Source organism: Oceanobacillus damuensis, from assembly GCF_001618145.1.
GTDB lineage: Bacteria > Bacillota > Bacilli > Bacillales > Amphibacillaceae > Oceanobacillus > Oceanobacillus damuensis.
In genome coordinates this window covers 1-45,288 of record NZ_LQNF01000033.1, presented here as the reverse complement: position 1 = coordinate 45,288, position 45,288 = coordinate 1, and the positions used below count along the sequence as shown (strand labels likewise).

Annotated in this window: 39 protein-coding genes; 25 read left to right on the top strand and 14 right to left on the bottom strand. The window is 39.9% G+C overall.

From position 1 onward, the window contains the following. Positions 1-244 precede the first annotated feature (244 nt). The 5 genes from A4245_RS16225 to A4245_RS16205 all read left to right on the top strand — a co-directional run bounded on the left by A4245_RS16225 (position 245) and on the right by A4245_RS16205 (position 6,891). The gene (locus A4245_RS16225; protein ID WP_067729822.1) at positions 245-1,246 is read left to right on the top strand and encodes an LLM class flavin-dependent oxidoreductase; all 1,002 of its coding nucleotides are present in this window, start codon (positions 245-247) and stop codon (positions 1,244-1,246) included. Positions 1,247-1,453: 207 nt separating this feature from the next. Further along, positions 1,454-2,674 carry a metallophosphoesterase family protein gene (locus A4245_RS16220; RefSeq protein ID WP_067729820.1) on the top strand — a complete coding sequence of 407 codons (1,221 nt, stop codon included), beginning with the start codon at positions 1,454-1,456 and terminating at the stop codon, positions 2,672-2,674. A gap of 6 nt (positions 2,675-2,680) precedes the next feature. Continuing rightward, positions 2,681-5,644 carry an ATP-binding protein gene (locus tag A4245_RS16215; protein ID WP_067729818.1) on the top strand — a complete coding sequence of 988 codons (2,964 nt, stop codon included), beginning with the start codon at positions 2,681-2,683 and terminating at the stop codon, positions 5,642-5,644. Positions 5,645-5,681: 37 nt separating this feature from the next. Then, complete coding sequence (gene yhaM / locus A4245_RS16210) at positions 5,682-6,629, top strand: 3'-5' exoribonuclease YhaM (protein WP_067729816.1); 948 nt, start codon at positions 5,682-5,684, stop codon at positions 6,627-6,629. Positions 6,630-6,696: 67 nt separating this feature from the next. Next, a complete protein-coding gene (locus tag A4245_RS16205; protein WP_084268839.1) occupies positions 6,697-6,891 on the top strand; it encodes a sporulation YhaL family protein in 195 nt (64 codons plus the stop codon). A 64-nt stretch (positions 6,892-6,955) separates the two neighbouring features. On the opposite strand, the gene A4245_RS16200 is transcribed toward A4245_RS16205, so the two are convergent. From A4245_RS16200 to A4245_RS16190, 3 genes are all read right to left on the bottom strand, one after another. Beyond that, positions 6,956-7,834, bottom strand: coding sequence for a peptidylprolyl isomerase (locus A4245_RS16200; protein WP_067729812.1), 879 nt, complete (start codon positions 7,832-7,834; stop codon positions 6,956-6,958). A 109-nt stretch (positions 7,835-7,943) separates the two neighbouring features. Continuing rightward, entirely contained in the window at positions 7,944-8,129 is a 186-nt protein-coding gene (locus A4245_RS16195; protein WP_067729810.1) for a hypothetical protein, read from the bottom strand. A 456-nt stretch (positions 8,130-8,585) separates the two neighbouring features. Further along, positions 8,586-9,128 (bottom strand): DUF3267 domain-containing protein, encoded by a 543-nt coding sequence (locus A4245_RS16190; protein WP_067729808.1) that lies wholly within the window; start codon positions 9,126-9,128, stop codon positions 8,586-8,588. Positions 9,129-9,327: 199 nt separating this feature from the next. On the opposite strand from A4245_RS16190, the gene A4245_RS16185 reads away from it, so the two are divergent. Beyond that, positions 9,328-9,687 carry a DUF1878 family protein gene (locus A4245_RS16185; protein WP_084268838.1) on the top strand — a complete coding sequence of 120 codons (360 nt, stop codon included), beginning with the start codon at positions 9,328-9,330 and terminating at the stop codon, positions 9,685-9,687. A 64-nt stretch (positions 9,688-9,751) separates the two neighbouring features. Here the strand turns inward: A4245_RS16185 and A4245_RS16180 are convergent, their stop codons facing one another. The 4 genes from A4245_RS16180 to A4245_RS20810 form a co-directional block, all read right to left on the bottom strand. Further along, positions 9,752-10,111, bottom strand: a complete 360-nt coding sequence (locus tag A4245_RS16180; protein WP_067729806.1) for a YtxH domain-containing protein — start codon at positions 10,109-10,111, stop codon at positions 9,752-9,754. Between the two features lie 218 nt (positions 10,112-10,329). Next, on the bottom strand, positions 10,330-10,851 hold the full coding sequence (locus tag A4245_RS16175) for a tryptophan transporter (protein ID WP_067729804.1): 522 nt from the start codon (positions 10,849-10,851) through the stop codon (positions 10,330-10,332). Positions 10,852-10,986: 135 nt separating this feature from the next. Beyond that, positions 10,987-11,418 (bottom strand): HIT family protein, encoded by a 432-nt coding sequence (locus A4245_RS16170; protein ID WP_067729803.1) that lies wholly within the window; start codon positions 11,416-11,418, stop codon positions 10,987-10,989. Positions 11,419-11,603: 185 nt separating this feature from the next. Then, positions 11,604-11,738, bottom strand: coding sequence for a hypothetical protein (locus A4245_RS20810; protein WP_267886919.1), 135 nt, complete (start codon positions 11,736-11,738; stop codon positions 11,604-11,606). 1,000 nt (positions 11,739-12,738) lie between these two features. Between A4245_RS20810 and A4245_RS16160 the strand changes: the two genes are divergently transcribed. Beyond that, the gene (locus tag A4245_RS16160; RefSeq protein WP_067729799.1) at positions 12,739-13,485 is read left to right on the top strand and encodes an ABC transporter ATP-binding protein; all 747 of its coding nucleotides are present in this window, start codon (positions 12,739-12,741) and stop codon (positions 13,483-13,485) included. Then, the gene (locus A4245_RS16155) at positions 13,478-14,692 is read left to right on the top strand and encodes an ABC transporter permease (protein WP_067729797.1); all 1,215 of its coding nucleotides are present in this window, start codon (positions 13,478-13,480) and stop codon (positions 14,690-14,692) included. Before A4245_RS16160 ends, A4245_RS16155 begins: the two co-directional genes overlap by 8 nt. Before the next feature lie 156 nt (positions 14,693-14,848). Here A4245_RS16155 and A4245_RS16150 read toward each other — a convergent pair whose 3' ends face one another. Continuing rightward, positions 14,849-16,024: a M20 family metallopeptidase gene (locus A4245_RS16150; RefSeq protein ID WP_067729795.1), complete on the bottom strand. Its 1,176-nt coding sequence runs from the start codon at positions 16,022-16,024 to the stop codon at positions 14,849-14,851. Positions 16,025-16,533: 509 nt separating this feature from the next. Next, positions 16,534-16,968 carry a ferritin-like domain-containing protein gene (locus A4245_RS16145; RefSeq protein ID WP_067729793.1) on the bottom strand — a complete coding sequence of 145 codons (435 nt, stop codon included), beginning with the start codon at positions 16,966-16,968 and terminating at the stop codon, positions 16,534-16,536. Between the two features lie 106 nt (positions 16,969-17,074). Between A4245_RS16145 and A4245_RS16140 the strand changes: the two genes are divergently transcribed. The 3 genes from A4245_RS16140 (at position 17,075) to A4245_RS16130 (ending at position 18,972) form a co-directional block, all read left to right on the top strand. After that, the gene (locus tag A4245_RS16140) at positions 17,075-17,716 is read left to right on the top strand and encodes a phosphatase PAP2 family protein (RefSeq protein WP_067729791.1); all 642 of its coding nucleotides are present in this window, start codon (positions 17,075-17,077) and stop codon (positions 17,714-17,716) included. A 347-nt stretch (positions 17,717-18,063) separates the two neighbouring features. Further along, positions 18,064-18,489 carry a disulfide oxidoreductase gene (locus A4245_RS16135; RefSeq protein WP_199860700.1) on the top strand — a complete coding sequence of 142 codons (426 nt, stop codon included), beginning with the start codon at positions 18,064-18,066 and terminating at the stop codon, positions 18,487-18,489. A gap of 3 nt (positions 18,490-18,492) precedes the next feature. Next, entirely contained in the window at positions 18,493-18,972 is a 480-nt protein-coding gene (locus A4245_RS16130; RefSeq protein WP_067729787.1) for a thioredoxin family protein, read from the top strand. Between the two features lie 238 nt (positions 18,973-19,210). Here A4245_RS16130 and A4245_RS16125 read toward each other — a convergent pair whose 3' ends face one another. After that, positions 19,211-19,714: an antibiotic biosynthesis monooxygenase family protein gene (locus tag A4245_RS16125; protein WP_067729785.1), complete on the bottom strand. Its 504-nt coding sequence runs from the start codon at positions 19,712-19,714 to the stop codon at positions 19,211-19,213. Positions 19,715-19,876: 162 nt separating this feature from the next. Between A4245_RS16125 and A4245_RS16120 the strand changes: the two genes are divergently transcribed. The 4 genes from A4245_RS16120 (at position 19,877) to hemY (ending at position 25,622) form a co-directional block, all read left to right on the top strand. Further along, positions 19,877-22,048 carry a transglycosylase domain-containing protein gene (locus A4245_RS16120; RefSeq protein WP_067729783.1) on the top strand — a complete coding sequence of 724 codons (2,172 nt, stop codon included), beginning with the start codon at positions 19,877-19,879 and terminating at the stop codon, positions 22,046-22,048. Positions 22,049-22,216: 168 nt separating this feature from the next. Then, positions 22,217-23,251, top strand: coding sequence for a uroporphyrinogen decarboxylase (gene hemE, locus A4245_RS16115; protein WP_067729781.1), 1,035 nt, complete (start codon positions 22,217-22,219; stop codon positions 23,249-23,251). 29 nt (positions 23,252-23,280) lie between these two features. Continuing rightward, positions 23,281-24,216 carry a ferrochelatase gene (gene hemH, locus A4245_RS16110; protein WP_067729779.1) on the top strand — a complete coding sequence of 312 codons (936 nt, stop codon included), beginning with the start codon at positions 23,281-23,283 and terminating at the stop codon, positions 24,214-24,216. Continuing rightward, positions 24,216-25,622, top strand: a complete 1,407-nt coding sequence (hemY, locus tag A4245_RS16105) for a protoporphyrinogen oxidase (protein ID WP_067729777.1) — start codon at positions 24,216-24,218, stop codon at positions 25,620-25,622. Before hemH ends, hemY begins: the two co-directional genes overlap by 1 nt. A 265-nt stretch (positions 25,623-25,887) precedes the next feature. Here the strand turns inward: hemY and pepF are convergent, their stop codons facing one another. Both pepF and yhfH read right to left on the bottom strand, forming a co-directional pair. After that, positions 25,888-27,702, bottom strand: a complete 1,815-nt coding sequence (gene pepF, locus A4245_RS16100) for an oligoendopeptidase F (RefSeq protein ID WP_067729775.1) — start codon at positions 27,700-27,702, stop codon at positions 25,888-25,890. A 293-nt stretch (positions 27,703-27,995) separates the two neighbouring features. Further along, on the bottom strand, positions 27,996-28,127 hold the full coding sequence (yhfH, locus tag A4245_RS19805; protein ID WP_084268837.1) for a protein YhfH: 132 nt from the start codon (positions 28,125-28,127) through the stop codon (positions 27,996-27,998). A 113-nt stretch (positions 28,128-28,240) separates the two neighbouring features. Here yhfH and A4245_RS16095 point away from each other — a divergent pair, with 113 nt between their 5' ends. From A4245_RS16095 to A4245_RS19800, 3 genes are all read left to right on the top strand, one after another. Beyond that, the gene (locus A4245_RS16095) at positions 28,241-28,972 is read left to right on the top strand and encodes an MBL fold metallo-hydrolase (RefSeq protein ID WP_067729773.1); all 732 of its coding nucleotides are present in this window, start codon (positions 28,241-28,243) and stop codon (positions 28,970-28,972) included. Between the two features lie 85 nt (positions 28,973-29,057). Beyond that, the gene (locus A4245_RS16090; protein WP_067729771.1) at positions 29,058-30,053 is read left to right on the top strand and encodes a lipoate--protein ligase; all 996 of its coding nucleotides are present in this window, start codon (positions 29,058-29,060) and stop codon (positions 30,051-30,053) included. A 282-nt stretch (positions 30,054-30,335) separates the two neighbouring features. Further along, on the top strand, positions 30,336-30,860 hold the full coding sequence (locus tag A4245_RS19800; RefSeq protein ID WP_084268836.1) for a competence protein ComK: 525 nt from the start codon (positions 30,336-30,338) through the stop codon (positions 30,858-30,860). On the opposite strand, the gene A4245_RS16080 is transcribed toward A4245_RS19800, so the two are convergent. Next, positions 30,805-31,197 carry a YhjD family protein gene (locus A4245_RS16080; protein WP_067729767.1) on the bottom strand — a complete coding sequence of 131 codons (393 nt, stop codon included), beginning with the start codon at positions 31,195-31,197 and terminating at the stop codon, positions 30,805-30,807. The two genes, A4245_RS19800 and A4245_RS16080, sit on opposite strands and share 56 nt — an antisense overlap. Positions 31,198-31,399: 202 nt before the next feature. Between A4245_RS16080 and A4245_RS16075 the strand changes: the two genes are divergently transcribed. The 7 genes from A4245_RS16075 to A4245_RS16045 all read left to right on the top strand — a co-directional run bounded on the left by A4245_RS16075 (position 31,400) and on the right by A4245_RS16045 (position 43,764). Next, positions 31,400-32,056 (top strand): TVP38/TMEM64 family protein, encoded by a 657-nt coding sequence (locus tag A4245_RS16075; protein WP_067729765.1) that lies wholly within the window; start codon positions 31,400-31,402, stop codon positions 32,054-32,056. 55 nt (positions 32,057-32,111) lie between these two features. Continuing rightward, positions 32,112-32,663 carry a signal peptidase I gene (gene lepB, locus A4245_RS16070; protein ID WP_067729763.1) on the top strand — a complete coding sequence of 184 codons (552 nt, stop codon included), beginning with the start codon at positions 32,112-32,114 and terminating at the stop codon, positions 32,661-32,663. Between the two features lie 112 nt (positions 32,664-32,775). Beyond that, positions 32,776-36,270 carry a helicase-exonuclease AddAB subunit AddB gene (gene addB, locus A4245_RS16065; RefSeq protein ID WP_067729761.1) on the top strand — a complete coding sequence of 1,165 codons (3,495 nt, stop codon included), beginning with the start codon at positions 32,776-32,778 and terminating at the stop codon, positions 36,268-36,270. Beyond that, entirely contained in the window at positions 36,263-40,000 is a 3,738-nt protein-coding gene (gene addA / locus A4245_RS16060) for a helicase-exonuclease AddAB subunit AddA (protein WP_067729759.1), read from the top strand. Before addB ends, addA begins: the two co-directional genes overlap by 8 nt. A 142-nt stretch (positions 40,001-40,142) precedes the next feature. Next, a complete protein-coding gene (locus A4245_RS16055) occupies positions 40,143-41,339 on the top strand; it encodes a DUF418 domain-containing protein (protein WP_199860699.1) in 1,197 nt (398 codons plus the stop codon). Positions 41,340-41,568: 229 nt separating this feature from the next. Then, on the top strand, positions 41,569-41,931 hold the full coding sequence (locus A4245_RS16050; RefSeq protein WP_324609864.1) for a YisL family protein: 363 nt from the start codon (positions 41,569-41,571) through the stop codon (positions 41,929-41,931). A 336-nt stretch (positions 41,932-42,267) separates the two neighbouring features. Then, positions 42,268-43,764 carry an alpha-amylase family glycosyl hydrolase gene (locus A4245_RS16045; RefSeq protein WP_067729755.1) on the top strand — a complete coding sequence of 499 codons (1,497 nt, stop codon included), beginning with the start codon at positions 42,268-42,270 and terminating at the stop codon, positions 43,762-43,764. A 52-nt stretch (positions 43,765-43,816) separates the two neighbouring features. On the opposite strand, the gene A4245_RS16040 is transcribed toward A4245_RS16045, so the two are convergent. After that, positions 43,817-44,689 carry an SDR family oxidoreductase gene (locus tag A4245_RS16040; protein WP_067729753.1) on the bottom strand — a complete coding sequence of 291 codons (873 nt, stop codon included), beginning with the start codon at positions 44,687-44,689 and terminating at the stop codon, positions 43,817-43,819. Positions 44,690-45,288 lie beyond the last annotated feature (599 nt).

Here is a 45,288-nt window from a genome sequence, read left to right as displayed (position 1 = left end):
CTGAGGCCGTGCCCTAAGGATGCGCATCCGCCCAGAGCGATCCCGGACGACAGCAAAAGCACATATATTAATTATAAGTTATGTCGTAGTTTACAGAAAATGCGAACTTTGTGAGATGATGAAAATTACGAAAATGAGCCCTGATTTTGTCAAAGTTAGCAAGACTGTTATTAGTGGCTCTTTACGTTTAACCCGGTTAAACGTGTGAAATTATGATAGTAAAGACATAAAAGGAGAAGTTCATATGACAAACATACAGATTCCTGTATCGGTTTTGAATCTGGCACCTATTCGTGAAGGACAGGAGCCTGGAGAGGCTATTGAGTCAATGGTTGAACTGGCGCAGCAGGTCGATAAGATGGGCTATACCCGCTATTGGATTGCAGAGCATCATAATAGTCCAACACTCGTAAGCTCTGCTACTTCCATTCTGATTAAACATACATTGGAGCATACAGAGAAGATTCGCGTCGGTTCTGGAGGGATTATGCTTCCTAATCATACCCCCTTGGTCGTTGCTGAACAATTCGGAACGATGGCAACCATCTACCCTGAGCGATTGGATTTAGGATTAGGCCGGGCACCGGGTACAGACATGTTGACAGCCAGTGCATTAAGGAGATCAAAAAGTGATACCGTCTCTACATTTCCGGAAGATGTACAAGCTTTGCTGACGTATTTAGGGCCGGAAAAAGGTCAAGGTCATGTTAAAGCGTACCCGGGTGTTGGTACGAATATACCGATTTATATCCTTGGCTCTTCGACTGACTCCGCTGTTTTGGCGGCTAGACTCGGGTTGCCGTATGTGTTTGCTTCACACTTTGCGCCAACGTATATGGAGGAAGCCATCTCCATTTATCGTGACCATTTCCAGCCATCTGAATATCTTGATTCTCCATACATGATGGTTTGTCTGAATGTGATTGCGGCTGAAAGTGATGAAGAGGCCAAATTCGAATCGACAACCATGCAGCAATTTTTCCTGAATGTTGTAAGAGGATCTCAATCCTTATTAAAGCCTCCTGTAGAGAGCATGGATCAGATTTGGAGTCCACGTGAGAAACAAGTGACCACATCCATGTCGAGCATGACCTTACTTGGTAGTAAGGCCTCGGTACGGGAACAGTTGGCACGTTTTCAAGAGAAGTATAACGTGGATGAAATTATGGCGGTTACCTATATTTATGACCGTTCCAAACAAACACGTTCTTATGAAATTTTAAAAGAGGTTGTTGATGGAAAATAAAATGAAGGAAAAGCACGAATGAACAAGTGGGCTGCTTGTTCTTTCGTGCTTTTTCAAATGGAATGAGGAAGCATTTTGCGGAAATAAAATATATCTCTTCTTCATTTATTAGTGACATGCACGCAAAATCGACTGTAATAGAACGTGCATTCTGTTATTGGGTTTGGTAGAATGGAAGTAAGCAAAAAATCTAAAGGGGTGAACCATATGGCAGAAGATATTTCATTTATACATGCTGCTGATTTGCATTTGGACAGTCCGTTTAAAGGGTTGATCAATACTCCAGATTCAATTTTTAAGGAAATCAGGGAAAGTACCTTCAAGGCGCTTGAAAGGTTAGTGGAGACAGCCATTGAAAAAGAAGTTGATTTCATACTGTTAGCTGGAGATTTATTCGATAATGAAAAGCAAAGCCTGAAAGCCCAGATACGCCTGCGACGGGCATTTGAAAAATTGCAGCAATATAAGATAAATGTTTATTTATCCTATGGAAACCACGATTACATAAAAGGCAATATATATCCGGTAACATATCCGGAAAATGTATTTGTTTTTCCGGAAGAGAAAATCAGTCATTTCATATTTGAAAAAAATAATCAACCAATGGCACAAATATATGGATTCAGTTATGAGAATCGCTCCGTACTCGAGCGTAAAGCGGAGGAATACAAAATCTCCAATTCAACGATTCCATTTCATATTGCCATGCTGCATGGAAGTGTTTTAAACAATACAGAACACGATGTATATGCACCATTTCAATTAACTGATCTGCTTAAAGAAAACTTCGACTATTGGGCACTTGGACATATTCATCAACGGGAAATCCTAAAAAACTCTCCCCCAATTGTCTATCCTGGTAACATACAAGGACGCAATAGAAAGGAAACAGGGGAAAAGGGCTGTTATCATGTGGTGTTAAACAAACATCATGCAGAGCTCTCTTTTGTTCCCCTGCAGTCAATCCAGTTTAATTCGATAACGCTTGATGTATCAGAATGTGAGCAAATTCATGATTTGGAAAAGTTAATCCTGGATGGGTTAACGGAAAAAGAATTTCCGCAGCTATTGGATATGACTTTGGTAAGCAACGACAAAAGAATAAAAGATTGGGAAAATGAAAAGCTCCTGGAAGAAATAATTGATCTTGTTAACGAAACAATTAAAAACGGTCGACACTGGCAATTTATTTTCAGGGTTACGGTTAATGTGAAGCAACAGTTTGATGAGAATGAGCTATTTAAAGGCAAGCATTTCTTTGGAGAACTGTCACGACATTTTAAAGAAGATCCCATTAAACCTTATCTGTCTGATTTATATCAGCATAGACAGGCCAGAAAATATTTGGATACACTATCAGAAGAGGAAGAGAAAGAAATTAAAGAAGAAGCAAAACAGCTCCTGTTCAATGAGCTGCTGAGAGGGTGAATTTGCATGAAAATAGTGAGTGCAACAATTTATGGTTTTGGTAAGTGGGTTGATTATAAGCTCGATTTCTCACAGGATTCTGCCACATGCCTATATGGAGAAAACGAGTCAGGGAAATCTACTATCCAAAAGTTCATCTTATTTATGCTGTTTGGCCTTACACCAAAACAGCGGGAATTTTACCGTCCAAAAACAAGTGGGAAAATGGGTGGGAGAATGATCATCCACCATCCGGAGACAGGTGAGTTTGTCATTGAACGATTTGATGAAGTGAAAAATGGTGCGGCAGTTTGTGTAACACCGGATGGTACAGAACATGATGAGGTATGGCTGCAAAAAACACTCAATGGAATGACTGCAAGAACCTATCAATCTATTTTCTCATTTTCTGCTATGGATTTATACCAAATCCGAAATATGAAGGATGAAGAGCTAGGAGAGGTTCTGCTTGGAATAGGGCTCACAGGTTCAAACAACATATACACCGTTGAAAGAAGGCTGGAAGCGAAAATTGGTGAGCTATTCAAACCAACCGGAAAGAAACCTATAATTAATCAGCAATTAGAATCTTTAAATAGTATCTCGAATTCAATGCAGCGGTTTAAAGAAACCGAACAATCCTATCGGGACAAAAAAGAAGCTATAGAGCATTCGGATCGTGCATTAACCAATCTGCAGCAGAGTCTGAAGGAGAAGAAAGCCCTGGCATTTTCCATAGAAAAGCATCTTCATGCTTTCCCCCTTATCCAAGAATATCTTCAATTAAAAAACAGAATGACCGACTACCCAAAATCCATCTCATTTCCTGAAAATGGAGTAGAGCGCTTGGAGAAATGGAAAGAATCACTGCTTCCTTTGCAAAGTGAATGGAATGTCCTTGAAGAAAATGAGCGAGCATACATAGAGAAAATAAAGTCACTTGAACACAATCTGCATTCAGATTCTATTCAAAAAGAAGCGGAAACCCTTCTGGATGAACAGAAAACTGTTAATACTCAAATTCAGGAATTAAAAAAAATTAAAAATGACTTGTACGATGCCGAACAACGAATGAACGAAGAAATTGACCGGCTGAATATAGGAATCCGAAAAGAAGAACTGGAAAGTCTTGAACTTCCTTTCTATCTTGAAAAAACGTGGAACCAGATCAGAAGTGAAAATGAGCAGCTGAAATTGGAAAGAGATCAACTTACCGGTGAACAGAATCAGCTGAAGCAGGAAAGAGATTATTTGCTTGATCAAATGAAACAGCTGGAAAACCGTCTATTACCAGATAATCAGGTAGATGAGCTAAAGGAAAGGATTCATGCATTTAATCAGTACCATCTGATGGAAAAGATAAAACAGCAGTCGGAAAAGGAGAAGGAAGCTTGGAATAAAAATAAAGCAGGAAGGAAAAAAAAGACCTCCTCCATACTGACCGGAAGTATCCTAGCCGCCATTCTTTCGGGACTGGCCGGAACAGTTGCTGAAATACCGTGGTTGTATACAGTAATGATCGCTTTGATAGCAATCGGTACAGTGCAATGGTTTATGACAAATCGTTCCATAAGCAATATGGATAAGATGTTCCAAACAGAAACCAAGCAGACGAGCGAAAAAGTTACTGATGAGGAAAAAATGGAAGCAGAGCATTTATTAGAAATTCACAATGAAAATAAAAATGAGCTAAATGCCTTTAAACAACAGGAAAAATTGGGAGAAACCCAATTTGTCAAATGGAATGAAAAGAAAAAACAATTGGATGAGAGGGAAAATCGGCTGCACGAGCAAATCAATCAGCAATATAAAACTCATCTATATCTTATGAAAGTGGAAATAGCTTTTTGGCCGGAGTTTTTTCATAGTTTAAACCAATTATTCCAGATGAACAGGAAAATTAAAAACGGTGCCGGACAAATTGCCGAGCTTGAAAAAAAGATATCTGCATTCCATGAAAACCTGGATCGTTTTTTAACAAACTATAGTGTGGAGCATGCTGACAGGAACTATGAAGATAAACTTGAAGCAGTTAAGGAAGTCGTAAAATCTCAGGAAGAAAAACTTCAGGAACGTGAACATTTTGTAACTTTACTCGGGGAAATAAAAGAAAAGCAACAAGACTTAAAACAAAAAATGCAGACATATGAAATCGAAATCGATCATTTGCTTGAAATTGCCGAAGTTGAGACAGAAGAATCATTTTATTATCAGGCAAGGCAATTTAAAGAAAAAAGCGGCTTAAAACAGGAATTGCGAAAAACGGTAACCCAACTGTCAAAAATACTCCCACAAGAAACCATACAGGAATATACGGAGCAAACAGCTACTGAAGAAGAATTGGAAGCAAAAATGCAAGAGATTTCAACATCGATTGGGCTATTGGAAGAACAACTAGAATCAGAAAGGGAGAAGCAGGCTGCCTTAAAAGCGGAACTTGCTGCAATGGAAACTTCTGAATCCTATTCCAATAGTATGCATCAATATGAAATGCAATCAGAGGAATTGAGAAAATTGGCGAGAGAATGGTCGGTTCTAAAAACTGCCAGAGAAATGCTCACAGAGACAAAAAGTGATTACCGTAATAAATATTTAACAAAGGTCATTGAAGTGACCACCAAATATTTTAAAGAGATAACCGGGAACATGTATAATAATGTTTACGCACCGACGGGCAATACCCCTTTTCAGGTAGAATCGCCGGAAAAGATAAGATATACTATTGACGAATTATCACAGGGAACCATTGATCAGCTTTATGTTTCTTTGCGTCTGGCCATCAGTGAAATCATGAGTGAAGACAATGGTCTGCCGTTTATAATTGACGATGCATTTGTCCATTTTGATTCGTTAAGAACAAATAGAATGATTAAGATTTTGGAGCAGGCAGCTGAAAAACAGCAAGTGATCCTCTTAACATGCAAAGAGGAAGTTGCAAAGGCAGGTTCAGGTATGAAGCGAATCGACCTAACCGGCAGACTGTATGTTTGACATCAGTCAGTTATGTAAAATTCAAGGAGGGAACTAGATGAGAAAGGGAGTTGGATACATTTCAGTAGGAGATACATTTGATGATTTTCTATTGATCAAGGAATCTACTAAAGGAGTAGCGAGCAACGGGAAGCCGTTTTTAACGCTGATCCTTCGTGATGCAACTGGCGAAATTGAGGCAAAGCTATGGGACGTTACGAAAGAAGATGAGTCACTTTTTATTGCGGAACAGATTATTCGAGTAACGGGGGAAGTAAATCAGTTCAGAGGGAAGCCACAGTTAAAAATTATGTCCCTCAGACCGGCTCAACCAACGGACGGTGTTCAAGTAGCTGACTTCGTTGAAAAAGCCCCTTTTGAAAAGGCATATTTATCGGAAAAAATTACTGAAGCTATTTTTGAGATGGAAAACCCTGCGATACAAAGACTCGTTCGTGCATTTATCAAAAAATATCAGGAGGGACTGCTTACATATCCTGCAGCATCCAAAAATCATCATGAATATGCTTCCGGACTGGCCCACCACATCGTCAGTATGCTGCAAGTAGGTAGGGAACTGCACAAACTGTATCCGGAACTGAACAAGGATTTACTGTACGCCGGAATTATATTGCATGATCTCGGCAAATTAAAGGAGCTTTCCGGTGTCGTGACAACATCTTATACTCTGGAGGGTAAGCTGCTTGGACATATCCCTATCATGGTGGAAGAAATCGGTTTGATGGCCAGAGATCTACAAATTGATGGGGAAGAAGTTTTAATTCTACAACACTTAGTCTTGAGCCATCATGGGAAAGCAGAATGGGGAAGCCCGACACCTCCGTTAGTGCGTGAGGCAGAACTTCTTCATTTAATAGATTTAATTGATGCCAAAATGAATATGCTCAATCGGGCACTTGATAAAGTTAAACCTGGAGAATTTACCGAGCGGTTATTTGCAATGGATAATCGCACCTTTTATAAGCCTTTATTCGAAGAAAATTAACCTATAGTTATTTTCTCATTTTTTATTCATATATATGATAGAAAGGATGGGACAAGGAGGGAAAATGATGGAAACAATTCCTTTATGGGTTTTTGCGGTGATTATCCTGATTTTCCTTAGTGGGTATATGGCTTACCGTGCAATGCTTGCGGAAAGAAAATTGGATCAGCAATTTATTGAACGGGAAGGTAAGATCTATCTGGAGCGCATCCAGGAGGACAGACAGAAGCGTGAAGCAAGAAAGCAGCAGCGGTCTAACTAAAACAGGCTGTCAGGAGTATAAACTCTCTGACAGCCTGTTTTGCAGGTAATTTTATGATTGTAAATTATCCTTGTGCTTCTTCTGCTCCATCTTCAAAAATAGATTTCAAATCATCATCTTTGATATCTACTTGAGCATCTTCAATTAAAGAATCCAGTTTTTCCTGAACCTGGGTAACATCCATTCTTTTGTTGATCAATTCTCTGCGAAGATCTTCTTTAACATCTTCAAATTCACCAATGCTTTCTTCTTTTTCACGAACATCATTTACTTTAATGATATGGAAACCAAATTCAGATTGTACAGGCTCACTGATTTCTCCAGCTTCCATGTTGTACGCAGCATCTTCAAATTCTGGCACCATTTGACCGGAAGAGAAATATCCAAGATTACCGCCGTCCTCAGCAGTACCATCAGTGGAATATTCTGCTGCCAATTCAGCGAAATCGCCACCTTCATCAAGTTCCTTTTTAACCTCATTAGCAGTTTCTTCATCAGCAACTAATATATGCTGTGCATCAATTTCTGTATTCTGGCGGTCATATTCTTCCTGAAGATCTTCTTCCGTAATTTCAATATCTTCAGCTATTGCAGCTTCCTGAAGCAGGCTCACACGAATAATTTCACGCAAAGTTTCTTCATCGCCAAAATTCTGTTCAACAATCGTATCAAATTGCTCTCCATATGCATCTCTCATTGCATCCATTTCAGAATCAATGTCTTCTTCATTTACTTCATAATTATCTTCAAGAACTTTAATCGTAATCATTTCTTCCAGTATTGCCTCACCATTACGATCCTTTAATTCTTGGTAAAATTCTTCTTTAGTGATATTTCCAGCAGCTGTTTCAGCTACAACGTCAGATCCAGCTTCATCTGAAGTACATGCAGCCAATGTAAGTACGCCTGCTGTTAATGTGGCAGCCAATGCAAGTTTTTTCATATACAATATACACTCCTAATCTTTTCTTACTTCTAGTTTTCACAGTGATAAATATATCATACTTTATCTATAAAAGAATAGTCTCTCGTAAAATACCTATAAAATACCTTTAAACTATCACGTTGATGACACGGAGGTACGAACTTACAAGCAAGGCAACCATAATCATGTTGATAACCCTGAAGTTTTTAGCTTGCTTTGTTTTATCCATTTGCATTTTTATACAAAAGTTATTGGTCAGAAAATTAAAAATAAGCAGAACAATAAATGCAAAAATCATATAAAAAGTAACCATTTTTTAACCCCTTTCATACCCCATATCTTATACTCTACCAAAAAGAGGGACGGATGAACAGGTCATTTAATAAATTATAGAGGCATGACCCTGTCAAATATCGGTGAAACAGTACATGAAGAACAGAACAAAAGCGCAAGCGCCCGTGTAGGGACGTACGGACTGCGCCCCGCACTGTGGGGTGGTTCGACTTGTCGAACATTCCTACGTAGGAGATAAAGGAAACACGACGAACGGAGAGAGTCGATGTTGACTTTCACCACAAGGGTATAAGTGCGACTAAGCCTCTGGCAAAGCCAGTCGGCAAGTCTTCTGTATCGTACGGAGGCGAAGGAAGTCTCGGTAGTCCCTGGGCGCTGGAGCTGGACGTGGCCGTTTATGTGTAAGAATTAATTGCTGCCAACATTTTATACTTTCCTATCCTCTTAAAAAAGGAGCAGGCGAACTGCCTGACTCCTAGTTTTCTTTTAATAGAATATCGAATCCATCATGTACATTTTGAATAAAAGCCCTTCTTGGAGCCCTTATAACATGACGAAGAAATAGAAAATCGATAAAGGTTATACCTATGTGAGTACATGTAAATATTAAAATATATCCGTAAAAATCTGTAAATACAAAGCTTGCGAGCAATCCAGGCATACTGATAAAAACAGTCGGCGCCAGACCAACCAACAGTGATTCCAGTTTTGATAAATGTGTCTCTGTATTGAAGTACAAAGTCGGATACCATTTGAATTTAGATTTAATACAAATTTTAATTCGCTTACGGATAACGAGTAATGGTAATATATTCATAAATGAATGTAATACAGGTAATAATAAAATCCCCAAAATTAATGGAAAAATACCTGACTCATTAAATGAGGTTGTACCATGTAACAGTGAAATAGGAACATATAATAACAAAAATGATAACACGCCAATGATTAAAGATATTAAGAATAAACGGATATGGCCGATTTCTTTTGTTATATTAATAGATTTCCAGCAATTCATCTTTGAATCACCTCAAAACTTTCTAATGAATTATTTCGCTTTTTGAAATGAGCACTTCATGAATAATAGTATGTTTGTGGTTAAAAATCAATAGATATTCAATTATTTATTTGTAAATTTTTTTACATGGGTTTTTTGTTTGCGGTAGAATAGAGATACGGAAGCATAAATCGGCAAATTTGGAAGGGGGAGTATAAGTGTGGAAGGATTAAATAATACAAATGATGGATCGTCTTTTCATATTCAGTTACTTTCAAAAATCATCGATATGAACAAATACCCCTTGACTAAACTGATTATCGAAAATAATATCACCCGTGAAGAATATATGGAGCTCATGAAAATGATTCAGAGACTTAATGATACCTATGAATTGCAGAAAGAGGAAGGTTTTTTGGATTTTTCTTCTCTTTTAGTGCATTTTGCTGGGATGCTTAATGAGAAACTAGATCCAAATGAAACAATTGAGGCTTTAGCAAAAGAAAAATATTTTCCATTGTTAATGGCGGAATTCAGGAAAATATTAGATGAAAATGAAAAAAGGTATCGAAGAAAATAAATGGGGCTAATAAATATCCGCTGGCCTCCCACGTCAGGAAAGTCAGCGGATATTAATGTACTGTTTATTGATTTTTTAATTTATTTTCTAATTCTCTGATACTGGTTTCTATTTGCTCCAATGATTGGTAAATATTTTCCTGATGAGGTTCCACGGTACCTTTCCAATCCTCAACGGAATTTTTAATTTCCTCTGTTAGTTCTTTAATTAAAACAGCACCTTCTTTGGAAGTTTTCTTTAGCTGATCTTTTAAACGTAACCCGTCTTCCTTTAGGGTTAACAATAAATTTCCCAGTTCCATTCCCTGATCCCTCATGCGGACCCGCATCTGATTTCCTGATTCAGGGGTGCTTAATAATGTTACTGCTGCACCAACAGTACTTCCAACAAGAAGCCCCAATACCAATGATTTTCCTCTGGACATAATAACGCGCTCCTTTCCTGCTTCTATTATAGCATTTCCTCTTTTGATACTGCTATCAAACATCATTTTATTAAAGGGTTTTATTATATTATAAAAAATTCAAGCAGTTAATTCCATTTTATGATACGAAAAAATCCTCCGACACTATTTTGTCAGAGGATTCCATCGCGAAAGCGGCGTTGCTGAAACTTGGCTATAAAGCAAGTTTTCAAAAGTTATTAAGCAACCGTAATAGGTTTTGATCTTTTCATGATTCCTTGTACTACCGGATATACCACAATCATAATAATCGTGTTAACAACAGTGGCTGGTAAAACAATACCGATGAATAGAGCCAAAAATCCGCCTTCCATTACGCCTAAAATAAACAATGTTATTGAAAGGAAGATGGAACCGCTGATGATGGTACCGACTGCAGTAAGTACAGGTGCACTGATCGTTGTATTGACCCGGTCTTTTAATAATAAGACCATCGCAAAAAATAGCAGTGCTGTAATTGGTTTATCAATGATATTGGCAATCTGTCCACCTGGTGCCGATGTTGTAAGTGCTGAAATAATTCCTGTTGCAATGGATAAAATAAGTACATATTTCAATTTAGGGAACAGCAATATTCCCAAAAACATCATCGATAACAGCATGTCGGGTTTCACCCCGAACAACATAGGTGGCACAACAGTATGCAGCACAGCACCGATTCCAACTAAAAGTGATAAAATAACTAAAATTCTCGTATTCATTTGTAAACTCTCCTCTGCTATTCTAAGCTATTTTATTCCCAACTGTACACTCATTGTCAGCTGCGGAATATTAAAGATATTATAACAGAACTGTCAAGAAATAAAAACCATTCATTTTACTGTAAAAAGGATTCCTTATTTTTCAATTGCCGTATTTATTTCCCTGGCAATATGCTGTAAATCTTCTGATGTATAGTCATCCGTATGAACTGCCCAGTTTGGGGAGTAGCCATCGCCCTCTCCATAGCGTGGAAGGATATGGATGTGAAGATGGAAAACGGATTGTTCCGCTGCAGCTTCATTATTATTTAACAAATTCAATCCCAGTGGTTTATATGTTTTTTTAATGGCGTTGGCAATCACTGGCACTCTTGCAAATAATTCTCTTGCTATTTCCGGTGGTGTTTCAAAAATGTTTTTTGTATGTGTCTTTGGTATAACAAGCGTATGACCTTTTGTTACCTGGCTAATATCAAGAAATGCATATACCTGATCATCTTCATAAACTTTTGCTGAAGGGATATCCCTATTAATGATCTTACAAAAAATACAATCTGCATGCTCCATGAAATCAACTCTCCTTCAATATTCTTCTTATTGTCATTGTATAAAGGTTCGTCAATAAAAGTAAAGCACTTCCTTTTTTTTCTGATAAATTATTTTAAAACAAGGATGTTTTATGGAGGTCGGAACTGTGATTATTCATTTAGGACAGCTTTTTTTGAGACAATATGTGTTAACTATGAAGTAACTTAATTAATTACAATTGGAATTAATATAAGCGGTGACACGGGATAAGTAGCTTCGGCTACCGCTCTGAGGAATACACTGCGCTTTTCGCGGGCGGCTGGTGAGCCAACTTGCGCTAAAGCGCTGCGCTGTCTCACCGATGCCTTTCCTCCCGCAGAAGTCTCCGTGTATTCCCCAGAGCTGATTAGCGCATGCTGCCAATTATAACCTGTGCGATAGCTAAACTAGCAATACACAGCTACACCAATCCGGGGGAGCGGCGGGCGGTGACTCCAGCGGGAACAGCACGTGTCCGAAGACCTGAAGAGTGGTTTTCTCTTCGGGGGTGAGGCCGTGCTCTAAGGATGCGCATCCGCCCAGAGCGATCCCGGATGGCAGCAAAAGCACTTATCTCCAAGAATAAACTTAATTTACTTCGCATTTTATATCAACTGCAGAATTATCAAGCAATAGACTTAAAAAGAAAGCATAAAATAAGGAAACAGGCGAGATCCGCTTTTTACACGGATCTGCCTGCCTTAAGAAGAAAGAGGATGTCTTCACCTAATGCATGGGAATAGTTAAATCAGCTTGTAAATCATGTGTGGTTCACACCTTGCACAATTTACAAAACCATTATACCAATTATCCATTTCACCCGAAGTGGACTTTGGTAAAAAGGTTTTCTTTCATTAGTATCCCAACACTAACACCCCATCCTGTATACTGCGAAATTCAGAGCAATTATCGAACACTAACACCTCATTTGTGTGATTTACACGAAACTAAAGTAGATACTCGATCACTGACACCTCATTTACGTCTGACAAGATTTGTTGCGGTGAGACACCCACGTTTCTTCATAACTATTTTGTGCTGAAATGTGCATCGTATACATCAATTATCAGAAAAAAATTTTAAAATGCCATAGTTCAATTGGAAATTGCCGATGTTCACCAAGAATAAGCCATCGTTCACAAATTTTCACCTGAAGTTCAAATTTTTTTCGCCATTGTTCAAAAACCAAAAGCGATCACAGAGACAAAAATTGCCGAGTTTACAAACTGTAAGCCAGTTTCTTTATATCTAAGTAGGTTTCACTTTGGCAATACATTTAACTAATGATAAAATCAAAGGTAGTAAAGAGGAGGGGCTCGTGTGGAATCATTATTGCATATTGACAACCTGCATGGCGGGTATACACATAAAAATGTACTGCATGGAATTTCCTTTGATGTTAACCCGAAGGAAATTGTAGGCCTGATTGGTCTTAATGGTGCAGGGAAAAGTACTACGATAAAACATATCATTGGGTTAATGCACCCTAAAAAAGGCAATGTGCTGGTGAATGGCAAGTCGTTTAAAGATAACTCGGAAACATATCGTAATCAAATGGCATATATTCCAGAAATGCCAATTCTTTATGATGAATTGACACTTTACGAACATCTTCGTTTAACCGCAATGGCATACGGCCTGTCTGAGGAGACTTTTGAAAAACGGCTGCCACCGTTGTTAAAAGAGTTTCGCCTTGAAAAAAAGCTGAACTGGTTTCCGGTTCATTTTTCAAAAGGAATGCGCCAGAAGGTAATGATTATGTGCGCATTTTTAATTGAACCGCCATTGTATATTGTTGACGAGCCGTTTGTGGGCTTGGACCCATTAGGGATTCAGTCCTATCTTCAATGGATGGAAGAAATGAAGAGAAATGGGTCGGGTATACTGATGTCCACCCATATTCTTGCAACTGCTGAGCGTTATTGCGATCGTTTTGTCATTTTGCATGATGGGAAGGTCAGAGCGATAGGCACGCTCGAGGAATTGCGTGAGAGCTTTCAAATGCCCGGGTCGACATTGGACGATCTTTATGTTCAGTTAACAAAGGAAGAAGATAGTCATGTTTGATTCGCATGAATTTTATAAAAAGCGGTTTTCGTCTCATATTAAGGAGACAAGCCGCTATTTAAAATATATTTTCAATGGTCATATGGCATTTGCAATCTTGTTCTTCATATCTGCTTCAGCATATTATTATCAGCAATGGCTGACAGAGCTTCCTGAGAATTTTCCGACCGCACTGATCATTGGCGTGACATTTGGATTGCTTGTGAGCTACAGTCCTGTTCGAACATTATTGAGGGAACCTGATCTTGTTTTTATTATTGTTGCTGAAAGTAAAATGCGAGCTTATTTTCGCAATGCAATCATATACAGTTTTGTAATTCAGCTGTATTTAATCTTGCTTTTTGCAGCGGCTTTCGGCCCTCTGTATTTTGCATCCTATCCGGACAGAGGTGGCAATGTGTATATGCTCACACTGCTGGTGGTGCTTATTTTTAAGCTCGCGAATCTATTGGCAAACTGGTGGATGCTCAAAGTGAGGGAACCAGGAATACGAAATATGGATCTCCTTATCAGGACAGTATTAAATATCGTTATATTTTATTTTATTATAGAAGGTGAAATGCTCTTTGCGGGAATAACATCGGTCATTTTCTTCGCTGTTTTCCTGTATGACTACTACTTTTCCAATAGGCAGTCAGGTCTCGTGTGGGACTTGCTCGTCGAGAAGGATCAGAATCGGATGCAGGCATTTTACCGTCTGGCCAATATGTTTGCGGACGTGCCGCATTTGAAAAACCGTGTTAAAAAACGTCAATGGTTAGTTGAACTGGCAAGCAAAGGCATTATTTTGGATAAGAAAAACACGTATGATTACTTATTGCGGATTTCCTTTATCAGGAGTGGCGACTATCTCGGAATGTATCTTCGCCTGATTGTACTTGGAGGCTTGTTCATTTATTTCATTCCGAATTTGTGGATGAGGCTATTATTCGCAATGCTGTTCCTGTACTTGAGCACATTCCAGATGATGGCACTTTATCAGCATCATCGGACAAATGTCTGGCTGGATCTGTATCCTGTTGATATAAAACACAGAAAAAAGGCTGTAATAAAAATTATCCATCAGCTCAGTTTTCTCCAGACTATCCTATTTTCACTTATTTTCTTGCTGGCAGGGGAGTATTTAGGGTTTATTATTGCAATAGCTGGAGGAGCAGTGTTTACGATCGTATTTGTGAATGGATATATAAAGCCAAGATTAAAATGAGTAATGTGGCAGGGCTTCAGTAAAAGGTACCATTTTTAAAAATAAATGATTTCAAGATAAGCAAGCTTTAAGAAAGAAAAAATCCGAACTGATTCGAATTCTGAATCATCGTTCGGATTTTTCTATAACTAAACCACTTTTTTGTTCCAGCTCATTTTATTTGCCTGAACGCTGATAATGAAAGTAGGCTCCAATCAATGCTTTTGCAGCAATAGGCAGTGCCTTTTCATCGATATCGAATTTCGGGTGGTGATGAGGATACGGATTCCCATCTTTATTTGCGCCTGTAAAGAAATAAGCACCCGGCTTCTCCATTGTATAGTATGCAAAATCCTCACCGCCCATTTGAGGTGCAGTTTCTTCTGCAGTATGGATTTCGGTAATATCTTTACTGGCATCAAGTACAATTTGAGCTTCCTCAGAATGATTGATTAACGGAGGGTACCCTTTTATATAATCAAATTTGTAGTCGGCATCATTGGAAATACATATTCCTTTAATGATCTTTTCCATTTCATCAATGATTATTTTCTGGATATCCAGGTTAAAGTACCTAACTGTTCCGATTAATTTTGCCTGGTCTGCAATCACATTAAAAGCATTGCCTGCTTGGAATACACCCGTTGTTATGACAGCAGTTTCTATTGGATCCAGTCTCCTGCTGACAATTTGCTGCAGTTGTGAGACTAATTCAGCACCAAGAACGATGGCATCCTTTGTTTCATGTGGATATGCGCCATGTCCACCTTGTCCTTTGATGGTAATCTCAAAACGGTCTGCACCTGCCATAAAAGCAGATTTGGCTGTTTGCAATACACCGACTGGCAAGGTAGCCCATAAATGTGTACCAAATACTGCATCTACGTTTGCGAGTGCGCCTGATTCCACAATTGGTTTTGCGCCGCCTGGGGCATATTCTTCGGCATGCTGGTGAAGGAAAACAATCGTTCCTTCCAATTCATTCTCATACTGCTTCATTACTTTTGCCAACGTTAATAATGTAGCTGTGTGGCCATCATGACCGCAAGCATGCATAACGCCAGGAACTGTTGATTTGTACGGTACATCCTTTTCATCTTGAATTGGAAGTGCGTCAAAGTCTGCTCTCAGTGCAATTGTCTTACCGGGCTTTCCACCTTTCAGAGTTGCAATCACGCCATTTCCGCCCACATTCGTTTCGTATGGAATTTGCAGCTTTTCGTAATAATCTGCGATGTACTTAGCTGTCTTTGTTTCCTGAAAAGATAACTCCGGATATTGATGCAGATATCTGCGGATTTCCACCATTTCCGGATATAGTTGATCGATTGATTTATGTATGTTCTCCAACAAAATAGTTCCCACCTTTTTAAATTTTTAACTCCTGTAAAAGCATTGCTTTCTGTTGACAAGCAACCTTTTCCCATATTAATGCAATGCAATGCATTGCAATGAACCTGTTAAGTCAGCATTGTATATATAGTATATCATTATTTTGTCATTTTTAAATTATTCACCTCTTAGAATGGATTTTATTCCGGTTATACTTATAAATATGACTGTAAACAAAAAGCCGTTTTAGTAATGCGGTTTTTATAGATAATCAAAAAATGGGATTTTTCTTAATGCATACGAACAAAAGCGGAGGTGACTGTTCAGAAACTCAACGCTAGCAAGGGACTGGAAAGCGCATGGTTTTCGCGCTTGGAATGTCCATTGCTTATGACGGGAGTTTCTAGGAACCAGAGCTGGACGCGGCTGTTTATGTGTAAGGGTTAATTACTGCCAAAAATTTCTTTCATATTTTACCAAAAAAAGATGGCTGAAATATCAGCCATCCATTTAATGGGAGGTACAATATATTAAGAAAGTCGCGGATCAGCAAGTAAACGATCGATTTCTTCTTTATGATGTGTCTCATCAGAGATTAAATCCTCGAGTTTTACAACCAGTTCGGTAAGCCCAAGCTTTTCAGCCTGCTCCTTACGCTCCTCATACCGCTCAATTGTAGCAGTCTCAGCTTGGAGCGTTGCTTCCAATAGTTCCTTTACATCTGTAGGTTGTGGAACTGCTGCTGCTTCTGTTGTTGGTGTACCACCAAGAGATTTTATCTTCTCAGATAAATATAATGCATGGCCAAGTTCATCTGTAATTTCTGCTTCAAAAAAAGGCTTCAAAGCTGAACGATATAGCCCGGAAACAACAGATGCGCTGTAGGTATATTGAATTGCAGCGCCATATTCATTTGATAAGTCTTCATTTAAACCATCGATTAGATGTTGTAGTTCTTTGTCCATTGCGATTACCCCTGCCTTTAAAAAGTTTTGTATAGTATGAGAATACCCTGTTGAGTTTTTTTAAAACATCTTTTAAGGTATGATATGGGCCAGGAGGATTAAGGCTATGAAAAATAAAAGACAATCTATTATTATATTATTATTTCCTGTAGTTTTCATAGTAGTAGCGGTGTGGACCATACAGGTTATGAACGGATATGTTCCGTATGTCGATCAATGGACAAGAGAACTGGTTGAGAAGTTGGATGATTCCGCTGCCTATCAAGTTTTCCGTCTAATAACCGAGCTTGGGTCCAGACAATTTCTTTTTCCATTCGTAATCATGATGGCATTCGTATTATGGTTACTTCTCAAAAACTGGCTGTCTGCACTGTTCTTTGCGGGTGGGACATTGTCTGCCCATTTATTAAATATACTTATAAAAAATATCGTGGACCGCGAAAGACCAAGTATTTCTGTTGCAGTGAATGCTGAGGGGTATAGTTTTCCCTCGGGTCATGCAATGATTCCAATGGTCTGTTATGGATTGCTGGCATACTTTCTAGTGAAAAAGATTAAATCGAAAAAGTTAACTTTTCTTACACAACTATTCTTTGCAATTATCATTTTTCTCATCGGCATCAGCAGGTATGTTATCAACGTGCATTACTTGACTGATGTGGTGGCAGGCTTTTTGATCGGGTATATCTGTTTGGCTGGATTTATAAAGTTGTATGAGCTGGTCCAAAAACTTAAGATTCAGTCTTGAGGCGAAGGGAAAAGCCTTCTCTGGAAGGTTCCGCTTCAAACTTCTGGCTGCAAATATGCAAGATAAGTCTTTTTCAGAAGATACCAGGATATACTAGTGACTATTTTGCAACAGAATAGAAAATCTTCCATGAGAAATATCGTACACAGACAGAAGTGATTTCTTTTTCAAGGACAGGACAGGACATTTTGTTATGACAGCGGCATTAGCGGTAGGACTTCGAGCGGTTCCCACTTATTCAATAATCTGTCAAACAATTTTCTGTTTCGAGAACAATCTATTGTTTTTATTAATTTGGATTTGTATAATACAAATGTGCTAGAAAGAAATAAGAGAGGACTATGCTTATGACCAAGAAAGCAGAAAATCTACTGTTGCTCATTTGGGTGCAGGCCTTTCTGGCGATGGCTGGCAGCCTGTTCTATTCGGAGGTAATGGGGTATATTCCATGTGAATTATGCTGGTACCAGCGTATATTAATGTATCCACTTGTAGTTATTTATGGGGTTGCTGCAATTAAGAAGGAAATTTCCATCGCATTGCCTGGTTTAATCCTGAGTGGGATTGGAATGTTTGTTTCAATCTATCATTATATGCTTCAGAAAGTTCCCGCACTTCAGGAGTTGGGTGGATCATGCAGTGGCGGGGTACCATGTAATGCCGTGTATGTGAATGCCTTTGGTTTTATTACAATACCTTTCATGGCTGGAATAGCATTTATCGTGATATTTATTCTGCATCTAATGCTGCTTAAAGAACAGAGGAGGAAATAACGTATGGGAAAGAAAATGTTAATTATTATCGGAGCAATTGTCGTTCTATTTGTTGCATTGTATTTTGTTATTGACTATAAGAATAACCAGGCACTGGAAAGCAGCGAAAATCCATATGGAACCAATAATCTGGACCAGGCTACAATCGATCAGCTGGATGAACCGTTATATCAAAACCAGATACTTCCGGATGAGTTAAATGAAAAGATTAGTAATGGTGAAGAAGTAACGGTTTATTTTTACAGTCCTACCTGTGTGTATTGTCAAAATACAACGCCATATCTTGCGCCATTAGCTGAAGATATGGACGTCGATATGAAGAAATTCAACTTACTTGAATTTGGACAGCAAGGAATTGCATATGGCATCGAGTCAACGCCGACATTGGTTCATTATGAAAATGGAGAAGAAGTATCCCGTCTGGTCGGACAATACCCTGAAGAAGAATACGAAGCATTCTTTGATGAGTATGTTTTAAACTGAGCAAGCATGTATGTTTAATATAGAAGAGGCTGGGACAAAAGTGGTTTAGTTATAGAAAAATCCGAACTATGACTCAGAATTCTTTCGTTAGAATTCGAACTAGTTCGGATTTTTTCCTTTTAAAACTTGCTTATCTCATCATTTGTTTTTAGTAATGGTACTTTTAGTTATGTCCAGCCACTTACCTTTTTTTACCGCTTCTAATAGGTAGCAACACCACAACGCATGTACTTTCAATTTATTCGTCCTCATCTTCAATATACATGTTGCATGTGGTCAGGAAGGGTCTTTCATTTGTATAAGCAGGTTGTTTAGCTTGCTGGTTTTTATGTGCTTCCTTGAACTGCTCGGAATCCTTCCAATTGTCAAAGTCTGCAACTGAACCCCATTGTGTAAATACAACATACGTATTACCCTGGAGAGGTTTTAGTAATCGGAATGCTTGGAAGCCTGGCATTGTTTCAACTGTATTCCTACGATTCTTGAAGCGATGCTCAAAACCAGGTTTACTTTCATCAGATACAGGAATATTGTTCATAACAACGTATCCTTCCTCCTGAATCTCGCCTGTTTGCATGACGACCTCAAATACACGGCCAGCATTAAATATTTTTTTCTCGCTATTTTCGTAATAAGCGATTCCACCTTCACTGTTGGTCATCAGATAAAGATGAAGATCTGGATATTCCTGATCAATTCCTTTTAGGTAATCAATAGTTCCGCTAGTCATATACGCCTTCATAAAACAGCCCCCTTGATCGATTATATATAATCATATTACCCTTTATCCAAAATAACTACACTAAAGGTTATTTAAAATAATTATTAAGTAATATGAAGTATATTCTTTAACGTTGGCGAAAAATGTCGTATAATGAGAATGTATTTGTGTAGAGGTGAACATATGTTTAAAAAAATAAAGGAAAACGATAAAAGGTTTTTTCTGCCTAAAAAAGTGAAACTACTTTTATGGTTTATTGTACCCATTTTAATAGTTGGCCTTCTTAGTTTTGGTGCATTGTTTTATGGTGGAAAACTGGTTGTGAATGAAGCGGATTTCATATTGGATGCTGCTACTACCATTGAGACTCGGGATGGGGAGGTAGTCGGTAAGATATATAATGAAAATCGTTCTCCCGTAACAATCGATCAGACGCCCGAACATCTGAAAAATGCGTTTATTGCCATAGAGGATAGAAGGTTTTATGAGCATTCGGGTTTAGATATAAAATCTATCATGCGAGCTGTATACCGCGATATTATTGCAATGAGTAAAGTGGAAGGTGCAAGTACGATAACACAGCAGCTTGCAAAAAATTTGTTTCTCTCCAACGATAAAACGTGGACCCGTAAGATCAAAGAGGCCATGGCGGCCATTTATATGGAAAGAAACATTTCCAAAGACAGCATACTGGAATTATATATGAATGAAGTTTACTTTGGCCATGGGCTATATGGTGTGGAAGCTGCCTCCAATCATTTTTTCTCAAAGTCGGTGGAAGATTTAACCTTGGCTGAAGCGGCCATGATTGCGGGTCTTGTAAAAGCTCCAAATGGTTATTCTCCAATAAATCATCCTGACAAAGCACTGGATAGAAGAAATATTGTGCTTCAATCGATGGAAGACGCAGGCTATATTTCAACGGAGACTAGAATTGATGAACAAAGAAAGACACTAGGCCTGTCTGTTCAGCAAAGTGAACCGACACCATGGACAGACAGCTATATCGATCTCGTAATGAAAGAGGCTGCGGATCAGCATCAATTATCTGTAGATGCCTTAAAAAGAGGCGGTTATCGAATAATTGCCAATATAGATAGTGACATACAAAAGATTGTTTATGAGCAATTTCAAAATGATCAATTTTTCCCAGGCAATACGGATGGTGTAGAAGGTGCTTTCGTGATGATGGAAGAAGGATCTGGAAAAATAGTATCCGCTATTGGCGGAAGAAATTATCAGCTTGGAGACTTGAACCGTGTTACCGTTCAGCGGCAGCCTGGTTCTACGTTTAAGCCTGTCGCTGTATATGGCCCGGCATTGATGCAGGAGGAGAAATATACTCCGTTTACACTTCTTCCCGATCAGCAAATTGGTGAATATACAGTCTCAAATTCGGACGGTTTGTATACAAATGCAGTCACCGTTTATGAAGCATTAATGACTTCAAAAAATACATCAACAGTATGGCTTCTAGACCAAATCGGTGTCGATTATTCCAAAAGTTATCTGGAAAAGTTAGGTATGCCGATTGAGGATGAAGGCTTGGCGATAGCTCTTGGAGGCTTGACGAAAGGTGTTACACCTTTGCAGATGGCACAAAGCTACCAGTCATTTGCTGCAGATGGAGATATTGTCCAGTCTGCAACAATCGATAAGATTATCGATAGAAATGATGAAGTTGTCTATGAATCGGAAGTGGAAGCCGAACAGGTTTTCAGTCCACAGGTCGCTTGGAACATGACCGAAATGCTAGAAGAAACGGTTGATAATGGTACAGCTACAGCAGGGGAATATACAAAAGCTTTGGCTGGCAAAACTGGTTCCACTCAGCATCCACATGTGGAAGGACAGACAAAAGATGCCTGGTTCGTAGGCTATACACCGGAGTATGTTACAGCTGCATGGATGGGGTTCGATAAATCAGATAAGGATCATTATCTGACAGGTGGCAGTTCTTATCCAACAAGTCTGACAAAGTCTATTTTGACAGAGGTTGATAAACAGTCCGGTGGCTCCTTATCCGAGAACTTTACAAAACCGGAGAATGTGGAGGACTTACCTGAACCGATCATTCTTCCTCAGGTAACGAACTTATCAGCTGAATACCAACTTGGCGGATTTTCGCTGATACGGGGGAAGCTGACATGGGATGGCTCAGACGATGACAGGGTTGTTTACCGTATATATCAGCAGAGGGAAGGAATAGATAAGCGTATTGGTGAGGTAACAGGTAAAACAGAGTATACAATCAACAATGCACTTTTTGGCAACAATAAATTCTATGTTGTAGCATATGACCCATTGACCAAGTTGGAAGGTGGAAGATCTGAAATCGTGGAATTGAATTGGTAAACAGGAACAGTATCAAGTCAGAAATTCAAGTGTCATCTTTACCGAACTTTATAACTTTTTCCAAATGAGACAAATTCATGACAAACCATCACACTTACTATACAGTGATTTAGGAAATGGCTATAGTAGTTAGTGGAGATAGTAGAATGTGCAAAAGGGTGGAAACTTATGTCTAAAATAATTAATGATACAATTTTAAAAGCTTATAATGGGGAACAGACAGATTTTATTCCGGGATGGTTCATGAGGCAGGCCGGACGTTCCCAGCCTGAATATCGTGAACTGAAAGAAAAGTACTCTTTATTTGAAATCACCCATCAGCCTGAATTATGTGCGTATGTAACAAGGCTCCCAGTAGAAAATTATGGTGTGGATGCAGCGATTTTATATAAGGATATCATGACACCGCTACCTTCAATGGGAGTGGAAGTTGAAATAAAGAGCGGTATTGGTCCGGTAATCCATAATCCGATTCGTAACTTCAATGATGTGGAAAAATTGGGAGCATTAAATCCTGCTTCTGATATACCTTATGTACTTGATACAATTCGCCTTTTGACGGAAGAACAGCTTGAAGTTCCGTTAATCGGATTTAGTGGAGCTCCTTTCACATTGGCAAGTTACATGATTGAAGGAGGGCCATCAAAAAATTATAATAAAACAAAAGCATTGATGTACAGTGAGCCTGAAACATGGTTTGCATTGATGGACAAGCTGGCAGATATGATCATCACTTATGTGGATGCACAAGTTGAAGCGGGCGTGAAGGTCATTCAAATCTTTGATTCATGGGTCGGTTCCCTGAATGCAGCTGACTATCGTATATTTATCAAACCGATAATGACAAGAATTTTTTCTGAACTGAGAAAACACAATGTACCTCTAATTATCTTTGGTGTGGGTGCACGCCACTTATTGCTTGAGTGGAATGACCTGCCTGTAGATGTGATTGGTCTTGATTGGCGCACATCCATTACGGAGGCACGTAAAATGGGTGTGACTAAAGTTGTGCAAGGAAATCTTGACCCGACAATTTTGCTTACTAATTGGGAAACAATCGAGAAACGTACAAAAGAAATTCTGGACGAAGGGATGCAGCAAGGAAAATATGTTTTCAATCTAGGTCATGGTGTTACGCCTGATATTAAACCTGATACATTGAAGAAATTGACAGCGTTTATTCATTCATACACAAAGAAATAGATGAAAATTTTACAAAGAGGTGCAGAAAAATGGAAAAGAAAAGAATGGGACTGTTAGTAATGGCATATGGTACGCCGAATAAAGAGGAAGAAATCGAACCGTACTACACACATATCCGCCATGGAAGAAAGCCAGAACCTGAAGCGCTCCAGGACTTAAAAGACCGCTATAAAGCAATTGGTGGAACTTCTCCATTGGCAAAAATTACGCAAGACCAGGCACATGCTTTGGAGTCCAATTTGAATGAAGCTCAAAATGAGTATGAATTCAAAGCATATATTGGATTAAAGCATATTGCTCCTTTCATTGAAGATGCAGTAGAAGAAATGGCAAAAGATGGTATCACAGAAGCGGTATCCATCGTATTGGCTCCACATTATTCAACTTTCAGCGTAAAATCCTACAATGAGCGCGCTGCAAAAGAAGCAGAGAAATACAACATCACAATTGATTCTGTCAAAGACTGGTATGCAGAACCGGGTTTTATCCAGTTCTGGGCCGATGGCATTAACAAAATCTATGAAGAGATGCCTGCAGAAGAACGTGAGAAAGCCGTACTCATTGTATCTGCACATAGTCTGCCTGAGAAAATTTTGCAAAATGGGGATCCCTACCCGGATCAATTAAGAGAAACTGCTGATCTTATCGCAGAAAAAGCTGATATCAAAAACTATGCAATCGGCTGGCAAAGTGAAGGAAACACTCCAGATCCATGGTTAGGGCCTGATGTGCAGGACCTTACACGTGACCTTTATGAAAAAGAAGGGTATCGTTCATTTGTCTATGCACCAGTCGGGTTTATCGCAGATCATTTGGAAGTCTTATATGACAACGATTACGAATGTAAAGTTGTTTGTGATGAAGTTGGAGCAAAATACCACCGTCCTGAAATGCCAAACGTTCACCCTGACTTCATCCATACACTTACAAAAGTAGTGTTGAACAAAGTGAAGAGTGAAGTGTGATGGCCACAAAAAAAATAGTTATTGTAGGTGGCGGAATCACAGGATTATCCGCCGCTTACAATTTGCAAAAGCAAATAAGCGAAAATGATCTCCCGTTTGAAGTCAAACTGGTTGAAGCAAGCAGCCACCTTGGTGGCAAAATAAAGAGCATCAAGCGAGATGGTTTTACAATTGAACTCGGACCCGATTCGCTTTTGGCCAGAAAACCTGCAGCAGTAAAACTGGTTGAAGAGCTTGGATTGAGTGATCAGACAGTTCGTAATGGAACTGGACAATCTTATATTTTGGTAAAGAATAAATTACATAAAATGCCTAAAGGGACATTTATGGGGGTTCCCAAAGAAATCCGCCCATTACTGGCTTCCAATGTCTTCTCATCAAAAGGAAAGCTGCGTGCCCTGATGGATCTTGTTTTGCCAAAAAGCAAGGTTGAAGGTGACCAATCGCTTGGCATGTTTATGCGTCGGCGGTTCGGCAATGATCTTGTTGATAATCAGATTGATCCGTTATTGTCAGGCATTCATTCCGGCGATATCGACAAAATGAGTCTGAAAGCAATTTACCCAATGTTCCATCAAGTAGAACAAAAGCATGGAAGTTTAATAAAGGGTTTACAAAGAACATTGCCAAAGGCTTCGAAACATTCTAAAGGGAAACAGGCGGAAAGTTTATTCTTTTCTTTTGAAGACGGTATGGAAACGCTGGTAAAAGGACTCATAGAAAAGCTGGACGATAAAATAATAAGCATCAACACTGCTGTTGACCATATTGAGAAAAAAGAACATGGCTACCATCTCTTATTAAGTGACGGAAAAGTGTACAAAGCAGATGCTGTAATTATGGCTGCACCTCACACAGCAGTCCCTGGCATGCTCAGTCAATACGATTTTTTGAAGAAATTATATGAAATTCCTGCCACATCGACGGCAAATGTCGTTGTGGCCTTTGATCAAGCAGCTATTAAGAAGGACATTGATGGCACTGGGTTCCTTGTCAGCCGAAGCAGCAATTACCGAATCACTGCATGCACATGGACCCATCGTAAATGGCCAACCACGACACCGGAAGGCAAAGCGCTATTCCGTTGCTATGTAGGTAGACCGGATGATCAGGAAATAGTTGATTTATCGGATGAAGAAATAACAGACATTGTTTTAAAAGATATGAATAAAACTATGAAAATAAAAGCAAAACCTGAATTCAGCATCATTACAAGATTTAAAGATGCCAGGCCCCAATACCATGTAGGGCATCTGGAGCTGGTATCTCAGGTGCGTACAAATGTATCCAAGGAATTACCTGGGTTAATTTTAACCGGCAGCTCCTATGATGGGGTCGGTATACCAGACTGCATCGAACATGGAGAAAGAAGTGCAACGGAAGTGGTACAGTTTTTGAATGGATAGCAGGGTATTCCCGGAGAAATGATTTAAGGGTTGCTTTGGGGTGCATAATAATTAAATGATGGACCAAATGAGCGGCACCACTACCCCCTAACCTTTCCAGAACCCATTCCATCACATTAAAAAACTCACCAAGCCTTTCGGTGACAGACTTAGTTGCACTTATTCAGAAAGGAAACCAACATGGCTATGCAAAGCGGAGCCATGTTGGTTTCCTATCTGCCAAGTAAAAGATGACCAGCACCATTGCTGGTCATCTTCCTATACATTATTCATAACTCTTTACTAATTCATCCACTAGAGAACCGACATAGTGTACAGCCACTTTAATAGCGTCTGGCTTGGACATATCAACTCCGGCTTGTTTAATGAGTTCAAGCGGTTTTTGTGTGCCACCTGCCCTTAGTACATCAAGCCAGCTGTCGACTGCTGATTGGCCATCATTTTTAATTTTTTGGGCTACTGCCGTTGAAACAGTCAGACCAGCTGAGTAGGTGTATGGGTACAGTCCCATATAGTAATGTTGCTGACGCATCCAGGTGAGTCCTGCTCCTTCATCAAAGGTAACTTCTTCTCCCCAGAAGTTTTCAAGTGCTTCTTGTTTCTCTTTACATAATACATTTGCTGTCAGCGGAACCCCTTGTTCTGCCAGGTCATAGATACGGCGCTGGTATTCGCCTTCCAGTAAATGCGTTACAAAGTTGTGATGGTACGTTCCAAGTAACTGTGTAATGACCCAGCGTTTCATCCGGACGTCATCTGTATTTTTCATTAAATGCTCTGCCAATAATAGCTCATTCAATGTCGAAGGTGCTTCAATAAAGTAAGTGGAAGGCCGGGTGTTCACAAGTGATTGATTTTTACCTGCAAGGTAGAAATGTCCGGCATGCCCAAGCTCGTGAGCAAGTACAAATGCACCACGCATTGTATCGGTCCAAGTGATTAAGATGTATGGATGTATGCCATACGGGCTTGAACAGAATGCTCCATTTGCTTTTCCGACATTATCCGAACGATCGATCCAGCGATTGGCAATACCTTCTCTCATTATTTCAGTATATTCAGGCCCCATTACTTTCAACGCCTCTAGTATTGTTGCTGTTGCATCTTCATAAGTCGATTTTGGATTGAATTCAGGGTCGAGAGGTGCTTTCAAATCGCAATAGCGGATTTCATCCAGACCGAGTTTTTCCTTTTTCAACTTAGCAAAACGCCGCATGTGTGGTGCAAGTTCTTTTTGGATAACGTCTAATTGATTATGATACATTTCCTTCGTTACTTGCTGCGGTGCCAAAAGCATATCTGTAACAGAATCATAATTGCGCAGTTTTGACATTGTAACTTGTTTCGTTACCTCGGTGGCATAGGTTGCAGCAAAAGTGTTCTTGTATTGGTTTAATGTTTTTGTAAACGAGTCATATGCAGCCCGTCGTGTATTGGTATCAGCCGAGAACTCATAACGGTCTTCATATAAAGCTGCCGACATTGGCAGTTCAACGCCATCAGGGTTATTAATGGATTCAAACTCCATATCCGCAGACTTGCTTCGTTGATAAATCATATATGGTGCATTATGTACTTCGCTCAGTGCTGCAAGTGTTTCTTCCATTTCCGGTGAAAGGGTATGTGCTTTATCTTCCAGCAAGTCTTCCAGCATCTTCTGATATGTTTTCAATTCAGGCTGCTCATTTAGGAACTGCTCAATCGTTTCAGCTGACAGAGTCAGTAATTCTGATTGGAAAAAGGACAGTTTTGCATTAATGGAGGCCATTGCAGAAGATACCTTCGCTGAATCTCGTTGATTGTCCGGATCTGACCCATCTGCGCTTGAACGAAGGTTTGCATAAACAGCAACACGAATTACCCGTTGCTGAAAAGCTTCCAATGTTTGTAATGCATTTAATAAAGTTGCGGAATCAGAATTTAATTTCCCTTTATAATCAGTAACTTCGCTTACAGCTTTCTGGATGTTGACAAGCTCTTGTACCCAGGCTGCTTCATGAGGAAATAAATCAGTTAAATCCCATGTCTGTTCCTCTGGTACATCGGAACGGCTCCATCTTGTTGTAGTTGTGATTGACATATACAGGCTCCCTTTCCAAATATATTTCTTAACTATTATAAATTGTAATATAAAACTCAATAGAATAATAGAACTTTCTGATATATTGATCAGGAAACGAAGGCGGATATCTAAGCCTGTGGAAGTATGTCCTGGCCTGGATTTATACAAGTAAGGAAAGTTCTATACTGTATCTGCAAATAAAAACTGCAACTATAATAACAGTTGCAGCTAGAGATATTTATTTTGTTGTAGTACAGTTTGATTAAGGATATTTTTTTCATTTTGGAGGTTCAGCATATTAGGTGTTCCTGTTATCTTGCAGGATGGTCACATTCATCACAGACATTGCCGTAACAATCAGCTTTTTCATGTACCATGTCTTGACCACATTGGGAGCATTTCTTTTTAGGCAAATTTCTGAAAAACTCAATTACACTGATCATGTGTATCCTCCTCTTTATAATGGCGTATTTAATATTAAACCCATTGTATTATAACAGTATGTGTGCTGTCAACCCTGTGTTACAACATTTTGAAAAATAGGAGTGATTTTATTATGAAACTTACTGTAATCGGCTTCTGGGGAGGCTATCCGGCGAAGGATGGAGCTACTTCTTCTTATTTGCTTGAAAAGGACAATTTTTCTTTACTGATTGATGCTGGAAGTGGATCATTGTCCAAATTGCAAAAGTACAGAGATATTTCCGATTTGGATGCCGTCCTGGTATCCCACTACCACCATGATCATATAGCAGATATTGGGGTGCTGCAATATGCCAAACTGATTGAACACTATGTAAAAGGATCTGAAAAAACACTCCCGATTTATGGACATACGAAGGATCGAGTAGGATTTGATTCGTTGACCCATCAATACACAAAGGGAGTGCCTTATGACCCTGCTAAAGATTTGAAAATAGGTCCATTTTCCATTCGATTTCTTGAAACTGTCCATCCGGTACCATGCTATGGAATGCGAATTTCGGATGGGGAAAGTGTTATCGTCTACACTGCGGATACAAGCTATAAAGATGAGTGGAGTACGTTTGCAGAGAAGGCAGATTTATTGATTGCGGATTGTAACTACTATGCCGGTCAGGATGGCTCGAAAGCTGGCCATATGAACAGTGAAGAAGGCTCAAAACTAGCTGAGGCTGCACAGGTAAATACATTGATGCTTAGCCACTTGCCCCAATTCGGTAATCTCAATCAATTGGTTGAAGAAGCGCGAAAGTCCTTTAGTGGAACGATTCAGTTGGCTAAAGAAGGAATAGTTTGGCAGAAATAGGACTGTCGAGCTATTTCCTTTGATAAGTTCAATTTTTTGAATTAAACTTAACATATAAAAGGCAGATAAAGGGAGGAAAAGCATAATGAAGTTTATTGACAATAGAGGAATCACAGATCCTATGGTTAATCTGGCTATCGAAGAATATATTTTGGAGAATTTCGGTGAAAAGGATACATATTTATTGTTTTATATAAATCAGCCATCCATTATTATTGGACGAAACCAAAACACGATAGAAGAAATCAATACTGATTATGTGGATGAAAAAGGAATTAAGGTCGTACGCCGTCTTTCCGGTGGTGGGGCCGTCTACCATGATGAGCAGAATCTTAACTTCAGTTTTATAACTAAAGATGATGGTAACAGTTTCCAGAACTTTGCCAAGTTTACACAGCCGATGATTGATGCGATGAATAAATTGGGAGTGCCTGCAGAAATGCAGGGACGGAATGATCTGGCTGTGCAAGGACGCAAGATTTCCGGAAATGCAATGTTCTCCACAAAAGGTCGTATGTTCAGTCATGGTACACTTATGTTTGATTCGGAATTGGAAGAGCTGACGAAGGCTTTGAAAGTTAAAAAAATCAAAATTGAATCAAAAGGTATTAAATCAATTCGCAGCAGGGTAGCAAATATTTCTGAATTTCTTGAGGAAAAAATTACGATGGAACAATTCAAAGAAACAATTTTAAAATATGTATTTGAAGTTGATGACATCAAAGATGTTCCTCAGTATGTATTGACAGATGAAGACTGGGAAAACATCAAGAAAATATCCGAAAATCGCTACCAGAAATGGGAATGGAATTATGGGAAATCTCCGGCGTTTAATGTACAGAAGCAGCATAAATTTGATGCAGGTCTGGTAGATGTCCGTTTGGATGTTAAAAAAGGAATAATCGAGAACTGTAAGATTTATGGGGATTTCTTCGGGGTTGGAAATGTAGAAGAACTTGAAAATACAGTTACAGGGGTGCGGCATGAGCGCAAAGCAATAGAAGAAACGCTTAAGGACTTTGATGTATCCCACTATCTCGGCAGAATTACGAAAGAAGATTTCATTGATCTCTTATATTAATTTAGAAGCAGGCCCGCTAATATAAAATTAGTGGGCTATTTTGGCAGATAGGAAAGCATGAAACTTTCCTATCTGCATAAGTGCAACTAAGGCTGTCATCAAAAGGCTCGGCACATGCCAAGTTTCTAATCGTTGAACTAAAACTGGATGTCGCCGTCTGCTTAATGAAAAAATATTATTTTTTCTAAAAATTAGGTTTATATATACCATTTTACCTATAAATATGATAAATTAGTACCTAAGCCACTTTCTTTTTATTATTCTTGGAAAGGAAGAATAGCAATGCTGAAAAATTATTATTTTACCTCGCATGAAATTACTCCGTTTACGATGGCGGTTATCTCTGAGCGTGATCCGGACGGCGAACAGATAACGCGTATTCTGGAGGAAGATGCCGAGTATGTTTTGGATGGTACCCCTACTAAAATTATTGATGATGCATGTCGATTTTTTGGAGCGAGCCTCAAAGGAAGGCAGGATGGAACCAAAGACATCAGCGGTATCACACATAAAGCGCCAATCTCCATTGACCCTTCAAGCGGAATGTATTTTTTTCCTACTACCTCACCAACAAGTCAGAAATGTTCCTGGATCGCTCATTCGCACATCGATAAAGTCGGAAGAGCCCCAGAGCAAAAGACAGAAATTCTATTTAAAAATGGCAGAAAAGTCACTATCGATATCTCGTACGGATCCATGTTAAATCAATTGCAGCGTACGGCCCAGTTTCGGTACCTTTTGGACAATCGGATCAGGTTTTTGCACCAGCATCTACCCGCTGATATGGTGGCAGAGCCTTCATCATAAGTTCCTGAACGATGGCCTCCACTTTTTTTCGTATAGCAGGATTAAAGTAATTGCGCTTTTCCTCGCGGCCCTGACAGAGAAAGAGAAAAGATGAGAAAGAATCATTTTTATTTAGTGTGACAATCTGCATATTTTTTTGCCTCATCACCATCTTTAATCTTCTCCGTTCAGAGATCGCTTCCGATTCCATTTTCTCTAAAAGTTTTACGTAGGGTTCTTTAATTTTGAAAGCTCCATTCTGGATATGACTGATATCCTGTCTGATTACAACCATTGCCATGGACAGGAAGAGAAATCGGGATGCCAGCTGGAATTCTTCGTCTGATAGATAGCGCATGATGATCCACTCCTCACAAAATAGAACGTTTGTTCCTATTATATGATAAAGTAAATAAAAATACACTACTAAAATTAAAAATGAGGATAATAAAAGGAAAGTGGCCAGCAGGATTGTTAAAACTATGCTTTTTTGTCTGATTACTTTAAAATATAGGTAAGATTAAGAAGCCGTTCACGTATTATGAGGAGAATTCGTCTAAATGTATCTACTAAACATCAATTTTTCCAATTGGAGAACGGTCCTTGAGAATGAAGGACTGGAAGAATTTATTCAGCAGCTATTGAATCAGTATGAAGGATTGGGACCATTGCCAGGAATTTTATTGCCTTTTATAGAAGCATTTCTTCCTTTTCTGCCACTGATTGTATTTGTCATGGCAAATGCAGCGGCATACGGTTTATTGAAGGGATTTCTATTTTCCTGGATCGGTGCATGCAGTGGAGCGATTGTCGTATTTCTGGTGATTCGAAGGTTGGGTAACACGAAATTCCTTAAAAAGATCCGCGAAAATAGACAGGTAAAGCGTATTACTGCATGGGTGGAACGACACGGATTCGGACCGTTATTTCTGCTCCTGTGCTTTCCCTTCTCCCCATCGGCAATTATTAATGTCGTGGCGGGCTTGTCGAAAGTAAGTATACAACAGTTTATTCTCGCCGTTTTATTAGGGAAAACGGTGATGATTTTCTCGATAGCCTACATAGGGTCCAGTATAATGGAATTCGCAAAGAATCCGATTAAAACGATCGTGGTTGGGGTCGGTATTGTCCTATTTTGGATGTTAGGGAAGTATATTGAAAAAAGGGTGCAAAAAAAGGTCATCAATAAGAACTATCCAAATATGAATAAAGATTAAAATAGCTTCCTCCTGGGAATGATAAGAGTAGATAACGACCTTGGAGGAAGATAAAATGAAAAAATATAACTATCGCAGACTGATTCCCATAGTCGTACTTGCAGTAGTGCTTGCGGTAATTTTACGGTCAACACTCTTTGCAAGCTATGTTGTTGACGGTGAATCTATGGAACCAACGCTATACGATGGTAATTTACTAATGGTAAATAAAATTGTTTACGATTTAAAGAATGTCGATCGCTTCGATGTGATTGTCTTTCATGCGAATGAAGAGGATGATTATGTAAAGCGGGTGATCGGATTGCCTGGAGACGAGATTGAATACAAAAATGACCAGTTATATGTAAATGGAGAGCATGTGAAGGAAGATTTCCTTGATGCATATGTGCAGGCCAGCGATTCCAGACCCTTTACCACTAACTTTTCGTTGGAACAAACAACTGGTGAAGAGAAAGTGCCAGAAGGCCATTTATTTGTCATGGGGGATAACCGGCAGGACAGCCTGGACAGCAGATCATTCGGTTTTATTTCAATCGACCAGCTTGTAGGGAAAGTGGACGTAAAATACTGGCCGCTGTCCCAGACAAAATTGAGTTTCGGAAAATAGCTGAATAAGTGAGTACATTTCTATAATAGAGCCTCTATCTTTGGTAAAATAGATGGAGGCTCTATTTAAATTTTTTTAAATCTATCCATACTATTCTACGGGGGCTAAAAAGATGGGACTTCGATTTATTACAGGAAGATCCGGTACAGGAAAAAGCGGAAGAACGCTGGATGAAATCAAAGAAAAATTGATTCATAACCCTCAAGGTTCCCCAATTTTTTATATTGTGCCAGATCAAATGACCTTTCAACAGGAATTCGCTTTATTTAATGATGAGAATATAAAGGGAAGCATCCGGGCCCAGGTGGTAAGTTTTTCAAGACTCGCCTGGCGGATATTGCAGGAAACTGGTGGAGGGACAAGACAATTCATCAGTTCGGTCGGTATTCAGATGATGCTGCGCAAGATTATAGAAGAAAAGCAAGGTGATTGGCAGGTTTTTCAAAAGGCCATGGAAAAACAAGGCTTTTTAAACCAGCTGGAGACAATGATAACAGAATTCAAGCGGTACCAGGTTACACCGGAAGTGCTGCGTCTGCAGATGGAACATTTGAATCAGTCTGTCCATAAATCGCCCGGAGAAGCAGCATTAATGAACAAGCTTGATGATTTATTATACATTTATGAAAAACTCGTGATGGTACTGCAGGATAACTATATTGATGGTGAAGATCAACTGCAGCTGCTTTCCGAAAAAATTGGCGAATCTAACTTACTGGAAGATGCAGATATTTATTTGGACGGCTTTCACAGCTTTACACCTAAGGAACTGGTTGTTGTGGAAGCACTGATGAATACGTGCAACTCAGTGACCGTAACACTTGCTTTGGATGACCCGGACGCAGAAGTTTCTGAACTTGATTTATTTTATCAGACAACGGAGACCTACCATATTTTAAAGCAAATTGCCGATGAGAATGGCGTCTCTGTAGATGAAACGATTGTTCTTGATCCGACTGGGGGCAAATTCCGCAATCGACCTTATTTCAATCATTTACAAGAATACTTTGATGTAAGACCGTCTCCGCAGTTTGCAGGGGAAGTGCCAATCACAATAGCGGAAGCGGTACATCCACGTGCAGAAGTTGAGGGTGTCGCCCAGGAAGTTCTCCGTCTAATAAGAGAGGAGAATTACCGTTTTCAGGATATTGCCGTCTTTATCAGACAGACAGATATGTATCATGACTTGATACATACGGTTTTTGATGATCATGAAATCCCTGTATTTATTGATGAAAAACGGACAATGCTTAATCATTCACTGATTGAATTTATCAGGTCTGCATTGGATGTGGTTGAAGGTAATTGGCGCTATGAAGCTGTGTTTCGTGTTCTCAAGACTAATTTTATATCTCCATCCGATAAGGATTATCCTTTAACAAATGATGCCATCGATGAATTGGAAAATTATGTTCTGGAGTATGGAATACGTTCACGTGAACGCTGGTTTGGCAATGAAGAATGGAAGTTTCAAAGATTCCGCGGTTTTGAGAATGCCGCCCAGACCGATTCGGAGAAAGAGACACAAAAACGCATCAATAAGTATCGACTGCAGGTGACGAAAGCATTAAAACCTTTTGATGAGCAAATTAGAAAGGCAACAACGATCAGAGATTTATGTGTTGCAGTGTATATGCTTTTAGAAAATTTGAATGTTCCAGGGCGCCTGGAACACATGCGTGAGCAATACGATGCCAATGGAGAAGCAGAAAAAGGAAGAGAGCAGGATCAAGTATGGGATGCGGTTATCCAGCTGTTGGATGAAATGGTTGAAATGGCAGGGGACGAAAAAATGAAGCTGTCTACTTTCCATTCTACCTTGGAGGCAGGATTTGAGACATTGAAATTCGCCCATGTTCCACCGAGTATTGATCATGTCACTGTAGGTACGATTGACAGATCAAGAATGAGCGGAGTTAAATGTGCCTTTTTGCTTGGTGTAAATGATGGCGTTTGGCCGATGAAACCACCGGCAGACGGCATGATCAATGAAGAGGAACGGGAAATTCTGGAAGGAAATGGTATTAGGCTGGCAGACAGCGGCAAACGTCAGCTTCTCGATGATTGGTTCTATATGTACCTTGCCTTCACAGTTGCAGAAGACAAGTTAAGAATCAGTTATCCATTAAGTGATGAAGAAGGAAAAGCGAAATTGCCTTCACAGCTTATTAAGCGAATGGAGAACTTATTTCCTGCCTGCAGGGACCATGTATTGCTCCAGGATCCGGATGAGCTTGCCGAAGCGGAGCGCTTCATTACGACATCGGTAAAAACGAGGTCCGCCCTGACCGCCCAATTGGCGAGAAGCCGTAAAGGCTATCCGATAAGCCCGGTTTGGTGGGAAGTATATAACTGGTATGTGCAAAACCAGCCGAAACATGGTACAACCTATACCATTCTGCAAAGTCTGTATTACGAAAACAAGCCAATCAATCTGGCAACAAACACGGTAGAACAGCTTTACCCCAAACAAGTGAAAGCAAGTGTCAGCAGATTGGAAACCTACTACAAGTGTTCCTATCAGCATTTTGCCAAATATAGTCTGAAACTGGATGAACGTAAAACATATAAGCTTGATGCACCGGATATTGGGCAGCTATTCCATGAGGCACTAAAAACGATTACCGAATGGATCCAAGTGGAAGGAAGAGATTTCTCCCAGTTAAGCAAAAAAGATACCGACCATTATGCCCAAAGAGCGGTTCACACGCTCGCTCCTGTGTTACAGCATCAGATTTTGCGCAGCTCCAACCGGTATAAGTATATCCAGCAGAAACTGCAGGAAATCATCGCAAGGGCGGCCTATATTTTAAGTGAGCAGGCAAGACAAAGTAATTTTTCTCCTGTTGGTTTGGAACTTGGTTTTGGCGAGAAGGAACAATTGCCGCCATTAAGCATGCAGCTGCCCAATGGCTATGAGCTTCAGCTGCGCGGAAGAATAGACCGTGTTGATAAAGCTTTAAATCAAGACTCCTTGTACCTGAGGATAATAGATTATAAATCAAGTGCAAAAGGATTGAATTTAGTTGAAGTCTATTACGGGTTAACACTTCAAATGCTGTCTTATCTGAATGTCGTATTGACCCATTCAGAGCAATGGCTTGGTTCGAAGGCTACACCAGCAGGGGTTCTCTATTTTCACGTCCATAATCCGATGATTTCAGGGAAGGGAAAAATGAATGAAGATGAAATTGCTGAAGAGATTTTCAAAAAATATAAGATGCAAGGACTCCTGCTGTCTAACGAAGAAATCGTTAAAATGATGGATACAACACTTGAAACAGGTACAAGTCAAATTGTACCTGCAGGCATCAAGAAAAACGGTGGCTTCAACAGTTACTCAAAAGTTGCCGATCATGAGACGTTTGCAACATTGCAAAATCATATTCATACATTGATGACAAATGCAGGACTCGACATGACTACCGGGGGAGTGCATCTGAATCCTTATCAGCATAAACAGAATATTGCCTGCACGTTCTGTCCGTTCCATTCGGTATGTCAATTCGATCCAGCATTGGAAGAAAATAATTACAGAAAGCTAGCCGATATGAAGGACGATGACATCTTGTCGCAGCTAAGAGAGGGGGACAATGTAAATGGTTAATTGGACAAAAGAACAGGAGGATGCCATTTATTCCGATGGTAGTGATATTCTTGTCGCTGCAGCTGCGGGATCAGGAAAGACAGCCGTATTGGTTGAAAGGATTATCCAAAAGCTGTTGTCGAATCAAAAGCCGGTAGATATAGACTCCCTGCTTGTCGTGACATTTACGAATGCTGCCGCCCAGGAAATGCGGAATCGTGTAGGGCAGGCTCTTGAAAAAGCATTGGCAGCAAATCCGGGTTCCTTACATTTGAAAAAACAATTATCACTCCTGCAGCGTGCCTCCATATCGACACTTCACTCTTTCTGTCTCGATGTAGTAAGAAATTACGCTTATATGATTGATATTGATCCATCTTTTCGAATCGCTGATGATATGGAGGGTGACTTGATCAAGCAGGAAGTGCTCGATGATCTGTTTGAGGAATGGTACGGGGACGAGACGGGAAATCAGGAGCATTTTTTTGCTGTGGTGGACCGTTTTTCGAATGACAGAAGTGATCTGGAAGTAGAAAATCTGATCCTTGATTTATATACATTTGCAACTCAAAATCCATGGCCGGACCTGTGGCTGGATCAATTGGCTGAAGCATATCAAATTCCGGATGAATGGAAAGAGAAGGACTTAAACTGGCTGACAATGATTAATCAGGAAGTGAAAAATCAATTTGAAGCAATTGAGCAGGAAATGGATCTTGCCTTGGCAATGACAAGGGAAAACGATGGTCCATACCATTATGCAGATACGATTGATGCGGATAGATTGATGCTGCAACATGCTTTAGCACATATCGGCTCCTGGGACGAACTGCAATCGTATATGATTTCGAGCTCTTTCGGCAAGCTTTCAGGAAAGCGTGTAGATTGTGATGAGCTGAAGAAGGAAAAGGTCAAAAAACTCCGGAAAAGTTATAAAGATCGCTGGGATGGAATGAAAAGTAAATGGTTCAACAGGAACTTAACGAGTCATATTGAAGATATGCAGGAAATGGCCCCGGTCATTAAACACTTGACAGAACTCGTCAAACAATTTAAGGCGAGGTTTACAGAACATAAACGGGAAAAGGCACTTGTTGATTTTTCCGATTTGGAACATTTATGCCTCCAGCTGCTGGTGGATGATGCATCAACATATGACAACATCATTCCTTCGGCAGTGGCGATGCAGTTTCAGAAACAGTTCAGTGAAGTATTGGTTGATGAATATCAGGATACGAATCTTGTACAGGAAACGATCCTTACATTGATCAGTGACCGGACAGGTGCCGGAAATATGTTTATGGTAGGTGATGTGAAACAAAGCATTTACCGTTTCAGACATGCGGAACCAACGCTTTTCATCGAAAAATATAAACGCTTCGCAAATGACCAGGAAATAGCAAAACGAATTGACTTAGCGAGTAATTTCCGGAGCAGGGAGCAGGTGCTTTCTGGTGCAAACTATATTTTCCGTCAGATTCTGGACGAAGAGCTCGGAGAAATAGACTATGATTCAGATGCCGAGTTGATTTATGGAAATAAAATGTATGATGAAATGCCTTACGATAGCCCTGACCCTGAGCTGCTCATTATTGACCGGGAAACAGCGGAAGAGAAGGAAGAAACAGCTGGTGAGGAAGAAAACTTCCAAGACTTGGAGAAAGCCCAGCTGGAAGCACGGGCATACGCTGAAAAAATAAAAACGTGGATCGGGCAAAAGGATGGCAGCATCCCTATGAAGGTTGTGGACAAGGAAACCCAGAGTCAGCGTGAGCTGCAGTATCGGGATATTGTCATTCTAATGCGATCCATGACATGGGCGGCAACGATAGCAGATGAATTGAAAAAACAGGGAATTCCCGTATATGCAGAACTTTCTACCGGTTACTTCGAAGCAATCGAAGTAAAAGTAATGATCAGCCTGCTTAAAGTGATTGATAACCCTAGGCAGGATATTCCGATGGCATCAGTATTAAAATCTCCAATTGTTGGATTAAATGAGGATGAATTGGCAACAATACGTCTGGCTGATAAGCATCATTCATTTTATGAGGCAGTCGTAACATATGAAAAGAAACATACAGGCAGCACCTCCGAAAAAATTGAACAGTTTTTAAAACGGCTGAATCAATTTCGTTTAGCTTCGAGACAGGGAGCATTATCCGAGTTAATCTGGGATATTTACAGAGAGACAGGCTATTATGATTTTGTCGGAGGAATGCCGGGCGGCCGACAGCGTCAGGCTAACTTGCGTGCACTGTATGATCGTGCCCGTGGCTATGAGTCCACTTCATTCCGAGGATTATTCCGTTTCCTTCGTTTTATTGAGCGGATGGAGGAGCGGGGAGATGATCTTGGTTCTGCACGGGCGCTAAGCGAGCAGGAAGATGTTGTCCGCATTATGACCATCCATAAAAGTAAAGGTCTCGAATTTCCGGTCGTTATTTTGGGTGCAATGGAAAAACAATTTAACCAACAGGATTTGAGACAGAAATACTTGTTGCATAAAGATATGGGTTTTGCCAGTAAATATATTGATCCAATCAAGCGTATCACTTATCCGACACTGTTTTACCATGCACTTCAGCAGGAAAAATTACGGGAACTTCTGGCTGAGGAAATGCGGGTGCTTTATGTGGCTTTGACCCGGGCAAAAGAGAAGCTCATTATGGTTGGCACGGTAGCATCGATGGAGAAGAAGCTGCAAAAATGGCAGAAAATGATTGACCATTCGGAATGGGTGCTTCCTGCACATTTCCGTATGGAGTCCAAAACCTATCTGGATTGGGTTGGACCTGCGCTTATCCGTCATCAGGAGACGGCAGGAATCCGAACGGAAGAGATTGGTGATGCCGTGCTAAATGAGATCAAGGCAGATCCATCAAGATGGGAAGTATCTGTTATCCATGCCAGTGAACTTACCAATTTGGAAGAAACAACACAGGAAATGGATTTGAATCTAAAGGAAAAAATAATGGATTGGCAGCCGGTAAATGTGAAAGATAACGAATTGCAGGCATTTGTCGATCGACGTTTATCTTACAACTACCCACATGAACAGGCAGCAAAATACCGAGCTAAGCAGACAGTTACCGAACTGAAACGTCAGCGGGAAATCAAAGATGATTACAGTGATGACCAACTCGTCCAATCTTTTAAAGCACCGATTATAAAACGTCCAAATTTTATGCAGAAAGAGAAAAAGATCACCCCAGCTGAAAAAGGGACTGCCATGCACACGGTCATGCAGCATTTGCCAATGAGTAAACCTTTAACGAAAAAAGAAATTGAAGAATATGTGGAGCTTTTAGCCGATAAGGAAATTCTGACGAGAGTGGAAGCAGATATCGTCGATAGTGAAGCAATCGAGCAATTTTTCCTTACAGATATTGCTAAGTTAATCATGGAGAGTCCTGAAGTATACCGCGAAATACCTTTCAGTCTGACTTTGCCTGCCAGTGAGGTATATGCAAACTGGAAAGGCAACACAAATGAACAAGTTTTAATTCAAGGTGTAATTGATTGCCTCATACCGAAAGATGATGGATGGGTCATTCTGGATTATAAAACAGACACGATTACAAAGGACGTTACAGATACTGTTCAAGATCAGCTCGTTAAAAGATATGAAACACAGATGTCTCTATATAGGAAAGCACTTGAAGAAATATGGAGGGCCCCTGTTAAAGAAACGTATTTGTACTTTTTTACCAAGCAATTACTGGTAAGTGTACCATCTGTTCAGCCATAAGAATGAATAACCAGCTTTCTGGATAAGAGAGCTGGTTATTTTTCGATGCATTTTTGACAACAGTCCTTACCAAAAGCAGGATGTCGAGATAGTGTTATCGAATATATTACTATGAGAATTTTTTACGGAAAGGACAGAAATTATGAACATTAATCTCACACCCGTAAAGGAAAATAAGAGACTCGAGTGGATTGATGCAGCAAGAGGGTTTGCGGTGTTTGGCATATTCATCGTTAATATCGGAGCATTGTCAGCGCCTTATTTCATACATGGTGGAGCGGAGGAAGCCTGGAATTCGCCTGTCGATCATTTTACACTAGCGTTCATTGATATATTTTTCCAGGCAAGCTTTTATACACTCTTTTCCATTTTATTTGGTTTCGGAATCCAATTGCTTCGTGAACGACTTTTGGAACGCGATATAGATGTTTATCACTTTTTGTTCAAGCGATTGCTCATTCTCATAGGATTTGGAATCATACATGCTTTTGTCATCTGGCATGGTGACATTCTTCTATCTTATGGACTGATTGGTATGCTGCTCCTTCTGTTTTTGAAGGTAAGGGATGGTTACCTTTTATTATGGGGCGTCCTGCTTCTTGGTGGAAGTGTAGGAATGCTCTCACTGGCAATGTATCAAACCCGTGCGTATTTAGGTGGGTATAATCAGGCTGGAATTGCACAGGCATTGGAAAATTATCAAAGTAACAATTTACTCACGATTTGGTCACAAAATTACGCTGACTGGTTATATGCCAATAGTGGGCTTGGATACGTATTTTTGACAGCCGCATTGCTTCCAATGTTTTTGTTTGGCATGTACCTTGCACGTAAACGCTGGCTTCATGAGCCTGAAAAACATACAAAACTATTAAAAAGGCTTTGTAAGATTTCCCTGTTCGTCTTCCTAGTTATTAAAATGGGACCCTATTTATTTGGCAATCCAGTTTGGTTCTCCTATATACAAGATAATATTGGAGGGACAGCATCTGCAATTTTCTACATTGTATCGATTACACTGCTAGGTCAAAGTGAGATTGGGCAAAAACTGATACAACCATTTATTTCGGTAGGGAGAATGGCCTTGACGAATTACATATTGCAATCTGTCATTAGCTTTATGCTTTTCTATGGAATCGGTTTTGGTCTGTATGGATCAATCCGCCCTTTAACAGGTATTGCGATTGTGTTGCTCATATTTGCACTGCAAGTATTTTTCAGCAAGTGGTGGTTTACGAGGTTTCGTTTTGGGCCAACGGAATGGGTATGGAGAAGTTTTACATACAATAGCATACAACCGTTCCGCAAAAGAAGCGGTCAAAGGAGCGAGCGGGAATGAATGTGCGGAAACTGACGCAGGAAGGAGCAGGGTCTCTGCAGGTATTATTACGGGGACCAGTTGCGACGGAATTTGCAGCATTATTCAATAACAGACCCACCTATTATTATTTTTTATACAGAGGTTTAAATAGTAATTAATCATTATTACATGGTATGATACTGGTAGATAATTTTTTAATTGGTTCCTATATGAATCATTGAAAAAGGAGGATACATACGTGACACATATGCACATAACTGCTTGGGTACTGGGATTTATCCTGTTTGTTGCTGCAATGATGATGCAAAAACAGAGAAAAGCTAAGCCTGCAAAAATCATACACATGATTTTGCGACTTGTTTACTTGTTCATACTCTATACTGGTGGAGTTCTAGTCTGGGAATACATTCAAAACAGTGGCATGCCAATTCTGGCTGAAGCAATCACAAAAGGGATTGCTGGAATCTGGATTATCGCTGCAATGGAAAGGATTCTGGTTAAACTCAGTAATGGTGAACGGACTAAAGGTGTTTGGATTGAGTTCTGGATTGCTTTAGTTATTGTTCTGGTACTAGGCTTTGTACGTTTACCGATGGGAATTCAATTTTAATGGAACGGTTTGATCGACTGCCTCCTCGCTGGGGTAGTTTTTTTATGGGAATATTTGTTATGGGAGTCCCAAAAAATGCACACATCATCAATTATTGGAGGGGATAAAAACCATTACGCTGGACCTGAGAAGACAAAAAGGGCGACTACAATACTTATCCATGCTCGTGTACATAGAGACATTCTATAGTGGCTGATGGGATCCCTTAAGAGTGGGCGGAAGGGAAACTTTCTAACATGTGAAGTCTTTTCAACAATAAGGGCGGTTTCATTGACTATTTGGGCCAATAAGTAATAATAAAATAAGCGTTACTATATTTATTGTGGGGGATCATATATGAAAAGAATGGCATTTATGCTTACGGTTACATTTTTGTTGATTTTAACCTCATTTCTTCCGGCGGTATCTGCAGAAGATGAGCGGACAGTCGAGGATGAAATTATTTATAATATCATGGTTGACAGGTACAATAATGGAGATCAGAAAATTGATGAGCAGGTAGATATCGAGGATCCCTATGCATATCATGGTGGGGATCTTCAAGGTGTTATTGCAAGGCTCGATTCTCTGCAGGAAATTGGTGTGACAACCATTTCTTTGTCCCCGTTGATGGAAAATGCAGAAAACGGTTACCACGGCTACTGGATTGAAGACTTCTATGCACTGGAAGAACAGCTTGGAACAATGGAAGATTTAAATACATTGGTGGAGGAAGCACATCAGCGGGAAATGAAAGTAGTACTCGAATTCGTAACCAATTATGTGGCGGATACCCATCCAATCGTGGATGATCCTGAAAAAGAAGATTGGGTGACCGAACAGGAAATCACTGAACCAGCATGGGCTGAAAACACAGTTCAGCTAAATTCTGACAATCCTGAAGTGGAAGCATACTTATTGGATGTCGCTGAATACTGGATGACAGAAACAGATATCGATGGCTTTATGCTGCACGCGGTAGATCAGTCAAGCATTGATTTCCTGGGAAATTTTACGCGTCAGATAAAAAATGCGAATCCGGAATTTTATTTACTTGGTGATATCCTTGTTACTGATGAAGCAAGTGAGCAACTTTTGGCGGAAACAGATCTGGACGCTTTTGAGAATATGACTTTAAGTGAATCCATGACAACTGTTTTTGCAGAGCCCGATCATCCTGTATCCGATATATATGAAACATGGTCAGCAGCTTCAAATCAAAATGGATTACTATATATGGATGACTTCTATACAAAGCGGTTTACACAACTATACTCCGAGAATCAGAGAAATTCGCTTACAGCTTGGTCATTGGCACTGACCTATATGTATACAACTCCGGGAACTCCATCACTCCTTCAGGGTACGGAATTACCGATGTATGGCGCAACGCCGGAAGACTCCCAAAGGCTTGTACCTTTTAATAGCGGGGAACCGGAATTAAAAGAATTCCATGATCGGATTTCCTCTTTAAGAGAACAATTTCCAGTATTGCGGCATGGTGACTTTGAAATAGTCGGGTCTGATGGGGCGATGAGTGTATTTAAGCGTACATTGGATGAAGAAACAATGTACATTGCAATCAATAATAGCAGTGAATCAGCATATGTTGATGTTTCGGAAATTAAGCCTGGAATGCAGCTTCGAGGATTCCTTGGAGATCATCTTGTTCGGGAAAATGAAAATGGCGACTATAGAATTGGTTTACCACGGGAATCGACTGAAGTGTACGGGATACAAGAAAATAAAGGATTAAACTGGGCCTTTATTGGATTTGTTCTAGGGGTTTTCCTCCTGTTTATAGGTGGAATCATTTACTTGACTGTGAAACAGAAGAATAGGAACGCAAATTAAAGCAATAAGGCTATCCGTTTGATGACGGAGAGCCTTATTGCTTTTCGATATATTAACCATTTAAGACGGTTCCACCATTTACATGGATCATCTGGCCGGAAACATAGCTTGAATCTTCACTGGCCAGATATACGTATGCTGGTGCAAGTTCCTGAGGTTGGCCCGGACGTTTCATTGGAGCGTCTCCACCGAATTCATCCACTTTTTCTTTGCCGAAGGATGCAGGAATCAAAGGTGTCCAGATAGGGCCAGGTGCCACACCATTGACGCGAATCCCTTTTTCCACAAGCTCCATGGAAAGGGACCTTGTGAATGAAGCAATCGCTCCTTTTGTTGAAGAATAGTCAATTAGCGAAGGATTTCCCTTATAGGCTGTGATGGAAGACGTATTTATAATACTGCTTCCCTCCTTCAGATTAGGCAAGACAGCCTTGGTAAGATAGAACATGCTGAAAATATTTGTCCGGAAGGTTCGTTCCAATTGTTCGCTTGTAATATCCATAAAACTGTCCTGTGGATGCTGCTCTGCGGCATTATTTACGAGAATATCGACCTTGCCGAAACTATCAAGTACTTGAGTTACCGCTGATTCACAGAAGGATTGATTACCGATATCGCCATCAATCAAAATACACTTTCGTCCTTCCTTTTCAACAAGACGTTTCGTATCATTTGCATCCTCATGTTCATCTAAATATATGATTGCGATATCTGCGCCTTCTTTGGCAAAATGAAGACTGACAGCTCTTCCAATCCCACTGTCACCCCCGGTCACGATTGCGACTTTATCCTTTAATTTATCGCTGCCTTTATAGCTTTCACGGATGTATTCAGGTTCAGGATTCATTTTATATTCAATCCCTGGCTGCTTACTTTGTACTTGTGCTGGTGGTGTTTGTTTTCCATTCTTGTTTTCCATTCCCATGATATTACCTCCTTGAGTAACTGTTTAATTTCAATGTACCCGTATTGAGGAAATTTAAATCATGGGTCACGTCACGATAATGGTTGAATAAGGACTGTTTTCCAAAGGCTTAGAACTTCGGTTACTCGTTGTTGTTTTTGCGTAAAACGTGTAAACTACGACGTAACTTCTATTTACGATAAATCTTTAGATGATAATGGAAACAAGTTACTTCGGCGACCGCTCTGGGAAATACACTGCGCTTTCCACGGGCGGCTGGTGAGCCCCTTCATGCTAACGCATTTCAGTGTCTCACCTATGCCTCTCTTCCCGTAGGAGTCTCCGTGTATTTCCCAGAGCTGGTTGTTGCCATATCCTTGCAATAGCTATTAATTACGGAAAAAATTTATTTGTTTGTTAAAAATGCTGGCTGATCTGAAAGTAAATTTATTGTTCTGTAGCTGAATTCCTTTTTGAAGAAACTCCATAACAGCAGCCCGTATACACGTAGACTCCAGCGGGAGGAAAGGCATAGGTGAGACCCCTAAAGATGAGATAGCACGAGGAGGGCTCACCAGCCGCTCGCGGAAATGACCTGACCCCTATAAGTTAGAGTAAAA

What these genes read in the sequence shown, in the direction of transcription:
- A4245_RS16225 (WP_067729822.1), top strand. Translation starts at nt 245, where the DNA reads ATGACAAACATACAGATTCCTGTATCGGTTTTGAATCTGGCACCTATT.
- A4245_RS16220 (WP_067729820.1), top strand. Translation starts at nt 1,454, where the DNA reads ATGGCAGAAGATATTTCATTTATACATGCTGCTGATTTGCATTTGGAC.
- A4245_RS16215 (WP_067729818.1), top strand. Translation starts at nt 2,681, where the DNA reads ATGAAAATAGTGAGTGCAACAATTTATGGTTTTGGTAAGTGGGTTGAT.
- yhaM (WP_067729816.1), top strand. Translation starts at nt 5,682, where the DNA reads ATGAGAAAGGGAGTTGGATACATTTCAGTAGGAGATACATTTGATGAT.
- A4245_RS16205 (WP_084268839.1), top strand. Translation starts at nt 6,697, where the DNA reads ATGGAAACAATTCCTTTATGGGTTTTTGCGGTGATTATCCTGATTTTC.
- A4245_RS16200 (WP_067729812.1), bottom strand. Translation starts at nt 7,834, where the DNA reads ATGAAAAAACTTGCATTGGCTGCCACATTAACAGCAGGCGTACTTACA.
- A4245_RS16195 (WP_067729810.1), bottom strand. Translation starts at nt 8,129, where the DNA reads ATGGTTACTTTTTATATGATTTTTGCATTTATTGTTCTGCTTATTTTT.
- A4245_RS16190 (WP_067729808.1), bottom strand. Translation starts at nt 9,128, where the DNA reads ATGAATTGCTGGAAATCTATTAATATAACAAAAGAAATCGGCCATATC.
- A4245_RS16180 (WP_067729806.1), bottom strand. Translation starts at nt 10,111, where the DNA reads ATGTCCAGAGGAAAATCATTGGTATTGGGGCTTCTTGTTGGAAGTACT.
- A4245_RS16175 (WP_067729804.1), bottom strand. Translation starts at nt 10,851, where the DNA reads ATGAATACGAGAATTTTAGTTATTTTATCACTTTTAGTTGGAATCGGT.
- A4245_RS16170 (WP_067729803.1), bottom strand. Translation starts at nt 11,418, where the DNA reads ATGGAGCATGCAGATTGTATTTTTTGTAAGATCATTAATAGGGATATC.
- A4245_RS16155 (WP_067729797.1), top strand. Translation starts at nt 13,478, where the DNA reads ATGTTTGATTCGCATGAATTTTATAAAAAGCGGTTTTCGTCTCATATT.
- A4245_RS16145 (WP_067729793.1), bottom strand. Translation starts at nt 16,968, where the DNA reads ATGGACAAAGAACTACAACATCTAATCGATGGTTTAAATGAAGACTTA.
- A4245_RS16140 (WP_067729791.1), top strand. Translation starts at nt 17,075, where the DNA reads ATGAAAAATAAAAGACAATCTATTATTATATTATTATTTCCTGTAGTT.
- A4245_RS16135 (WP_199860700.1), top strand. Translation starts at nt 18,064, where the DNA reads ATGACCAAGAAAGCAGAAAATCTACTGTTGCTCATTTGGGTGCAGGCC.
- A4245_RS16130 (WP_067729787.1), top strand. Translation starts at nt 18,493, where the DNA reads ATGGGAAAGAAAATGTTAATTATTATCGGAGCAATTGTCGTTCTATTT.
- A4245_RS16125 (WP_067729785.1), bottom strand. Translation starts at nt 19,714, where the DNA reads ATGAAGGCGTATATGACTAGCGGAACTATTGATTACCTAAAAGGAATT.
- A4245_RS16120 (WP_067729783.1), top strand. Translation starts at nt 19,877, where the DNA reads ATGTTTAAAAAAATAAAGGAAAACGATAAAAGGTTTTTTCTGCCTAAA.
- hemE (WP_067729781.1), top strand. Translation starts at nt 22,217, where the DNA reads ATGTCTAAAATAATTAATGATACAATTTTAAAAGCTTATAATGGGGAA.
- hemH (WP_067729779.1), top strand. Translation starts at nt 23,281, where the DNA reads ATGGAAAAGAAAAGAATGGGACTGTTAGTAATGGCATATGGTACGCCG.
- hemY (WP_067729777.1), top strand. Translation starts at nt 24,216, where the DNA reads ATGGCCACAAAAAAAATAGTTATTGTAGGTGGCGGAATCACAGGATTA.
- pepF (WP_067729775.1), bottom strand. Translation starts at nt 27,702, where the DNA reads ATGTCAATCACAACTACAACAAGATGGAGCCGTTCCGATGTACCAGAG.
- yhfH (WP_084268837.1), bottom strand. Translation starts at nt 28,127, where the DNA reads ATGATCAGTGTAATTGAGTTTTTCAGAAATTTGCCTAAAAAGAAATGC.
- A4245_RS16095 (WP_067729773.1), top strand. Translation starts at nt 28,241, where the DNA reads ATGAAACTTACTGTAATCGGCTTCTGGGGAGGCTATCCGGCGAAGGAT.
- A4245_RS16090 (WP_067729771.1), top strand. Translation starts at nt 29,058, where the DNA reads ATGAAGTTTATTGACAATAGAGGAATCACAGATCCTATGGTTAATCTG.
- A4245_RS19800 (WP_084268836.1), top strand. Translation starts at nt 30,336, where the DNA reads ATGCTGAAAAATTATTATTTTACCTCGCATGAAATTACTCCGTTTACG.
- A4245_RS16080 (WP_067729767.1), bottom strand. Translation starts at nt 31,197, where the DNA reads ATGCGCTATCTATCAGACGAAGAATTCCAGCTGGCATCCCGATTTCTC.
- A4245_RS16075 (WP_067729765.1), top strand. Translation starts at nt 31,400, where the DNA reads ATGTATCTACTAAACATCAATTTTTCCAATTGGAGAACGGTCCTTGAG.
- lepB (WP_067729763.1), top strand. Translation starts at nt 32,112, where the DNA reads ATGAAAAAATATAACTATCGCAGACTGATTCCCATAGTCGTACTTGCA.
- addB (WP_067729761.1), top strand. Translation starts at nt 32,776, where the DNA reads ATGGGACTTCGATTTATTACAGGAAGATCCGGTACAGGAAAAAGCGGA.
- addA (WP_067729759.1), top strand. Translation starts at nt 36,263, where the DNA reads ATGGTTAATTGGACAAAAGAACAGGAGGATGCCATTTATTCCGATGGT.
- A4245_RS16055 (WP_199860699.1), top strand. Translation starts at nt 40,143, where the DNA reads ATGAACATTAATCTCACACCCGTAAAGGAAAATAAGAGACTCGAGTGG.
- A4245_RS16050 (WP_324609864.1), top strand. Translation starts at nt 41,569, where the DNA reads ATGCACATAACTGCTTGGGTACTGGGATTTATCCTGTTTGTTGCTGCA.
- A4245_RS16045 (WP_067729755.1), top strand. Translation starts at nt 42,268, where the DNA reads ATGAAAAGAATGGCATTTATGCTTACGGTTACATTTTTGTTGATTTTA.
- A4245_RS16040 (WP_067729753.1), bottom strand. Translation starts at nt 44,689, where the DNA reads ATGGGAATGGAAAACAAGAATGGAAAACAAACACCACCAGCACAAGTA.